The 56,274-nt window shown below is 64.1% G+C and carries 51 protein-coding genes, 2 tRNA genes and 1 pseudogene; 29 read left to right on the top strand and 25 right to left on the bottom strand.

Annotation, left to right across the window (positions count from 1 at the left end; genetic code table 11):
- Nucleotides 1–76 precede the first annotated feature (76 nt).
- The 4 genes from C495_RS15745 (at nt 77) to C495_RS15730 (ending at nt 3,052) form a co-directional block, all read left to right on the top strand.
- Nucleotides 77–385 carry a lycopene cyclase domain-containing protein gene (locus C495_RS15745; RefSeq protein WP_008164684.1) on the top strand — a complete coding sequence of 103 codons (309 nt, stop codon included), beginning with the start codon at nt 77–79 and terminating at the stop codon, nt 383–385.
- Between the two features lie 75 nt (nt 386–460).
- Nucleotides 461–1,237: a CAP domain-containing protein gene (locus C495_RS15740; RefSeq protein WP_008164682.1), complete on the top strand. Its 777-nt coding sequence runs from the start codon at nt 461–463 to the stop codon at nt 1,235–1,237.
- Nucleotides 1,238–1,336: 99 nt separating this feature from the next.
- On the top strand, nt 1,337–2,128 hold the full coding sequence (locus C495_RS15735; protein ID WP_008164680.1) for a YihY/virulence factor BrkB family protein: 792 nt from the start codon (nt 1,337–1,339) through the stop codon (nt 2,126–2,128).
- Between the two features lie 111 nt (nt 2,129–2,239).
- Entirely contained in the window at nt 2,240–3,052 is an 813-nt protein-coding gene (locus C495_RS15730; RefSeq protein WP_008164679.1) for a midas domain-containing protein, read from the top strand.
- Nucleotides 3,053–3,083: 31 nt separating this feature from the next.
- Here C495_RS15730 and C495_RS15725 read toward each other — a convergent pair whose 3' ends face one another.
- Nucleotides 3,084–3,992 (bottom strand): AEC family transporter, encoded by a 909-nt coding sequence (locus C495_RS15725; protein WP_008164677.1) that lies wholly within the window; start codon nt 3,990–3,992, stop codon nt 3,084–3,086.
- Nucleotides 3,993–4,272: 280 nt separating this feature from the next.
- Nucleotides 4,273–4,347: transfer RNA gene (locus C495_RS15720), tRNA-Val, on the bottom strand.
- A gap of 183 nt (nt 4,348–4,530) precedes the next feature.
- Between C495_RS15720 and trpD the strand changes: the two genes are divergently transcribed.
- From trpD to trpG, 4 genes are read left to right on the top strand one after another with little or no spacing between them, the layout of a single operon-like run.
- The gene (gene trpD / locus C495_RS15715) at nt 4,531–5,547 is read left to right on the top strand and encodes an anthranilate phosphoribosyltransferase (protein WP_008164674.1); all 1,017 of its coding nucleotides are present in this window, start codon (nt 4,531–4,533) and stop codon (nt 5,545–5,547) included.
- A complete protein-coding gene (locus C495_RS15710) occupies nt 5,544–6,212 on the top strand; it encodes a phosphoribosylanthranilate isomerase (RefSeq protein WP_008164672.1) in 669 nt (222 codons plus the stop codon). Before trpD ends, C495_RS15710 begins: the two co-directional genes overlap by 4 nt.
- The gene (gene trpE, locus C495_RS15705) at nt 6,209–7,885 is read left to right on the top strand and encodes an anthranilate synthase component I (protein WP_008164664.1); all 1,677 of its coding nucleotides are present in this window, start codon (nt 6,209–6,211) and stop codon (nt 7,883–7,885) included. The genes C495_RS15710 and trpE overlap by 4 nt, the downstream gene beginning before the upstream one ends.
- Nucleotides 7,882–8,526 (top strand): anthranilate synthase component II, encoded by a 645-nt coding sequence (gene trpG, locus C495_RS15700; RefSeq protein ID WP_008164651.1) that lies wholly within the window; start codon nt 7,882–7,884, stop codon nt 8,524–8,526. Before trpE ends, trpG begins: the two co-directional genes overlap by 4 nt.
- A gap of 12 nt (nt 8,527–8,538) precedes the next feature.
- Here the strand turns inward: trpG and C495_RS15695 are convergent, their stop codons facing one another.
- Nucleotides 8,539–8,721, bottom strand: coding sequence for a hypothetical protein (locus C495_RS15695; protein WP_008164650.1), 183 nt, complete (start codon nt 8,719–8,721; stop codon nt 8,539–8,541).
- 439 nt (nt 8,722–9,160) lie between these two features.
- Here C495_RS15695 and C495_RS15690 point away from each other — a divergent pair, with 439 nt between their 5' ends.
- Nucleotides 9,161–12,274, top strand: coding sequence for an adenosylcobalamin-dependent ribonucleoside-diphosphate reductase (locus C495_RS15690; RefSeq protein ID WP_008164649.1), 3,114 nt, complete (start codon nt 9,161–9,163; stop codon nt 12,272–12,274).
- A gap of 116 nt (nt 12,275–12,390) precedes the next feature.
- On the opposite strand, the gene C495_RS15685 is transcribed toward C495_RS15690, so the two are convergent.
- Nucleotides 12,391–14,019, bottom strand: a complete 1,629-nt coding sequence (locus C495_RS15685; RefSeq protein ID WP_008164648.1) for a BCCT family transporter — start codon at nt 14,017–14,019, stop codon at nt 12,391–12,393.
- 409 nt (nt 14,020–14,428) lie between these two features.
- On the opposite strand from C495_RS15685, the gene C495_RS18525 reads away from it, so the two are divergent.
- Complete coding sequence (locus C495_RS18525) at nt 14,429–14,563, top strand: HVO_2523 family zinc finger protein (protein WP_008164646.1); 135 nt, start codon at nt 14,429–14,431, stop codon at nt 14,561–14,563.
- Here C495_RS18525 and C495_RS15680 read toward each other — a convergent pair.
- The gene (locus C495_RS15680; RefSeq protein ID WP_008164645.1) at nt 14,560–15,279 is read right to left on the bottom strand and encodes a TVP38/TMEM64 family protein; all 720 of its coding nucleotides are present in this window, start codon (nt 15,277–15,279) and stop codon (nt 14,560–14,562) included. The two genes, C495_RS18525 and C495_RS15680, sit on opposite strands and share 4 nt — an antisense overlap.
- Nucleotides 15,280–15,376: 97 nt before the next feature.
- On the opposite strand from C495_RS15680, the gene C495_RS15675 reads away from it, so the two are divergent.
- A complete protein-coding gene (locus C495_RS15675) occupies nt 15,377–15,772 on the top strand; it encodes a DUF5830 family protein (protein WP_008164643.1) in 396 nt (131 codons plus the stop codon).
- Between the two features lie 41 nt (nt 15,773–15,813).
- Here the strand turns inward: C495_RS15675 and C495_RS15670 are convergent, their stop codons facing one another.
- Entirely contained in the window at nt 15,814–17,088 is a 1,275-nt protein-coding gene (locus tag C495_RS15670) for a DUF7115 domain-containing protein (RefSeq protein WP_008164641.1), read from the bottom strand.
- A gap of 103 nt (nt 17,089–17,191) precedes the next feature.
- On the opposite strand from C495_RS15670, the gene C495_RS15665 reads away from it, so the two are divergent.
- Nucleotides 17,192–17,345 (top strand) — tRNA-Met (locus C495_RS15665).
- A gap of 537 nt (nt 17,346–17,882) precedes the next feature.
- Here the strand turns inward: C495_RS15665 and C495_RS15660 are convergent.
- From C495_RS15660 to C495_RS15650, 3 genes are all read right to left on the bottom strand, one after another.
- Complete coding sequence (locus C495_RS15660) at nt 17,883–18,182, bottom strand: HalOD1 output domain-containing protein (RefSeq protein WP_008164639.1); 300 nt, start codon at nt 18,180–18,182, stop codon at nt 17,883–17,885.
- 109 nt (nt 18,183–18,291) lie between these two features.
- Nucleotides 18,292–21,441 (bottom strand): PAS domain S-box protein, encoded by a 3,150-nt coding sequence (locus C495_RS15655; RefSeq protein ID WP_008164638.1) that lies wholly within the window; start codon nt 21,439–21,441, stop codon nt 18,292–18,294.
- Nucleotides 21,442–21,543: 102 nt separating this feature from the next.
- Nucleotides 21,544–21,873: a cupin domain-containing protein gene (locus C495_RS15650; RefSeq protein WP_008164637.1), complete on the bottom strand. Its 330-nt coding sequence runs from the start codon at nt 21,871–21,873 to the stop codon at nt 21,544–21,546.
- Nucleotides 21,874–22,004: 131 nt separating this feature from the next.
- Between C495_RS15650 and C495_RS15645 the strand changes: the two genes are divergently transcribed.
- Nucleotides 22,005–23,072: a 2,3-butanediol dehydrogenase gene (locus C495_RS15645; RefSeq protein WP_008164636.1), complete on the top strand. Its 1,068-nt coding sequence runs from the start codon at nt 22,005–22,007 to the stop codon at nt 23,070–23,072.
- Nucleotides 23,073–23,099: 27 nt separating this feature from the next.
- Here the strand turns inward: C495_RS15645 and C495_RS15640 are convergent, their stop codons facing one another.
- Both C495_RS15640 and C495_RS15635 read right to left on the bottom strand, forming a co-directional pair.
- A complete protein-coding gene (locus tag C495_RS15640; RefSeq protein ID WP_008164635.1) occupies nt 23,100–24,176 on the bottom strand; it encodes a DNA-methyltransferase in 1,077 nt (358 codons plus the stop codon).
- 292 nt (nt 24,177–24,468) lie between these two features.
- Entirely contained in the window at nt 24,469–25,032 is a 564-nt protein-coding gene (locus C495_RS15635) for a hypothetical protein (RefSeq protein WP_008164623.1), read from the bottom strand.
- A gap of 338 nt (nt 25,033–25,370) precedes the next feature.
- On the opposite strand from C495_RS15635, the gene C495_RS15630 reads away from it, so the two are divergent.
- Nucleotides 25,371–26,015, top strand: a complete 645-nt coding sequence (locus C495_RS15630) for a hypothetical protein (protein WP_008164621.1) — start codon at nt 25,371–25,373, stop codon at nt 26,013–26,015.
- 3 nt (nt 26,016–26,018) lie between these two features.
- Here C495_RS15630 and C495_RS15625 read toward each other — a convergent pair whose 3' ends face one another.
- Entirely contained in the window at nt 26,019–26,606 is a 588-nt protein-coding gene (locus C495_RS15625) for an NADPH-dependent FMN reductase (RefSeq protein ID WP_008164619.1), read from the bottom strand.
- 104 nt (nt 26,607–26,710) lie between these two features.
- On the opposite strand from C495_RS15625, the gene C495_RS15620 reads away from it, so the two are divergent.
- Nucleotides 26,711–27,700 (top strand): nucleoside recognition protein, encoded by a 990-nt coding sequence (locus C495_RS15620; RefSeq protein ID WP_049890388.1) that lies wholly within the window; start codon nt 26,711–26,713, stop codon nt 27,698–27,700.
- A 25-nt stretch (nt 27,701–27,725) separates the two neighbouring features.
- Here the strand turns inward: C495_RS15620 and C495_RS15615 are convergent, their stop codons facing one another.
- The gene (locus tag C495_RS15615; RefSeq protein ID WP_008164611.1) at nt 27,726–28,679 is read right to left on the bottom strand and encodes an HhH-GPD family protein; all 954 of its coding nucleotides are present in this window, start codon (nt 28,677–28,679) and stop codon (nt 27,726–27,728) included.
- Nucleotides 28,680–28,772: 93 nt separating this feature from the next.
- Here C495_RS15615 and C495_RS15610 point away from each other — a divergent pair, with 93 nt between their 5' ends.
- Together C495_RS15610 and C495_RS18520 are read left to right on the top strand one after the other, a co-directional pair.
- Entirely contained in the window at nt 28,773–29,096 is a 324-nt protein-coding gene (locus tag C495_RS15610) for a hypothetical protein (protein ID WP_008164610.1), read from the top strand.
- Between the two features lie 111 nt (nt 29,097–29,207).
- Nucleotides 29,208–29,336: a hypothetical protein gene (locus tag C495_RS18520; protein ID WP_008164609.1), complete on the top strand. Its 129-nt coding sequence runs from the start codon at nt 29,208–29,210 to the stop codon at nt 29,334–29,336.
- Between the two features lie 276 nt (nt 29,337–29,612).
- On the opposite strand, the gene C495_RS15605 is transcribed toward C495_RS18520, so the two are convergent.
- Entirely contained in the window at nt 29,613–31,517 is a 1,905-nt protein-coding gene (locus C495_RS15605) for a DHH family phosphoesterase (protein WP_008164608.1), read from the bottom strand.
- A 77-nt stretch (nt 31,518–31,594) separates the two neighbouring features.
- Entirely contained in the window at nt 31,595–33,847 is a 2,253-nt protein-coding gene (locus tag C495_RS15600) for an NADP-dependent malic enzyme (RefSeq protein WP_008164607.1), read from the bottom strand.
- A 195-nt stretch (nt 33,848–34,042) separates the two neighbouring features.
- Between C495_RS15600 and C495_RS15595 the strand changes: the two genes are divergently transcribed.
- The 4 genes from C495_RS15595 (at nt 34,043) to ilvD (ending at nt 38,999) form a co-directional block, all read left to right on the top strand.
- Nucleotides 34,043–34,540 (top strand): Mov34/MPN/PAD-1 family protein, encoded by a 498-nt coding sequence (locus C495_RS15595; RefSeq protein WP_008164606.1) that lies wholly within the window; start codon nt 34,043–34,045, stop codon nt 34,538–34,540.
- Between the two features lie 75 nt (nt 34,541–34,615).
- Nucleotides 34,616–35,047, top strand: coding sequence for an adenylyltransferase/cytidyltransferase family protein (locus C495_RS15590; RefSeq protein ID WP_008164603.1), 432 nt, complete (start codon nt 34,616–34,618; stop codon nt 35,045–35,047).
- A 357-nt stretch (nt 35,048–35,404) separates the two neighbouring features.
- Nucleotides 35,405–36,778: a YncE family protein gene (locus tag C495_RS15585; RefSeq protein WP_008164601.1), complete on the top strand. Its 1,374-nt coding sequence runs from the start codon at nt 35,405–35,407 to the stop codon at nt 36,776–36,778.
- A gap of 484 nt (nt 36,779–37,262) precedes the next feature.
- The gene (ilvD, locus tag C495_RS15580) at nt 37,263–38,999 is read left to right on the top strand and encodes a dihydroxy-acid dehydratase (RefSeq protein ID WP_008164598.1); all 1,737 of its coding nucleotides are present in this window, start codon (nt 37,263–37,265) and stop codon (nt 38,997–38,999) included.
- A gap of 54 nt (nt 39,000–39,053) precedes the next feature.
- Here ilvD and mobA read toward each other — a convergent pair whose 3' ends face one another.
- The 3 genes from mobA to yqeC are packed head-to-tail and all read right to left on the bottom strand — an operon-like array spanning nt 39,054 to nt 42,648.
- On the bottom strand, nt 39,054–39,692 hold the full coding sequence (gene mobA, locus C495_RS15575; RefSeq protein ID WP_008164596.1) for a molybdenum cofactor guanylyltransferase: 639 nt from the start codon (nt 39,690–39,692) through the stop codon (nt 39,054–39,056).
- A 51-nt stretch (nt 39,693–39,743) separates the two neighbouring features.
- Complete coding sequence (gene fdhF / locus C495_RS15570; protein WP_008164594.1) at nt 39,744–41,834, bottom strand: formate dehydrogenase subunit alpha; 2,091 nt, start codon at nt 41,832–41,834, stop codon at nt 39,744–39,746.
- Nucleotides 41,835–41,892: 58 nt separating this feature from the next.
- Entirely contained in the window at nt 41,893–42,648 is a 756-nt protein-coding gene (yqeC, locus tag C495_RS15565; protein ID WP_008164592.1) for a selenium cofactor biosynthesis protein YqeC, read from the bottom strand.
- Nucleotides 42,649–42,773: 125 nt separating this feature from the next.
- Here yqeC and C495_RS15560 point away from each other — a divergent pair, with 125 nt between their 5' ends.
- The 6 genes from C495_RS15560 to C495_RS15535 all read left to right on the top strand — a co-directional run bounded on the left by C495_RS15560 (nt 42,774) and on the right by C495_RS15535 (nt 47,972).
- Nucleotides 42,774–43,751 (top strand): beta-ribofuranosylaminobenzene 5'-phosphate synthase family protein, encoded by a 978-nt coding sequence (locus C495_RS15560; RefSeq protein WP_008164590.1) that lies wholly within the window; start codon nt 42,774–42,776, stop codon nt 43,749–43,751.
- A 65-nt stretch (nt 43,752–43,816) separates the two neighbouring features.
- On the top strand, nt 43,817–44,146 hold the full coding sequence (locus C495_RS15555; RefSeq protein WP_008164588.1) for a transcription factor S: 330 nt from the start codon (nt 43,817–43,819) through the stop codon (nt 44,144–44,146).
- A gap of 66 nt (nt 44,147–44,212) precedes the next feature.
- Nucleotides 44,213–45,484, top strand: a complete 1,272-nt coding sequence (gene dinB / locus C495_RS15550; RefSeq protein WP_008164587.1) for a DNA polymerase IV — start codon at nt 44,213–44,215, stop codon at nt 45,482–45,484.
- A 146-nt stretch (nt 45,485–45,630) separates the two neighbouring features.
- Nucleotides 45,631–46,836, top strand: coding sequence for a J domain-containing protein (locus C495_RS15545; protein ID WP_008164585.1), 1,206 nt, complete (start codon nt 45,631–45,633; stop codon nt 46,834–46,836).
- Between the two features lie 83 nt (nt 46,837–46,919).
- Nucleotides 46,920–47,582: a helix-turn-helix domain-containing protein gene (locus C495_RS15540; protein ID WP_008164583.1), complete on the top strand. Its 663-nt coding sequence runs from the start codon at nt 46,920–46,922 to the stop codon at nt 47,580–47,582.
- Between the two features lie 60 nt (nt 47,583–47,642).
- A complete protein-coding gene (locus C495_RS15535; RefSeq protein WP_008164582.1) occupies nt 47,643–47,972 on the top strand; it encodes a HalOD1 output domain-containing protein in 330 nt (109 codons plus the stop codon).
- A gap of 51 nt (nt 47,973–48,023) precedes the next feature.
- Here the strand turns inward: C495_RS15535 and C495_RS15530 are convergent, their stop codons facing one another.
- On the bottom strand, nt 48,024–48,425 hold the full coding sequence (locus tag C495_RS15530) for a CopG family ribbon-helix-helix protein (RefSeq protein WP_008164580.1): 402 nt from the start codon (nt 48,423–48,425) through the stop codon (nt 48,024–48,026).
- A gap of 110 nt (nt 48,426–48,535) precedes the next feature.
- Here C495_RS15530 and C495_RS15525 point away from each other — a divergent pair, with 110 nt between their 5' ends.
- Complete coding sequence (locus tag C495_RS15525; protein ID WP_008164577.1) at nt 48,536–49,027, top strand: metal-dependent hydrolase; 492 nt, start codon at nt 48,536–48,538, stop codon at nt 49,025–49,027.
- A 49-nt stretch (nt 49,028–49,076) separates the two neighbouring features.
- Here the strand turns inward: C495_RS15525 and C495_RS15520 are convergent, their stop codons facing one another.
- Complete coding sequence (locus tag C495_RS15520) at nt 49,077–49,952, bottom strand: COX15/CtaA family protein (protein ID WP_008164576.1); 876 nt, start codon at nt 49,950–49,952, stop codon at nt 49,077–49,079.
- Between the two features lie 203 nt (nt 49,953–50,155).
- Between C495_RS15520 and C495_RS15515 the strand changes: the two genes are divergently transcribed.
- Entirely contained in the window at nt 50,156–51,268 is a 1,113-nt protein-coding gene (locus C495_RS15515) for a M24 family metallopeptidase (RefSeq protein WP_008164575.1), read from the top strand.
- A 120-nt stretch (nt 51,269–51,388) separates the two neighbouring features.
- Here C495_RS15515 and C495_RS15510 read toward each other — a convergent pair whose 3' ends face one another.
- The 5 genes and pseudogenes from C495_RS15510 to C495_RS15490 all read right to left on the bottom strand — a co-directional run.
- The gene (locus C495_RS15510) at nt 51,389–51,985 is read right to left on the bottom strand and encodes a helix-turn-helix domain-containing protein (RefSeq protein ID WP_008164574.1); all 597 of its coding nucleotides are present in this window, start codon (nt 51,983–51,985) and stop codon (nt 51,389–51,391) included.
- Nucleotides 51,986–52,088: 103 nt separating this feature from the next.
- Nucleotides 52,089–53,177: a glutamate--cysteine ligase gene (locus C495_RS15505; protein WP_008164573.1), complete on the bottom strand. Its 1,089-nt coding sequence runs from the start codon at nt 53,175–53,177 to the stop codon at nt 52,089–52,091.
- A gap of 74 nt (nt 53,178–53,251) precedes the next feature.
- On the bottom strand, nt 53,252–54,841 hold the full coding sequence (locus tag C495_RS15500; RefSeq protein WP_008164572.1) for a long-chain-fatty-acid--CoA ligase: 1,590 nt from the start codon (nt 54,839–54,841) through the stop codon (nt 53,252–53,254).
- A gap of 96 nt (nt 54,842–54,937) precedes the next feature.
- Nucleotides 54,938–55,573 (bottom strand): fibrillarin-like rRNA/tRNA 2'-O-methyltransferase, encoded by a 636-nt coding sequence (locus C495_RS15495; protein WP_049890386.1) that lies wholly within the window; start codon nt 55,571–55,573, stop codon nt 54,938–54,940.
- Nucleotides 55,566–56,249 (bottom strand): annotated as a pseudogene (locus tag C495_RS15490) (NOP5/NOP56 family protein); the annotation flags it as partial. The gene C495_RS15495 and the pseudogene C495_RS15490, both read right to left, overlap by 8 nt.
- Between the last annotated feature and the right edge of the window lie 25 nt (nt 56,250–56,274).

Below are 56,274 nucleotides of genomic sequence, written 5' to 3'. Positions count from 1 at the left end.
GGTTTTGAACATACCGCACGTTCTAGCTGGGTGGGTTCAAACCCGATGTTTTTGGCTTGGCCATCGTACACACGGTATGGCCCTCGACATCAGTGTCCTCGGTCGGTACACCTATCTCGCGACGGAGCTGTTCTGGGGTACCGTCGCCGTCCTGTTGCTCCGGCGTGCAGACGCGCTCCGAAAAGCCGCCATCACGATCCTCGCACTGTATCCCATCGCCTACGTCTGGGATCGCTACACGCTTGCGGTCGGCGTCTTCGACATCAACCTGCGAACCGGGATCGACATCGCCGGGATTCCACTCGAGGAACACCTCTTTATGGCCGTCGTGCCGGGACTCGTCATCGGCTTTCACGAGACGATCTTCGGCGATGAACAGTCATAATCGCTATCAGGAGCGCGTGTCAGTGGCTGCAACTGACCACGACTGTCTTATTTGGGCACCACGTTCCGAAGGATAATGGATCGACGTCCCGCAGCTGCCTCGTCCGACGGTGACCGCTCGGATCGGGCCGTCATCCGAACACTCCTTCGGTTTTTCGTCGCTGTCGCCGTCATCGGCGCACTCGCCCTCGGAACCGCCGTGCTGGCACCGACCGTTCTCGAGGACCTCGGCGTCGACGACACCGAGTTCGCGGTCCCCGATTCGATTGACACCGACTCGCTGCCGCCACCGAGTTCGAACCCGCCGCCGGCAGGCGAGCGAAACCCCGCCGTTACCGACCCGGCTGATCCCAACGAGTCGGTCTATGAGACCGACGTCGAGCGGGTCGACTCGGCGACCGTCGAGGACTTCGTCCACGCCGAAGTCAACGACCGCCGGGCCGAGCACGGCCTCGAGCCACTCGAGTGGGACGGGACGGTTGCGTCCGTCTCACGCGCACACAGCCACGATATGGCCGACCGGGAGTACTTCGATCACGTCAACCCCGACGGCGAGGAGCCGATGGATCGCTTCACCGCCGTCGACGACTACTGTCGCGGCTACGGCGAGAACATCGCACAGACGTGGGTCGACCGTCCCGTCGAAGGCCCCGGAACCAGCGACACGGCTCACTATCAGAGCGCGGAGGCGCTTGCAACGGGACTCGTCGATCAGTGGATGAACTCCACGCCCCACCGTCAGGCGATCCTCGAGGAAGGGACCGTCCCTGACTGGGATCGTGGCGGTGTCGGCGTCTACATCGCCGACGATGGGGCGGTCTATGCGTCGCACAACTTCTGTGTCGAGTGGTGAGCCGACACCGGCCGCGTTCGACCGCGACCGAAAACGGCACTCAGAGCAGAAACTGCGGTCAACTGACAGACCTTTGGTGCTGGCCGTGCTCGTCTCGGTATGGACGTGTCTGAGACGATCATCTCGGTTTATCGCACGGCAAACGATCGCGATATCTCCTTTCTCGCAGCGGGATTTGCCTACTACGCGTTCGTCTCGTTGATCCCGATGGTGTTGCTCGCACTCGTCGTCGGCTCGTTGTTCGGCGGTGAAGACGCGGCCGAACGACTGATCCTCGTCGCCGGCGATTTCCTCCCCGAAGCGGGCGAAGACCTCGTCAGGGACGCGTTGACGACCGAATCCGGGCGCGCGGAGGCGACCGTCGTCGCGCTGGCCGTCGCCGCCTGGGGTGCGCTCAAGGTCTTTCGCGGTCTCAGCCTCGCGTTCGATAAGGTCTACGACGAGGTCGTCGAGGACACACTCGTCGATCAGATCAAAGACGGCCTTACCGTAATCGTCGCGGGCGCAGGCGCGATGGTGTTGATGATCGTAATCGGGACTATCCTCGGGCTTGCTGCCGACCTCGTGCCGTTTGCCGGCCTGTTGAGTTGGGTCACGCTGCTTCTCGGTCTCGTGCTCGTCTTCGTACCGATCTACTACGTCCTCCCACCGATTCCGGTGACGCTCACCGACATCCTCCCCGGTGCCGTCTTCGCTGCCGTGGGCTGGACGATTCTACAGGTCGGCTTTCAGCTGTACGCCGCCAACGCCGGTCAGTATCAGGCCTACGGCGCAGTCGGTGTCGTCTTGCTTTTCGTCACCTGGCTGTATTTCGCCGGCATGTTGATCCTCTTCGGCGCGGTGCTCAACGTCGTCCTCTCGAGGCCGGAACTGGCCGAGCAGCCGGCCTGAGTCGAGCCCGCTCGAGCGTGCTCCGAGGCCATCGTCGATCCGGATGCAGTCACTCGCCGTGACGGTCCCACTGGGCAACAGTTATGGTCTCCGCAGGGACAGACGTGCACAATGAGCGACGAGCAGCCCTCCGCGAACGAGTCTGGAGCCGACTCGAGCGGGTCGACCGACGCTGACAGCGACTCGAGTGACAGTCTCGAGCCCGGCGGCGGCCCCCAACGCGTCGTCTCCGAGCAAAGCGTCGACGACATTCTCGCCTCGCTCGACGAGACGAAAGCGACGGCCGACGACTCGAGCGACGGACTCGACGGCACGGCGACTGACACGGACGACTCCGTGACGACCGAGTTCGACGAAACCGACGTTCCTGCGGCCGATTCGGTCGGCGACGATGCAGCCGACGTGGACAGCGATCAGCCGGACAGTGTGACAGACCACGAGGCCAGCGCCGACCCGACGGCCGCCGACGTGACGGATACGGCACCAACACCAACCGAACCAGCTGCCGACAGCGGAGTCGAGACGGGAACCGACGCTGCGACAGCGATCGATGCGGCGGCGACGGCGATCCCCGACGACACCGAGCTGGACGACGACGCCTCGCTCGAGGAGCTCGCGGCCCGCATCGAAGACGGCACCGTCACCGGTGCGGACGTCCGCGCCGCCGAGGCGGGATCGGGGCGGGAGTCAACGCCCGACGTCGACGAGATCGAGCTCTCGATGGACGACCTCGAGGCGACACAGGCACAGTCATCGGCCCCGAACAGCGCGAGCGAGTCTTCAGGGACCGGTCTCGGCGACGATGCCGGTCCACTCGCCGGCTCGATCGACCGTGACGGCGACTCGAGCGACGAGATCGACGAGGGGAACGACAGCGAGGGAACCGGCCTGTTCAGCAGAATTAAACGGTTTTTCGGCGGTTGAACTGATCTTCGAATCGGGCTGTCCGACAGTATCAGCCAACCAGCGAGATGAGGACCAGTAACGACCCCATCGAGAGCAGCGTCGTCACGAAGACGTTCAGCGACGCGAACTCCGTGTCACCACCGAGTTCGGCCGCGAAGACGAACGTCGAGACCGCGGTCGGCGTCGCGAACATCACGACCGCGGCGGTAAACGTCGCCGTATCGACAGCCAGCGCCGAGAAGACGACCCACGCGAGCGCGGGCATACAGACGATTTTCAATGCGACGACGGCCCCAGTCGCGCCGTAATCGATTGTCGGCAGGTCGACCTCGAGTGACGCCCCGACACAGAGCAGTGCCAGCGGCAGCGCCAGCGAGCCGACGGCGTCGAGGCCAGTCGCAACAGGGCCGGGAACCGCGAGCCCGACCGAGCCGACCGTGAGGCCGACGAGCAACGAGAGCAACACGGGATTTTTCGCCAGCCCCCGAAGCTTCGGTCCAAGCGCCGCGTCGGCACCGTTGAGCGTCGACAGGATCAGCACCGACAGCGGCAACTGGACGAGCGTCACGACGCCGAGGATCACGCTCGCGATCGCCGTCACCGCCGGGTCGAACGTTGCGGCGATGAGCGGGACGCCGAGATAGCCGATGTTCGAGTGATACGACTGGATGACGGCCACGCTCTGACGCCCCCTCGAGTCCCGATTTCGGTGGACGAGCCATGCCACCCCCGCCGTCGTGAACAGGACGAACAACAGTCCCACGAACAGCGCCGGCGAAAGGAGCTGGCCGATCGCCTGGTCGTACGTTGAGACGAAGATCAGCGCCGGCAGCGCGACGAAGTAAGCGACCGTGTTCAGTCGTGCCGTCCGGCCAGTGTCGAGGATACCCGATGCTCGCAGCCCCGTTCCAAGCAGCAAGACGACGAGCAACCCTGCCAGCCGGCCGACGACCTCCATACTGGCCTCGAGTCGACTCGCACGTTTCTACCGTTCGGTTGCGACCGATGGTGTGGCTGTATGATACGTCTGAGTCGAACCGAAGAACAGGTTGACGGACCGAACGACTCGCTGCGCTCGTCGGTTGTTGTTCCGTCAGAAATGGGTTGGGGCAGATTTGAACCTCGCCAAGACGTTCCGGGTCGCTCACTTCGTTCGCTTCCCGGGCTGCGACTTGTCTGGTTCAAACTGCCCAACGTAACGAATCTGCTGCTCGCGGATTTGCTCGCAGCAAAATTAGTGGGTTGGGGCAGATTTGAACTGCCGGCCTCCTCCATGTCAAGGAGGTGTCATAACCAGACTAGACCACCAACCCGCCTGGTTTCGCTTCCGTGGCGTCCGTCGCCACCTCGTCTGCATTCAATCGTTGCCCGCCACGGTAATTGAAGGTTTCGAATCGGAAGCCGTACGGGAGGGAGCCCCACGCATTCCGGCGACACGTTTAAGTCGATGTACTGATTTGGACATTACAAGACAACTACGTACATTGGTGTTCACTATGCAGGAATACGTCGAACGGGTGACTGACGGTCAGAACCTGACACAAACGGAGGCTCGAGCGGCCTCGACGGCGGTGTTCGAGGGCGCAACGGAGGCACAGATCGGCGCACTGCTTGCGGCACTGCGTGCGAAAGGCGAAACGGAAGCGGAGATCGCCGGCTTCGCGGAAGGGATGCGCGAGGCGGCCCGAACGATCTCGCCTGACCGAGAGCCGCTGGTCGACACCTGTGGAACGGGTGGGGACGACTACAACACGATCAACGTCTCGACGACGAGTGCGATCGTCGCCGCCGGGGCTGGTGTCCCGATCGCAAAACACGGCAACTACTCCGTCTCCTCGTCGTCGGGCAGCGCCGACGTCCTCGAGGTCGCTGGCGTTGATATCGAGGCCGAGCCACCGGCCGTCGAGACCGCGATCGAACGCGACGGCATCGGCTTCATGCTCGCACCGGTGTTCCACCCCGCGATGAAAGCCGTCATCGGTCCGCGCAAGGAACTCGGCATGCGGACGGTCTTTAACATCCTCGGGCCGCTGACGAACCCCGCGGGCGCAGACGCACAGGTCATCGGCGTCTACGACCCCGACCTCGTCCCAACGCTGGCGGCAGCGCTCGCCCGGATGGACGTCGACCGCGCGCTGGTCGTCCACGGTGCGGGCACCGACGAGATCGCCATCCACGGCGAGACCACCGTCGCGGAAGTAACCGGCTCCGACCTCGAGCAGTACTCGCTCGAGCCGTCCGATCTCGGCCTCGAAGCACACGACATCGCGGATATCGCAGGTGGCTCGCCCGAGGCGAACGCCGACGACATGCGCGGTATCGTCGAGGGCGACGTGACGGGCGCAAAGCGCGACGTCATCCTCGCGAACGCGGGTGCAGCGACCTACGTCGCGGGCGAGGCCGACTCGCTCGAGGACGGTGCCGATATCGCACGCGAGGCGATCGAGTCCGGTGACGCGGCGGCGAAGTTCGAACGCCTCTGTGAGGGGGCTGCTGAACAGGTACAGCGATGACGCGCGTCAAGGTCTGTGGACTGACGACCGAAGCCGACCTCGAGACGGTCGTCGACGCCGGTGTCGACGCGGTCGGGATCATCTGTGACGTCACTGTCGACACGCCACGAGAGGTCGCAGTCGATCAGGCTCGAGCCCTCGTCGCGGCCACGCCGCCGTTCGTGACGACGGTGCTCGTGACGATGCCGTCCGACCCTGACCACGCACGCGAGCTGGTCGATGCGGTCGGACCGGATGTCCTCCAGATCCACGGCGGCCTCGAGCCGGACGCCCTCGACCGCTTGCGGTCGACCATCGACGCGCAGTTCCTCTACGCGGTCGGTGCCGACGACGCGACGAACGCGGCCGCCTACGACGGCGTCGTCGACGCCCTCCTCGTCGATACACCGGGCGAGGACGGCGGTGGCGGCACCGGTGAAACCCACGACTGGGAGCGAACTCGACAGGCCGCCGCCGACCTCGAGTCGCCGTTGATTCTCGCCGGTGGACTCACCCCCGACAACGTTGCGGACGCGGTCCGGACGGTCGAGCCGTTCGCCGTCGACGCCGCGAGTGGGGTCGAAGCCGACGACGGTAGCAAGGACCCGACCGCAGTACACTCGTTCGTCGACCGAGCAACGACCGCCCATCGAGCAGTAGAGCCGGACACGCCCCATCACCCATGACTGACGCAGCCCCCCCATCGAACCCGACGCCGACGCTAGATATCGACCGCGAGACCTTCTGCGAGTATGCGGGCACCCGCGAGAATCGGCCGGCAGTCGTCCGAACCGTCGCTACCCTCGACGTCGAGACGACGCCGCTTGCAGCCTACGCCGCCCTCACCGGCCGCTCGCCCTCGAGCGACCGGGAGCGATCGTCGTACGCCTTCTTACTCGAGAGCGCGGAGAAGACCGCCTCGAGCGACCCGGACGGGGCGTTCCGCCCGAGTTCGACGCGAGCGGACCGCCACGCGCGCTACTCCTACGTCGGCTACGATCCGGACGCCGTCGTCACGGTCGAACCCGAGGGGACGACCGTCGAGGCGCTGAGCGACGATGCGCCGCTGGACCTCGTCGAGACAGACGCCGACGGCGACACCGTCGACGCACTCCGGGCGGCGATGCCCGATGTCGACTTCCCGAACGCACCCGACCACGAACGTCAGCATCTGACCGGCGGGCTGGTCGGCTTTCTCGCCTACGACGCCGTTTACGACCTCTGGCTCGAGGAAGTCGGCCTCAAGCGACCCGACTCGCGGTTCCCGGACGCCCAGTTCGTGCTGACGACGAAGACGCTCGCGTTCGACGAACACGAGGGGACCGTCTCGCTGGTCTGTACGCCGGTCCTCGAGGCCGATGACGACCCCGACGCGGTCTACGACGAGATTCGAGCCGAAGCACGCGCGGTCGCAGAGACGTTGCAGACGGCCGACCCACCGGACACGGGCGGATTCGTCCGCGACAAAGAGGTCGCCGTCCCCAAAGCCGAGTACGAGGAGAGCGTCCGTCGGGCGAAAGAACACGTCCTCGACGGCGACATCTATCAGGGCGTCATCTCCCGAACACGAGAGCTCTACGGCGACGTCGACCCGCTTGGGTTCTACGAGGCGATGCGCGACGTCAACCCGTCGCCGTACATGTATCTGCTCGACCACGGCGATCTGACCGTCGTCGGCGCGAGTCCCGAGACACTGGTCTCCGTGCGCGGGCGCGAAGTCATGTCCAACCCTATCGCCGGGACCTGTGACCGGGGCTCGAGTCCCGTCGAAGATCGCCGGCTGGCCGGCGAGATGCTGGCCGACGAGAAAGAACGCGCCGAGCACACGATGCTGGTCGATCTAGCGCGAAACGACGTGCGTCGGGTCTCCGAGGCTGGCTCGGTCCGCGTCGACGAGTTCATGAACGTCCTCAAGTACAGCCACGTCCAGCATATCGAATCGACCGTGACCGGAGCGCTGGCAGCAGACGCCGATGCCTTTGATGCGACCCGCGCGTCGTTTCCCGCCGGAACGCTCTCGGGCGCGCCGAAGATCCGCGCGATGGAGATCATCGACAACCTCGAGGCCAAGCCACGCGGGCTCTACGGCGGTGGCGTCGGCTACTACTCCTGGACGGGCGACGCGGATTTCGCGATCGTGATCAGAACCGCAACCGTCGAGGAAGGTGACCGAGACCGGATTACCGTTCAGGCCGGAGCCGGACTGGTCGCCGACAGCGACCCCGAAGCCGAATACGAGGAAACCGAGAAGAAGATGGGTGGCGTGCTCGCAGCCCTCGAGAAAATCGAGCTGTCGACCGACGACGGCGAAGACGGGGCGACCGACACCCTCGAGACGACACCGGAGGTGAGCCGATGAACGCGACGAGCGAGCAGTCGGCTACCGACACGGATGCGGAGGCGCTGACAGTACTGTTCATCGACAACTACGACTCGTTTACGTACAATCTCGTCGAGTACGTCAGCCAACTGCCGGGCACCGAGACCGAGATTCTGAAAAACACCGCCGCGCTCGAGGACGTCCGTGCCGTCGACCCGGATGCGATCATCATCAGTCCGGGGCCGGGCCATCCGAAAAACGACCGCGACGTCGGCGTCACGATGGACGTACTCGACGAACTCACCGAGGTTCCGACGCTCGGCGTCTGTCTCGGCCTCGAGGCCGCCGTCTACGCCTACGGTGGCACCGTCGGCCGGGCACCCGACCCGATCCACGGGAAGGCCTCGGCGGTCGACCACGACGGCGAGGGCGTCTTCGAGGGACTCGAGCAGGGCTTTCGGGCCGGCCGCTATCACTCGCTGGTCGCCACCGAAGTGCCCGACTGTTTCGCGGTGTCGGCAACGGCCGAACACGGCTCGGAGACGCTCGTCATGGGGGTGCGCCACCGCGAGTACCCACTCGAATGTGTGCAGTTCCATCCGGAGAGCGTCCTGACGGCTGTTGGGCACGACGTCATCGAAAACTTCCTCGAGTCGGTGGCTGCACACGCAACTGCGTAGCGTTCGTCCGTTTCAGACCCCGGGGAGCAACTCGAGAGTCCCGGTTGCCCACAGTGCGGCGAGAACAACGGCAGCGACGAGACCGAGACGAACGGCCAATTTAATCGCAATGCGGATCGCAACAATGGCGACCGCAAAGGCAGCCAGTCCCGCCAGAATGAGCAGGATGGTCGAGGAGGTCAATGGTTCGAACATACGGAACACCCCGTACTACAGGGACGTAATCTTTCTGGATGTGATGAGAGAGTACTAGTCGTGACCGTCAGGAAATATAAACAGTCTATGCAGGTGGAATTCCAAGGTCGTGGAACTGAAAATCGACCGACAGAGGGGCAGTTCATGGTCGTTTCGGTCACTTTCAGTTCGGTCTGAAAATCGTTAAGGCCGTTCGCGTTGTAGTTGCTCACAGCACCGATTACGGTCATTTCGGCGATCGTGATCGAACGGAAACCCAAACAGTACAGAGACATCTATGAAACTGGTATTGTCCTAGTACAAGCAAAGTAGGAGGAAATACCCAGTTTTAAGATGCATGGCTGACTATCGAACCTTCGTTACGAATGATGGAATTCAGGACTTCCCCCTACACCAGAATCGACACCCGGAGACGGGATACCCACGAGGTGACCCGCGCGTGAGCGACTCGGAGCTCTCCGCGGCTGAGTTGACCCTCCCGATCAAACGCACCGACGGCGACACGCTCGAGGAGCGGATGACCGCCAACGCGTATCAGAACATCCTGCCCGCGCGCTATCTACGCAAGGACGCCAACGGCGAACTCATCGAGGAGCAAGAGGACCTCTTCGACCGCGTCGGCAAGAACGTCGCCCTCGCCGAGGCCGTCTACGAGGCCGACAAGCTCGACCTCGAGGTATCCGTCACGCCCGACCAGCTCAAGCCCGACCACCCACGCCGGGACGAACTCGCCGAGGAGGTCTTCGGTGAGGGGACGTCCGTCGATGACGACGTCGAAACCGAACTGACAGAGCACAACGTCAACAAGTTTGCCTACGAGACGGTCGTTCCGGAACTCCCCGAGGAGGTCCGCGAGCACGTCGAGGACGTCGCCGAGACGTTCATCGAGGGGATGGAGCACCTTTCCTTTATGCCGAACTCGCCGACCCTGATGAACGCCGGCGACGAACTCCAGCAGCTTTCCGCGTGTTTCGTCATGAGCCCCGACGACGACCTCTCGGACATCCACGAGACGGCAAAGAAGGCCGCGGAGGTCTTCCAGTCCGGCGGCGGCGTCGGCTACGGCTTCTGGCAGCTGCGCCCCTTCGGCGACTCGGTCGGCTCGACGGGCGGTATCGCCTCCGGCCCGATCACGTTCATGCGAACGTACGACCAGCTCTGTGAGACGATCGCACAGGGTGGCACCCGACGCGGTGCGCAGATGGGGATCATGCGGGTCTCCCACCCGGACGTCATCGAGTTCATCCACGCCAAGAACAAGGACGTCTCGCTGGCCCACACGCTGCGACTGAACGACCCCGACGACTACACCTACACGACCTTCTCCGAAGCCCTCGAGGAAGCTCGCGAGCTGATCGACGAGGAAGGACGCGTTCCGAAACATCTGCGCAACGCCGTCGAAGGCCATCTCTCTAATTTCAACATCTCCGTCGGCATCACCGACGGCTTCATGGACGCCGTCAAAAACGGCGAGGAGTTCACGTTCACCAATCCGCGAACCGAGGAACCTCATATCGCCACCGAGGAGACCAAGGAGATGTACAGCCGCTACGACCTCGGCGAGCACGTCGAGGTCGGCGAACCGCTGTCGATCCCCGCCGAACTCATCTTCGATCGCATCGTCGAAGGCGCTCACGAAAACGGCGAACCGGGCGTCATCTACCTCGAGCGAGTGAACAAGGAGCACTCCTTCGACATCGAAGAGCAGGAAGACCACCGCATCCTCGCGACAAACCCCTGTGGCGAACAGCCACTCGAGGAGTACGAGGCCTGTAACCTCGGCCACATCAACCTCTCGACAGTCGCTGACCAGAACGCACCCGACTGGCGTGTCTGGAGCGAGGAACACGGAGAGGAGTACGACTCCCACGAGGCGGCCGTCGCGGCCTTCTTAGAGGAGGCGATCGACTTCGAGGAGTTCGACGAGCGCATCGAGTACGGAACGCGCTTCCTCGAGAACGTCGTCACGATGTCCGACTTCCCGGTCGAAGAGATCGAGCAGAAGGTCCGAGACATGCGCAAGATCGGCCTCGGCATCATGGGGCTTGCCCAGCTCTACATCCAGCTCGGCATCAAGTACGGCAGCGAGGAGGGCAACGAGGTCGCCAGCCAGCTGCTGACCCACATCAACCACGGCGCGAAGGCGACGAGTCACGACCTCGCAACCGAGCGTGGCTCCTTTAACGACTGGGACGACTCGAAGTACGCCGAGCCGACCGAGTACCGCGAATGGTTCGAGAAACAGACCGGCGAGGACGCCGACGACTGGGCCGATGGCTTCCCGATCCGCAACCACAACGTGACGACCATCGCCCCGACCGGAACGACCTCGATGGTCGGCAACACGACGGGTGGCTGTGAGCCGATTTACAACGTCGCCTACTACAAGAACGTCACCGACGACGTGCAGGGCGACGAGATGCTCGTCGAGTTCGACGACTACTTCCTGCGCACCTTAGAGGCCAACGACATCGACGTCGAAGCCGTCAAAGCAGAGGCCCAAGAGCAGATGGCCACAAACCAGTTCGACGGCGTCGAAGGGCTGTCGACGGTGCCAGACGCCATCGGCGAACTGTTCGTCATCACCTCGGACCTCTCGGCGAAACAGCACGCGGCCGTCCAGTGTGCCGCACAGAAAGGCGTCGACTCCGCCATCTCGAAGACGGTCAACGCACCGAACGACTCCTCGCTCGAGGACGCCAAAGAGGTCTTCGAGTGGGTCTACGAGAACGGCGGGAAAGGCGTCACCTACTACCGCGACGGTACCCGCTCCAAGCAGGTGCTGACGACGCGAGCCGACAACGCCGACTTCGCCGACGAGACGGAAGCTGCACAGGCGCTCATCGAACAGATCGACGAGATCTTCGGTGGTCTCGAGGCGTTCCTCGAGAGCGAGGACGTCCGCGAGGTTCTCGAGGAAGACGTCGACTCGCTGGTCGACGAGGCACGCCAGCCGGTCGAGGTCGACTTCACCGAGAAGCGCGAGCGGCCAGATGCGCTCCAGGGCGTCAGCCAGCGTATCGACACCGGCTACGGCAAGGTCTACGTGACGATCAACGAGGACCCCGAGACCGGCCAGCCGTTCGAGCTGTTCGCGAACATCGGCCACTCCGGTGGCTTCACGAACTCCTTTACCGAGGCGCTGGCGAAGGTCATCTCGACCTCGCTGCGCTCGGGTGTCGACCCCGAGGAGATCGTCGACGAACTCTGTGGCACGCGCAGTCCGAAAGTCGCCTGGGACAAAGGCGAGCAGATCCAGTCCATCCCGGACGCCATCGGCACCGCGATGCGTCGCTACCTCGAGAGCGAGATCGACAAGCCGTACCCGACCCAGCAGACGCTCGAGGATGCGGCTGATGCGGGCGCGGACGCCGAGGTTGACGGCCCACAGACCGACGGCGGAGCCGCTGCGGCGAGCAACGACGACGACGACGCCATTCAGGACCTGATCGACGCCGGCGAGTCGCCGGAGTGTCCTGACTGTGGCTCGCTGTCGCTGTACTACTCCGAAGGCTGCAAGACCTGCGAGTCCTGTGGCTGGAGCGAGTGCTGAGAAGCGACTGAACCGACCGACCGAAACCGCGACGTCGTTTTTTCGATCGCTCTGCATCGGACAGCACTGACCAGCGGTGCGTCCACGCTGGTCGTCCGGAGACGACTCGATCGCCGTCAGTCGTCGTCTCCGGGAACCGCGTCCGAATCGCCGCTCGAGGGCTGTTCCGGCCGCGAGCCGACGATCCAGGCGTCATCCTGTAAGAGCACGCGTCCGAACTTCGCGCTGAACTCGCGGGCGAGCCCGAGCAATGCGAACAGACAAACGAATGCGAACGGGCCGCCCGTGATGATCGCGGCCGACTGCAGGGCGTCGACACCGCCGAGGATCATCAGGATCGCGGCAGTCATGCCGAGGACGACCCCCCAGAAGACCCGGTTGATACTCGAGGGACTGGCCTTGCCGCCGGTGGTCATCATCGAGACGGCGAGCGTCGAGGAGTCCGCTGACGTAATGAAGAACGTGGTGACGAGGATCATAAAGGCGATCATGAACACGGAGCCAAGCGGGAACGCCTCGAAGAGGGCGAAGCCAGCGACCGGCGCGCCGTGTTCGCCGACGGGGCCGAGGATATCCGTGACGCCGTTGTGCTGGGCCCAGACGGCAGAGCCGCCGACGAAGGTAAACCACGGAATCGTCGCCCCAGAGGTCGCAGCGATGCCCGTAAACGCGACCTCGCGGACGGTGCGTCCTTTGGAGATCCGGGCGATGAACAGACCGGCAAACGGGGACCACGAGAGTGCCCACGCCCAGTAGAAGACGGTCCAGTCGTTTGCCCACTGGGTGCCGCCCTCGACACCCGCGCCGGTGAACAGACTCATCGAGACGAAGTTCGTCACCATGCCGCCGAAGGCCTGTGTTCCGAGCAAGACGAGAAACACCGTCGGGCCGACGATGAACGTCGCCACCATGAGGACGACGAAGAGAATCATATTGAAGTTCGAGAGCCGGCGAATGCCGCGGTCGACGCCGAGCACCATCGAGATCGTAAACAAAAGCGTCATCGTCGTCACCACGAGCAAGATCCCGGTGTTCCCCAGATCGATCCCCCACTGGTAGTCCAGTCCGGTGACGAACTGGCTGCCGATAAAGCCAAGCGAGGTCGCGACGCCGCCGATCGTCGCGAAGACAGCGATGATATCGATGAACTTCGCGGCGTTCCCATCGAGGTTATCCTTCCCGAGCAGTGGGGTCAGCGCCGAGGAAACCCGCAGTGGGACGGAGTCGTAGTTGTACGCGAAGTAGCCGATCGCGATCCCCATGATCGTGAAGACGGCCAACTGCGGGAGCGCCCAGTGGAACAGCGTCTGCTGGACGGCGACCGTCATCGCCTCCGCCGAGCCACCGGAAACGTCGAACAGCGGCGAAGGGTTGTCATAATAAAACAGCGCCTCAGTCGGCCCCCAGAAGACGACCCCGGCGGCGAAGCCAGCCGAGTACAACATTGCGAAAAACGAGAGGAAGCTGTACTCCGGCTTCTCGTCGCCCAACCTGATCTTCCCCCACGGCCCGATAATCAGGAACAGCAAGAACAAGACGATCAAGAAGACGATCAACAGCAGCGCCCAGTTCAGATACTGGAGCATCGACTCGTTTGCCACCCCGATCGCGTTTTCGACGGTCGTCGGGCTGATGAAGTAGAGTGCAATGATTCCGACCGAGAGGCCGGCTCCGAACAGGAAGACGATCGGGTCGAGTTCCTCACGGAAGCGACCCACGGCACCGAGATCATCCGAATCAGCCATCGCGCCGCCCCCGTTCGCTCGACACTGGTCCCGATTGTCTCGGGCTTCCGCCTCGTTGCTGCATGACAGTCGAGTCCGTCTGCCAGAAGCAGCCACCGCTTCCCGAGACGACCCGCTCGACCGACCGGTCGTCCACCTTCGAGTGAATCATGGTCTCTGGTAACACCACACACATGAACCACGAACTGGTTATTAACGCTATGCATGTTCATTTATCCGAGAAAATACTGTGTGAACGTTTTCGACTACGGCAGCTGCGCTCGTGAGGCGGACCCGGTTGTATCAGTCGACTCCGGTGTGTTCATGCCGGTGGCAGCCATCAGTACACCCCACCAGATGGCGTGTAATCGACCGATATCTCCGACGCGCAGTCCGCCGCCGGGAACGTGCGCTCGAGCGCTGATAGACCGTGACTGACACCGAAACCCACCACGCGGGCGGGCCGCCGTGTCCGTTCTGTGAGACGGCGATGTACAAGCGCCACTGCAAGTACGTCTGTCCACAACACGGCGTCATCATCGACTGCAGCGATCCGTTCCGTTAGCCGTCGGTCTGCCGATCGACGGGCTGTCGTGGTGGCTGTGACCGGACAGTGCGATAGACGGGGCCTGCAAGCAACGCCACCGCAGCGAGGAGACAGGCGACTGTGAGTGGGATGCCGAGTTCACCGAGCCCGTCCGTCGTCACCGTTGCCGCCGACGCACCGACGACGACCGCCGCAACCGTCCAGGGAAGTTCGCCGAGTGCCGTCCCAACCACGAGTTCGCGAAGCCGGACATCGCTAACCGCTGCCGCACACGTCGAGATGTCTGATGGGATCGGAGCCAGTCGTGAGACCACGACGCCGCGGATCGGGCCCGCAGTTTCGTAGTATCGTGAGACGGTCGTTTCGGTTCGTTCGAAGAGGACGCCAAACCAGCCATCACGCAGCGCTGGCGTTGTGTCCGTCTCGCCGGCACCGATCCAGCGGACAGCGATGAACACGGGAACAACGGTCGCAACAACACCGATCAGCGCGATCGGAATCCCGAGGGTGACGCCGTAGCCGTAGCCAACGACAACCGCAAGCGGCGTCGTCGGCAGGACAAACAGCGGCCGCAGGAGATAGAGACCGACCACGACGAGGCCGAACAGATAGGGATCGGCTGCGACCGACTCGACGACCCCGAACATCGCGGTCGGGGAGACGAGCACGCCCGCAACGGCGATCGCACCGAGTACGACTGCACCGACGAGCAGCCGACTCCGTTTCGGTAACATCGGTACTGATCTCAATACTCTCTCGAGTGATGAAACCGTTGTGTCTTTTCGGGCAGCGACACAACGTTTATTCGTGCCGGGCCGACACCACACACCGATGGACCGCGACGAGCCCGGAACCGAGCCCGTTGACGCCACTGACGACCGGGTCGCACTCGGACTGGCGCTGCTCGAGCGACTCGAGCACGAGTCACTTCCACTTCCTGAGGTCATCGACCGAATCGAGACGGTGACGACCGATCCGACGGTGACGCGAACGATCCTCGACGAGGCCGAACTCAGGGGAATCATCGAGCGTGAGGACGGAATCATCCGCCCGAAGAGCCGCCAGTACGTACGCTTCGAGCAGGACGTCATCACCAAGGACGGGGAGTTCTCGTGCCAGCGCTGTGGTATGGGGCTGTCGACGGGCTATTTCATCAAACTCGATGCGGGCGAGTTAGGCCCCTATGGGTCTTCCTGTATCCGGAAGGTGACGGGGCGTGAGGACTGACAGACGAGGCTACAAGGCCGTGTTCTGCCGACAGAAGACCGTTATCGGCGCGCTCTGAGCTCTGCGATCAGCTGTTCGATCGTCTGTTGTTGGCGCTCGATCGTCTCCGTCTGCTGTTCGACGGTCGACTCGAGCGACTCGAGGCGCTCGAGGAGGTCGCTGTTGGCGACCTGTTCCGCAGCCGCGGTGGTGTCGTCGGTATCCGTTGCCGTGTCGTCGATCTCGCCACCGAGCAACGAGCCCGACTCGAGCACGGAGTCGTGGGCGTCTCGATCCCGGTCCGGCTCGGTCGAAGCCGGTGCGTCGACGTGTTCGGTCGCTGAGTCGGTCGATTCGTCGGCCGGCATCTCGAAGGTGGTGGCCGTGGTTTCGGTGTTCGGCTCCGTCGTCTCTGCCTGTGCAGACTCACCGGTGGGCTGTGTCTGTGAGCTGTTTTGCTGGCCGTACTCCGCACGTCCGTCACTTGCGTCGTGTGCGTGTGCCGGCTGTTCGGCTGTGCTGGCAGCCGTCGAGCTCTCTGCGAGCGGGTCGGTCGATTCGACGGATGTCGGATCGGTCGTCTCATCGACAGCATCACCGCTGTCGTCGTTCAGTTCGGGCGGGTTTGCATCGAGTGGATCGACACCGTCGCCGAAGTCGACCGACGCGCGGTTGCGCTCTTGATCGGAGTCGGCGTCATCGCCGACCAGTTCGTTGAGTGCTGCCAGCGAGCCGACGTCGTGGTACTCGAACAGCGCGCGCTTGAGCCGTTCGCGAAGGTCGTTGGCTTCCTCGTTGGGTGCTTTGATCCGCTGTGGCCGGCCGTCGACCGCGAGGACGATCTGCGTGGCGACGCTGCCGTCTTCGAAAGAGAGGCCAGTCACGTCCGCGAACTCGTACTCCTCGTAGTCGCCGTCCCAGACCGCCGCGCCGATGTGTTTGACCAGCCGATCGCTCGTGATGATCAGCGTCAGTTCGCTAAAGCGGTAGGTCTGGACGACCGTCTCGCCCGGCTCGGTGATCCCGTTGCCGTTCAAGACGCCGGCGAGCACCGGATGGAGGACTGCGTCGGTCTTGCTCGCGGGAACGGTGAACTTCTTGGTCCCCTCGAGTGGGTACTCGAGGGAGAATGCGGTTTTGCGTCGACCCTCGGAGAGTGTCAATCGGTCGGCGTCATGTGGGTACTCGTCGACTGATTCGTCGCTCAGGAGGCCTTCGGAGTTGTAGACGAGGGTGCTCGAGGGGGTGATAAACAGTTCGTCGTCACCGCCGAGAGAGACTCGTGCCGCGATTTCCTCGCCATCAAGAGTAGAGTGGACGATTCCGGGAACGCTCATGCGCGGGTAGTTGGGAAGGCCGTGTGATAAATCCGTGGGTCGGCGTTACACGCCCGGACGGAATGAGAAGCTTAAAGAAATAGTCGGCACTATCAGGAAACGAGCCCGGGTGGCTTAGCTGGACATAGCGCCGCACTCATAGGGTTCAGAGATTCGGTGCGGTTTCGCCTTGGAAGCCTCCGTGTCCCCACGAGGACTCTGCCGAGCCTCGGACCTGGGACATGCGGAGATCGAGGGTTCGGAGCCCTCCCCGGGCACTTTTTCGAAGGAGTCACGAGCCGATGAGTGACGACGCCATAAAATGCCCCGGAAGGCGGAGAGCCCGGTGGTCTTCGCGAGCTTGCTCTCTCGTCGGTTCGGAGCCCTCCCCGGGCGGGCACTTTTCCAACGAAATCACGTCCGTAGGGAAAACTTCGATCCGGTGGTTTTGCGTGAGCGATGGCGGAGCGAAGCGGCGATGCTATCGGAACGATCGCCGACGCGAAAAGGGGACGGAACGGCTCGATGCCTGAGAGGGAGTGCTGTCGCCAGCAACCGCCGATCGCCGACCCGTGCCGGCGATCGGCAGGAAATCGGTACACTGCGCCTATGAGACGTGTTCTATCACCCTATCCCGGCTCGTCGCAGTGTGGCTCGGTCGGTCTCTTGTCTCACTTTCCCACTGATCACCGACCCCGCCCGCCTTGGTGGTCGACAGTACGTGACGACTGTAGTCCGTCTCAGGCTGTTTCGAGGCGGAGCCCCCGGCCTCAAGGAGCGAGGTCGCAAGACCGAGCAAAGTAGGGAGGGGTCGGTTACGCTGTTTCGACCTGAATCTCGCCGTCGGCGTAGACGGTCACCAGACAGTCGTTGTATTCGAAGACGACCGACCCGCCGGATCGAAGCCCCTCTGCACGGGGTTCGAACAGTCGCTCGAGTGCGTCAGTGTTGATCGTGTAATGCAGCGGCTCGAGTGTCGTGAGGTCTTCGTTGCAAAACGTGGCAACGGCATCAGCGACAGCGACACTCAGTGGTTCGGTGTCGAGTCGGTCATACTGTACGGTGTAGCGATCATCTGTCGACAGAGACGACGTCCGTGAAGTCATTTCAGTCATTAATTCTGCGCACCCCCAATCGATGGGAAGACAGTGGTGGCTTGACGAGTGTGAGTAAAGAGTTTGATTGTTAACTGTATAACCGAAGCTGCTTCGGATGGTTAATCAGTTAACCACGGTTCGACGTCCCATCGAACAGCGCCGTAAAGAGCTTCTGTTCGGTGGCTCTGATGTGTTTGTGAAACGCGGGCGATGAAATCTCGAGCGAATCCGCGAGGGCTTCGCCGGTGGTCCGGCGCGGCCACTCGAAGAAGCCGCCGTGGTAGGCCGTCTGGACGACTTCCCACTGGCGATCAGTCAGGCGTTCGAGCAGCGAGTTGCGTGCGGCGATGTCGATCGTCGACAGTTCGTCCGTCGACTGCTCGCGGCGGGCGATCATCGACGCTGGGAACCCGCGACGGCCAAGCCCTGCCAGAACGTCTCTGATTTCGATCGTCTCCGGGACGTCGACGATCGCTCGGCTGCCGGTTCGGTCGGCGACGAACGAGCGAAGCGTTCCACCCTGTGTGTCGACAGCGGAGCCAAAGAACGGCTCGGGACACTGGAGTTGCAACAGCGTTTCCGCCGCTGTTTCGGTGATCACCGAAACCGTCTGAATCCCCTCGAGATCCTCGAGCGTTGCGGTATCGGCTGGAACGTCGTCGGTGTCGACCGTGGCGAACACCGTCGAGACGCCGTCCGCTCGCACCGTCTCCCCTTCGTACTCGAGACGGGTCGCCAGTCGGTCGGCGAGTCGACACAGCGGTGAGTCGTCGTCCAGTTCGAGTTCGAGTTCGACTGTCCCAACACCGTCGGGACGGTGTGTGGGTTTTCGTTTGACCGCGTCGATCGCGTAGCCGATCCGCTCGCCGAGATCCGCGAGCATCGATCGAAGCGGGGCGTCGAACGCGTCTCGATCGTCACCGTAGAGGGAGACGACACCGTACAGGAAGTCGTCGTACACCAGCGGGACGGTGTACACCGACTGGATGGTTCGCGAGAGGGCCTCGACGCGCCAGGCACCATCACGAACCGCACCGGCGACGTTCTCGATGTACACCGTCTCCCGTGTCCGTGCCGCACGCCCCGTCGGTTCGGCTGCGGAATCGTCGACGGTCGTGACCGCAACCGCATCGAGATAGCCACGATCGAGGCCGGCTTGTGTGCGTCCGTGGAGCTGATTCCCACCCGGGTCGGGCTCGCCGATCCAGACGAACGAACAGGCCTCGAGATCCGCGAGACGGTCACAGATGCCCTGTTCGATCTCGGTTCGAGAGTCGGCCATCAACAGGAGCTGTTCGATATCCTGTCTGACCTCGTTTGCGTCGTTTATTCGCTCGAGGTGGGCGTTCTGTTGCTTGAGTTCGCGTTCGCGACGGTGGAGTCGATGGGTGCGCCCGATCCGGTCGAGGGCGGCTTCGGCCGTCGCAGCAAAGAGCTGGGCGAGTTCGAACGTCTCGTCGTCGTACTGGCCGGGTTCGGGGTCGAGGGCGACGAGCACACCGTGTTCGCCGATCGGGACGAAGAGCCCGCTGCGGGCGGCCGCCATCGAATCGGACACTGACGCCGAGTCCCTGCTGTCGTCCAACCGCAACGGCGTCTCGCTGACGAACGTCTGCCAAGTGCTGCTGTCGGTGGGTTCGAGTCGCGGTGGCGTCCCGATCGTCGACTCGAGTTCCGGGGCGTAGGCTGCCGGCAGCAGTTCGTTCTGGTGCTCGTCGAAGCGGTAGACGACGCTCTCGAGGTCGAGAACGTCGGCGGCGACGTCGACCATGTACTCACAGGCGGCCTGTTTCGATTCGACAGTCAGGAGATGTCTCGTAGCCTCGTGTAAGACGTTGAGCGTCTCGTGATACTGTGTGCGCTCGGTGATGTCGACGGCTGTTCCGATCACGCGCTCGAGGGAATCGTCCGCGATAATCGGCTGCCACCACGCTTCGAAGACGCGGTCCTCGAGCGTCGTCACCGAGTGGACGGCCTGCCCGTCTAACGCCGTCTGTGCATCCTCGAGCACAGTCGAATGCGTGTCGAACACGTCGAACACCGACTCGCCGACGATGTCAGGCCCACAGCCATCGATGTGATCGAGCGCGCGCCCTTCCGCAAGCGTGATCGTCCCGTCGACATCGAGGACGAAGAGTACAACCGGGACGTTCTCGACGAGCGTCTCGAGTCGCTCCGTTCGTTCCTCGAGTGCCCGGTTGCGCTCGACTCGGTCCGTCACGTTCCGGAAATACACCGAGATGCCCGAGGGGGAGGGGTAGAGCCGGACGGCGTACCAGCGATCAGCCGGCTCGTAGTACTGCTCGAGTGACGTTGGCTCTTGGGTGTCCATCGCCTCGAGTGCTGCCTCGTGGAAGACCGTCCCCTCAAGCGCGGGGAACTCCTCGAGGACGCTGCGTCCGAGAACCGCCGACTGGTCGACACCGAGGAGGTCGGCGGCCCGTTCGTTGAGATAGGTAAGGCGGTGCTCCGAATCGAGCGCGTAGAACGCGTCCGTCACCCGTTCGAACGACTCGTCGAGTTCTCGTTCGACGTGGTGGCGATCCGTCACGTCCTTGATCGAGATGACGATCCCACCACCCTCCTCGAGCCAGTTCGTGAGGACGGCTTCGTGGACGAACCAGCCGTCGGTTGCGTGCTGGAACCGATACTCCACGGTCGTCGTCTCCCCGGTCGGCCGCTCGCGAAGGTCTTCGATCGCAGTTCGAACGGCCGCCGTGTCCTCCGGGTGGACGTGTGTCGTGAGGTGAGTGTCGAGCACCGTCTCCGAGTCCACACCGAGTGCGCGTTCGACGGTCTGTCCGACGGACGTGATCGTCCCCTCGGCATCGATGACGAGCAGGAGATCCGACGACTGCTCGAGCAGCGTCTGATACCACGTCTCCTGTTGGGCGACCGTCTCGCGTGTCGTCACGAGCTGTGTGGCCTGCCGCAGCCGGTGTTCGAGCAGTGCCGGCGCGTCGACTGTCGATTTCCGAACGACGTCGGACACACCCGCGCGCTGAAGTTCCTCGAGTGTCTCGCCATCCACTGACTCGACGGCACAGACGACTGCACACGCCCCACTGATCGCGGCGAGAGCGTCGGGGTCGTCGGTCAGCAGACAGTCCACGTCGGCAAGCGTGTCGGCCTCGAGGTCGGCCTCCGATTCGAACGGCCCGCGAACCGTCACGGCTCCGTCCTCGAGTGCAGCCGTCGCCGTCTGCAGCCACGATGACGAACCGACGACGAGGAGACGAAGGTGGGCCGTTTCAGGGACACCGAGACCGCGATTCATATCTTCGATGGGAACGGCACGGATAAAAAACTCGTGTTCAGTACATGAATGTGCATACTCATCGCCAACGGCTGCGATCGCGGCCGCGTTTGAAAGCCGTCCTTACGACGGCAGCGGGCAGAGACTCGCCGTGAAGACGACCGTCTCGTCGGTGTCGTTTCGTGCGCCGTGGACGACACCGCGGTCGTGACGAACGACGCCGGGCGCGGTGATCTCCTCGTGTTCGTCGTCCTGTACGACCGTCACCGTCCCCTCGAGGACGTGAAACACGTTCGTACTCTCGGGGTGGTCGTGGGCCTCGAGTTCCGCGCCCGGCCCGAGCGCGAACGCCTTGACCAGCACGTCATCGGTGACGACCAGTTCCGCGGTTTCGATCTCGCCGTCGGCCGGCTCGAGGTCGGTACGTGCAGCGTCGTATTCGTCGAGCGACATACCATCCGTTTCGTGGCGGCGACGTAAATGCGATACTGCTATCGGAGATTGCTCGGTCAGCCAGCGACCGATTTCATGGTCCTTGCCAGCTATGAACATGGCTTTATTTGGCTTCGAGGAGAATTGGCAGTATGCGTTCTGCCGTATTCCATGGCCGAGAAGACATTCAGGTCGATGAGATCGCCGAACCAGCCGTTGAGCGTGACGACGTACTGATCGACGTCACGGCGGCGGGGATCTGTGGCTCGGATCTACACGAGTACGCGGCCGGTCCGATCTTCATTCCGGGCGACGACCCGCATCCAGTGACTGGAGAGACGGCCCCGATCTCGATGGGCCACGAGTTCGGCGGCGAAGTCGTCGAGGTCGGCGAAGCCGTCGAGGATATCACCGTCGGCGACATCGTCACCGTGAATCCGATCCTCTACTGTGGCGAGTGTCGATACTGCGAGGACGGCGCGTACCACCTCTGTAAATCCGGCGGGTTCACCGGCCTCTCCGGCGGCGGTGGTGGCTTCTCGGAACAGATCACCGTCTCGAGCGAGCAGGCGATCCCAGTGCCCGACGACGTGCCGGCCGAGTACGCCGCGCTTGTCGAACCGTTCAGTGTCGGCCTGCACGCCGTCCGGAACGCCGGGTTTTCCGCCGGCGACTCGGTCGCCGTCTACGGCACCGGCCCGATCGGGCTGACAGTCATCCAGGCGGCGAAGGCCGCGGGCGCGAACCCGGTGTACGCCGTCGAACCCCAAGACGCCCGACGGGAACTGGCTGCCGAGGTCGGCGCGGACGAGACGCTCGATCCGATCGACACGGATGCACCTGGCACGATCATCGACCGATCTGACGGCGGCGTGGATGCCACGTTCGAAGTCGCCGGGATCGACCAGACGGTCCGGGATGCGATTCGCTCCGCCAAACACGACGGCTCGGTGACCATCGTCAGCATCTTCGAGGAATCCATCGAGATCGAACCGAACGACATCGTCCTTGGCGAACGCACCGTCTCCGGGACGCTGGCGTACGAAGGCGGCCCCAAAAGCGACGTCGAGTTCGGTGCCGTCATCGACATGTTCGCCGACGGGACGCTCGATCCCGAACCGCTGATCACCAGCCGGATCGATCTCGAGGAGATCGTCGACGGCTTCGAGACTCTGCTGGGCGGCGAGCACGACGAGATCAAGATCCTCGTCGAGCCCTGAGCCACGTCCCTGTCGTCACCGGGTCTGTCACTCGAGCGTCAGTGGCTCGTGGCTGGCCCGGTACCGGCGCTCGGAATCGCCCCCAAGGCCGTCGTTGACTGCCTCGAGCGAGGTCACCTCGCGGAGCTGGATGTCCCGTTCCATCTTGGTCACGACCGGCGTCTCGTAGTGGGTTGCATCGTACTCGAACGACTTCCCCTCCTCGCGGCGGCGAGCGACGAACTCGCGGTGGCGCTCCAGACGCGCCCGACTGACCGAGTGTGACAGCGACGGCACGTCGGCCAGTCGGTCGTCGAACCGCTCGAGAAACGCCGCCTCGAGTTCCGACCCCAGCGAGTTTCGGCCGGCACACATCGCCGCGAGCGTGGTCGTCCCAGTACCCCAGAACGGGTCGAGGACGGTGTCGCCGTAGGCCGAGTACATACAGATCAGTCGGTAGGGAATCTCGAGTGGGTAGGCAGCCGACCGATCACGGAGGTCGTCGTCGGCGAACTCGAGAGTCTGGAGTTCCCCCCGCACCTCGGTCCAGACGTCCGAAAACCAGCGGTTTCGCTCCTCCCAGAAGTAGGCCGCTTCGTAGCGTCGGTCGGCCCCCGGCTCGAACGAGCGACTCTCACCGCCCTTGCGAAAGAGCAGGACGTACTCGTGTTCGAGCGTGACGTAGGCGTTCGGCGGGATCATGCCGCTGCCCATGAACTTGGCCGCGCTGTTTGCCGGCTTGCGCCAGAGGATGTCGGGCAACGGATCGAAGCCGCGTGACTCGAACGCCTCGAGGACGCGGGCGTGGTTGGCGTAGACCCGAAAGCTGTCGTCGACCGAGCGGGTCGCGTCGCCGACGTTGAGACACGCGATGCCGCCGTCGACCAGCACACGCTCGAGTTCGTCCCAGACGCGGTCGAGTTGGGCGTGCATCGCGTCGAACGCCGCGCGGCCATCGCCGGCCTCGAGCGCCTCGCCGATGGCTGGATCGAGCTCGGTAAAGAGGTCGTCCCACATCTCGATCATGGGGTACGGCGGGGACGTGACGACGAGTTCGGCCGATTCGTCGTCGATCGCAGCGAGGTCTCGTGAATCACCGACGAAGACGCGGTGGGTCGTCTCCATTGGCTACACACTGTCGGCGTGGCCCCCTTAGCTTCTTCGTCAGCGGCGAGCGTTCGACAACGAGACCGCCGCCTCGACGCGTCCAGACTCTCGACGCTCGAGCACGCGAGTTCGAACGGACAGCGCTTCATACTGTCGGACAGAACTACGTGAAGATCGGTCGCTCTACTGCGGCCGTCTCCGACGGCGACATCCGCAGAACGGCTGCGTTCTGCTGGGCATCGCACCCCACGGGGTTGCTCAACGGCCGCGAATTCGCGACCGACTTCGTATTGACTTCTGTCCGACAGTATCACTCCTCGTCGGTGTCGTCCGATTCGCCCACGTCGGCTTCTGCACCCGCCGTTTCGACATCTGGCTCGGCATCGTCCTCGTCGAGGTCAGTCGCCGGTTCGAACTCCTCGATCGGCTCCCACTCGTCGTCGTCGTCACTCGCGCCAAAGCGCCGACGAAGGAGTGCGATTCCGGCGAGAACGCCCACGGCGAGCAACAGCCGACCGAGGCGACTCGAGTCCGACTCGTCGTCAGCGTCGGTTTCGGTTTCCGAGTCGGCTGTCTCGGCAGGTGTGGTCGTCTCGTCGGCGACGTCGTCGATGATTTCGGGCTGGTCGATGTCCTCGAGCGGCGTCTCCTCGAGGTCGGTGGACTGTCGTCCCGCAAGAAACCCAAGCGCCGCGCCCGCACCGAAAAGCATCCCGGCCAGCGGCAGGCGGCGCTTGCCTCCCGAGGGCGAGCCGTCCGCCTCTTCGACGGCCTCGAGGATGGACTCCCGTAACGGCGAGTCCATCCCTTTTCCGACTGCTTCTTTGACCACGACTTCGGACAGTGTCTTGTCCTGTTGTTCTGTTCCGGGCATAATCACACCCGACCACAGCCCCCTAAATAGTTCTGTCCAACGTTTCGATCGCGACGGCTCGACTCTCGAGGAGTATCCACAGGCTACTGGCGGTCGACGAAGTGAGTAAGCGACACCTACTTCGCCGTGAGCGGCTCGAAACGGTGGGTTCGGTATCAGCCAGTTCCGACACGTTACGCCCGACACGTCGGTTCCCAGTGCGATCGGCTCGATCCCATCGAGAAACGGTGAATTTCGTCCGTATATACCCGTCCGTGCCGACCGTACTGCTAGGTGGTTGTTACTATGCGGGTTAATGACTACCATAACGAAAGGGCGTGCGTCGGTATATTGTACGTATGAGCGTCATTCGCCAGCCCGGGGTGCTCGGGCGCACGACCCGACGACGCGTCGTTGGGACGACCGCGGCGCTCTCGGCGGCGACAGTCGATGCGGTCGCCGTCGGCCTCTGGTTTGGGCTCGTCGTCGACGCCCGGACCACATCGACAGCGCTCGCTGGACTCGGAATCCTCTTCTGTGGCTCGCTGCTCCGGGCCGGCATCTTCGGTGCGACCATCAGTGAGATGGAAGACCTCCTGCAACCGCGGCGACTCGCGGCTGCGCTCACGCTGACCGGCAGCTGGATCGTCTGGCTGCTCGTCGCCGAACTGATCGGCGACACCACCGGATTCGTCGTCGCAACCCTCGTGTTGGCCGGCGTCCTCACCGGACAGTTCGCCCTCGAGCGACACGTGTTCCGCCCGCAAGCGCACTCTCGGACGGCTCGAGGCTCGCTCGTCCCCGCAGTGTTGTTGGCCATCGGTGCATCACTGTTGCTCGCTACAGCGTGGTTTACGAACTGGACGGTCGCCACGCCGCCGCTCTCGCTCGAGATCACCACGATCGTCGTGCGGATCGATGCACTCCATCTCGGCATCCTCTGTTTCGGGCTGTTCGCCTTCCTCGCCCACCACCAGCGCTTCGAGCGGTTTCTGGACCCCTAGGCGTTATTTCCCTTCAGCACCGACGTTCTGGTCGCTTTCAAACGAACCCGGGTCGGGTTCGATCGTGGCGTACTGTACCGCCCGGCGTCCGAGCGTGGCGACGCGCTTCTCGAGGGCCGACTCGACGAACGCGCCGTCTTCGAACGCCGCGTTAGCGTTCGGGATCGCCGCCTCGTGTGGGATGACCCACGCGTTCAGCGACCGACAGACAGACCGCAGGTGCTCGAGTGTCGTCACCGGAAACGCCCCACCCGACACCGCGAGCAAGCCGACGGTTTTGTCCCTGAACTCGTCGAAGCCACAGTAATCGAGGGCCGTTTTCAACGGCGAGGAGTACGAGCCGTGGTACATCGGTGAGCCGAGGAGGATCGCGTCGGCGGCTCGAAGTCGGGCCGCCAGCTCCGCTGCATCGCCTGCATCTTCTCGGTCGCGGTCCGCATCGAAGATCGGCAACTCGAACTCCCGAAGATCGAGTAGTTCGGTGCTCGCACCGGCATGCTCGGCGGCCTCGAGCGCGCACTCGAGGGCGAAACGGGTCGTGCTTGCCTCACGAAGACTGCCACAGACCGCGGCGACGTGAACGTCGGTCATGGTCTCACCGAAGGTCGCCGGCTTCAAATAGACTGGCCGACACAGCCATCGGGCCGTCTGCCGTGACCGACGGGCCTTTCGTCCACGACTCCAAACCGATCGCTGTGCAGTCGCTTATCTCCGTCCTGCTGACCGAGGCGCTCCCTCGAGTGCTGATGATCACGGTGTTGATCGGCGTTGGGGTCGGACTGGCGAACCTCGCCGTCGCGTACGGACTCGTCGACGTCATCGCCCGTGTCGGTCGCTACCTGACGGAACCAGCCAATCTGCCCGACGAAGTCGGCGCAGCCGTGTTGACGAACACGGTCTCGGTCACCGCCGGCTACGGGATGCTCGCCGAGTTTCGCGAGTCGGGGCTGCTCGATGACCGGGCCACCCTGATCGCCGTCGTTATCAACACGTTCTTCGGCTTTCTCCAGCACATTTTCACCTACTATGGTCCCGTCCTCATCCCGATTTTGGGCCTACACGCCGGGCTGATGTACGTCGGCGCACGGGCCGGCATCTCGCTTGCGATCTCGATCGTTGGCCTGCTCGCCGGTGCCGTGTTGTTGCGCGGCTACGAGTACGACAGCAGTGCCATCGAGCCGGAAACACCCGACGACGAGGAACGGACCCACCGCGAGAAGCTCCGCCATGCGAGTGCGGAAACGCTCGACCGACTGCGATCGATCGTCCCCCGGCTGGCGATCATCTACTCGCTCGTCTTCGTCGCCCTCGAGTACACCGACCAGCTCGCTGCCGCCTTCGCGACCGTCGGCCTCGAGGAGCCAGCGACCCTCATCGACCCGGTCGCCGGTCTCGTCGGCCTTCCGGCCGCTGCGGTGCCGGTCATCGTCGTCTCACTCGTCGATCCGACGATGGGCGCGATCTCCGTCGCACCCATGATCGGTGACGTACTCACGCCCGCACAGGCAGTGATCACGCTGCTCGTCGGGAGCCTCTTTTCGCTGACGGTCGGCACGGTCAAACGCTCGATCCCGTTTCAGTACGGTATCTGGGGCTCGGCGTTCGGTACCAAAGTCATCGTCGTCAACACAGGGCTCAAAGCCGTCTTCATCGTCGTTGCGATCCTCGTCTTTCTCGTCGTGTGAGCGCCGCCGGGTCTGACACTACTGTTCAACGCTTGAGCCGTGCGATGAGCGTCCCATCGCTGCCCTCGAGGTCGACCAGCCCGTCGTCCTCGAGGTCGGCAAGCAGCCCCTCGAGCCACTCGCGGCCGTACTCACCGTCGGGGACGTAGTCGACGCGGATGCGGTGGCCGAGCGTATCGAGCTCGAGTTCGTCGTACTCTCGAAGCGTGCCGATGACGCGACCGCGGAACTGGCGGCGACTGCCCTCGAAACCCGGCTGCGTGGGAACGTCGGGGGCGGTGAAGTCGCCGCTCGCGTAGGCCCCACACCACTCGCGCCACGGGCAGCCGACCTCGTCACAGCGGGGGGTCTGGGTGCAGGCGACGCCGCCCAGTTCCATGATCGCGTTGTTCCAGACCCGTGATCGGTCGTCGGGCATGAGGTCGTTCGCGGCCGCCTTGAAGGCGGTGTCGTCGTCAGGCACGTCGAACGCCCGGTAGCAGACGCGTTTGACGTTCGTATCGACGACGGCATCGCCGTTGTTGAACGCGAAACTCGCGACGGCGTTTGCGGTGTATGGGCCAACCCCCATCAGTTCCTGAAGTTCGCCAGGAGTTGACGGAAACTCGCCAGCGTACTCCTCTTCGACCTGCTGGGCCGCCTCGTGGAGGTACTTCGCCCGGTTGTTGTACCCGAGACTGTGGCCCGTCCAGAAGCCCACCACGTCCGCCCGGTCGGTCGCCGCGAGGTCTGCCGTCGTCGGCCAGCGCTCGAGGAACGCTTCCCACGCGTCGACGACCCGGTCGAGTTGGGTCTGCTGGCTCATCACCTCGCTGACGAGGATCTCGTAGGGGTCGTCGGTCCGCCGCCAGGGGTAGTCGCGGTGGTCGGCCTCGTACCACGCGATCAGCGCCTCGCGGACGGCCTCGAGATCGTCGGGCAGCGTCCACGCTTCGGCCCCATTCCCGTCCCCGTCGGCGTCACCGTCGCTCTCGCTCATCGGTCGTCCTAGCGAGTGGGTCGTCTTACTGGTGGCGGTTCTCGATCGCTTGAGCACGAAAGCCCTATCCCGCCGGCTCGAGTCCCCACTCCTATGAGCCTCGACGATCTCACTGACGACGTACAGGATTCCTACGGCCAGCTAGACGACGACCTCACCGTCTCGCTCGACCGAGAAGCGCGAAACGAACTCGCCCTGCTTGAGGCAGCCCTCGAGCCCGAGGACACTGACGAACTCGTTCGCCGTGCGATCCACCTGCTCTTTCAGACGACCGTCGACACCGGCAAGCTCGACTTTCAGCTGCGGTCGGCCTACGACGTCACCTACGACGAGTACCTCTCCGGGATGACCTTCGAGGAGATGACCGGCGCGGACCAGTACCCCTCGATGGACGACGAGCGGCGGTACCAGTTCTGAGCCCGGCGTTACCGCGGACTGTCTCGTATATTTATATGCATTTTATCACCAATATACAGTACAATCGCTATAATAGGTGCGCTTATTACCGACCAGCGCTGCGGTCCCGATATGGCAATCAGTCAATCCCCAACCGACGCCGACCTACACTGTCCCGACTGTACCGGGACGCTTGCGGTCCGACACGACGCCCTCGAGTGTGAGGAGTGCGGCTACGTTCCTCGACACGGCTCGGACTAACCGCTGCGGCCGGCCCAAACTGACCGAATCGCAGAACCAACAGCAACCCCACGCTTCACGGTCGTTTTTCGCGTCGATCAACAGCGGGCGCACTCGCGGCTGGCCACTCGAGGCACTGCGGGACGCTCTCGACGAGATACCAGTCGCTACCGTCGGCGTACCACGGCGATACAAAAGTATGCCCAACTGACTGCGAGCGGTATACAGACCGCTGTACGTCAGTTACGGCGCGAGCGCGTTCTGCGGTCACGCCGTAACTCGTTACAGCATTCCGTCTTAGTCGTCAATTGGGGCCGCACTCGAGAGCGCTTCGTCGATCTCGGCTTCTTCCATCTTCTCGACTAAGGCGTCGATCACTTCCTCGCGTTTGCCCTTGACGAACTTGATCGAGCCGACGACGAGGTGGCCGCCGCCGGAGACGCCGCCGCCGGGGATCTCCTCCTCGAGTTCCGTGACCATGTTCGGAATGTCGAGTCGGACACCGTCACTGCGCAGGACGGCGAAGTCGGGGCCGTAGCCGACCGTGATAACGGGGTCGCCCGTCTCCTCGATTTTGCGGTCGTGGATCTCGCCCGTGGTCTTGCCCGGCGCAGGGTAAGTAAAGCGGTGGGCGTAGTTCTCGACGTCGATCCGGTAGAGGTGGGCACCGTTGTCCAGATCCTCGTGCTCGAGATGGGGAATCGCGGCGTCGAGTTGTTCGTCGACGTCCTCACGAGCGCGGTCGGCGAGGAATGAGACGAGTTCGCGGTGGCGCTCTTCGTCGTCCGAGTCGATCTGGAGTACGTCCTGAATCAGCTGGTCGCCGGAGTTATAACGCAGCCAGAAGGCGGCGTAATCCAGCGCCTCGCTCAAGTCCTGCAGTCGGTCCTCGTCGTACCCTTCCTCGGCGGCGAGCTCGAGGTAGTCGCTCATCGCGTCGGCCTTCGAGCGATCCGAGAGGCCGGCGACGGCAGGGACGTGTCGGAGTTCGTCGGTGATGGTCGGGTCGATCATCCGCGCGAGTTCGACACAGCACATCCCCGTCGTGATCCGGTAGTCCTCGTCGTGGAGGTACGGGTTGACGTGGGCGTCGAGTAAGTCCTCCACCGCTTCGGGGTCGGGGTGGTGGTGGTCGACGACGGCAATCGGGATGTCGTAGTGGGCCAGCGTCTCGTAGGCCGGGACGTCCTCGGCCGTCGAGCCGTTGTCGAGCATGAGCAACAGTGGGAGCTGCTGGCCGTGTTTCTCCTGGTCCTCGAGCGCGAAGTTCAGGTCACGCGTGGCGTCTTCCATCTCGTAGAAGGGAGCCTTCGCGGGCAGGCGCTTGATGAGGTGTCGCGGGGCGTCCTCGTCCTCGTGAACCTCGGCGATGAATCGCTCGAGGGCGATCTGGACGGGAACGGCGGCACACATGCCGTCGCCGTCGGCGTGGTGGCGCACGCGGATCGGACGGCCCTCGAGGACGGTCCGGCGGAGCAGTTTCGCGACCTCCTGTAGGTCCGGTCGGAGTTTCTCGAAGGCGGGCCAGTCGATCAGAGGCGCAACATCGTGGGGTTGTGCGCGAGACTCGAGGGCGTCCTCGAGTCGTTCGCGGGCTTCCTCGGCGTCCTCGCCCTCGAGTGTCGAGAGGCCGTCGACTTCGATCTGGACGGTGCCTTCGCGGTACTCCGGAGCGCCGGTGACGCGGACGATGTCGCCGACTTCGACCTTCGGATAGGCGCGGACGCCTGCCTCCTCGAACGCGGCACACGGGACGACGCCGTCCTCGTCGGTAACGTGGAAGATCGTCGGGCCGCCGGTCTGTTTGACCTGCACGACTTCACCCTCGAGGTGGATCTGCTCGCCGATGTTCGACTCGAGACGATCGGTTCCGGTCAGGGCGTAGTCGTGGTCGACGGGTTCGACGGTGTAGTCGTCGATTTCGACCGGCTCGAACGCCATGTCACCGTTCTCTCGAACCGTCTCGAGTTCGACGACGAGGTCGTCGCCGACGGCGAAGGTGCCGCTGAGAACGGATTCGTGGACGAGACCGGAAATGGATTCGGAGAGATCGACGAAGACGCCGTAGTCGACGATGCCGTTGATTTCGGCGAGATACGGCTGGTCGTATTCGACGTCCGCTGCAGTACACTCGGAAGCGAGATCGTAGACGACGGAATCCCCGTCGTCTGCGCCGGGTTCCCCGGCGGACTCACGTGTCATCTTGGATCGTTATTTGCGTCGGTCGCGTATAACCCTTGTCAAGAAGGAATGTCGCACGCGCGAGCGCCTCGGTGTGACTACGTCTCTTGGGCGTCGACAGTTGCGACAGCGGCCAGATTGACGATGTCGGCGACGTCGTCGTCGCGCTGGAGGACGTGAACCGGGCGGTCCATGCCGACCAGCATCGGCCCGATCGCTTCGGCCCCACCCAGCCGCTGGAGGAGTTTATAGCAGATGTTCCCCGCCTCGAGGTTCGGGAAGACGAGCACGTTCGCCGGCTCGTCTAAGTCGGCGAACTCGTACGTTCCCTCGAGGAGTTCCTCGACGACGGCGGTGTCGGCCTGCATCTCGCCGTCGACGGGGAAATCAACACTCGGGTCCGAGCGGAGCTGTTCGGCCGCTCGGCGTGGTTTCCGGGTCCCCTCGTTGTCGACGCTGCCGAAGTCGGAGTACGAGAGCAACGCAGCACGGGGATCGACGTTGAACTGTCTGGCAAGGGCGGCGGTGTGCCGCGTGATTTCGGCGAGAACGTCCTCGTCGGGGTCCTGATTGACCGTCGCGTCCGCGAGGAAGACGACGCGGTTTTTGAACGTGAGCATGTAGACGCCCGCGGCGTAATCGGTGTCCGGCTCGGTGCCGATGACTTGCAACGGCGGCCGAAGCGCCGACGGGTAGTGGTTCGTCAGCCCGGTGAGCATCGCGTCGGCGTCGCCCTGACCGACCATCACCGAGGCGAAGTAGTTGCTGTCCAGAATCATCTCACGGGCTTCGGTTCGGGTCACGCCCTTGCGGTGGCGACGCTCGTAGAGCGAGTCGACGTAGCCGTCGTACGTCCCGGCAGCGGGGTCGACCACGTCGGGTTCGAACTCGAGGCCGAGCGCTGTGATCGTCGATTCAATCTCGGCTTCGTCGCCGATCAACACCGGCTGAGCGAGGTCTCGTTCTTCGATCTGTGCCGCAGCCCGGATGATCTTCTCGTTGCCACCTTCAGCCAACGCGAGCCGTTTCGGCTCGGTTTTGGCCTTGTTGAACACCGTTCGCATCATCTCGCGGGACTTGCCGAGACGGGCCTCGAGGCGTTCGACGTAGGTCTCGAGATCCATCTCGATCCGGGCGGCATCGCTGTCGATCGCAGCACGGGCGACCGCGGGTGCGACCTCGAACAGCACCCGCGGGTCGAGGGGTTTCGGGATGATGTATTCGGGGCCGAACTGGAGTGGCTGGTCGCCGTAGGCTTTTCGGACGGCGTCGGGCACGTCCTGTTTCGCGAGGTCGGCGATCGCTTCCGCGGCCGCGACTTTCATCTCCTCGTTGATCTCAGCGGCCCGCACGTCGAGTGCGCCCCGGAAGATGAAGGGGAACCCGAGGACGTTGTTGACTTGGTTCGGGTAGTCCGAGCGGCCAGTGGCCATGATGACGTCGTCGTCGCGGGCGGTTTTCGCCGTCTCGTAGTCAATCTCGGGTTCGGGGTTGGCCATGGCGAACACGATCGGGTCCGCGGCCATCGACTGGATCATCTCCGGCGAGACGATGCCGCCAACAGAGAGGCCGACGAAGACGTCCGCATCCGCCATCGCGTCGGCGAGTTCGCCGTCGGGCACGTCGCGAGCGAACTCGCGGCTGTAGGGATCGAGGTCGCCGGCTTCTGCTCGCGCCGTCGTCAGGATGCCGTCGATGTCGACCATCGTGATGTGCTCTCGCTTGACGCCGAGTGAGACGAAAAACTGGGCCGTCGCAAGCGCTGCGGCACCCGCACCCGCAAACGTGACCGAGATCGACTCGAGGTCCTTGTCGGCGAGTTCGACGGCGTTTAACAGTGCCGCGCCGGTGATGATCGCGGTCCCGTGTTGGTCGTCGTGAAAGACCGGAATGTCCATTCGGTCGCGCAAACGCTCTTCGATCCGGAAGCAGTCCGGCGCGGCGATGTCCTCTAAGTTGATCCCGCCGAAGGTGGGTTCCATCGCTGCGACCGACTCGACGAACGCGTCGGGGTCGTCGAGGTCGAGTTCGATGTCGAAGACGTCGATGTCGGCAAAGCGCTTAAAGAGGACGCCTTTCCCCTCCATGACCGGCTTCGAGGCCTGTGCGCCGATATCACCGAGGCCGAGCACGGCAGAGCCGTTCGAGACGACACCGATGAGGTTCGCTTTCGCGGTGTACTGGTAGGCGTCGGTCCTGTTGTCGGCGATTTCTCGACACGGTGCGGCGACCCCGGGCGAGTAGGCGAGCGAGAGATCCCGCTGCGTGGTCGTCGACTTCGTCGTCCTGATCTCGATTTTCCCCGGCGGATCGTCGCTATGGTATGCGAGTGAGTCCTCGTCTAGTGACATACAATCGGCTATGATGAGCGTCGGGAAAAGACACGCGCTAGTATAGATTGTGAATGTATGTATTCCTAGTTGCTCATTGAGAAATATCATTGACGATGACGATCGTTTCACAGCGGCAGCCGAACCAACACCGGCACGTTCCGGACGGCCACGGCCATCGGAACGTTTAGCAACCGCAAGCCCGCAGGGTGTGATATGGGGCTGTTCGACGCGCTGTTTCGCTCGAGTGAGATTCTCGGCATCGCTGAGGAGACACTCGAGTTCGCTATCGAATCCTCCGAGGCGACCCACCCGAACGAGTATATGGGGTTTCTCCGGGGGACCGAGGCGGACAAGCTCGGGGTCGATCAGGACGGACTCATCATTACGGACATTCTGGTCGTCCCCGGCACCGAAGCGAACAGCGTCAGCGCAACGGTCAAGACGAGCCAGATTCCAAACGACGTGAAAGCACTCGGCAGCATCCACTCCCATCCCAACGGCGTGATCCGGCCGAGCAGCGCGGATCTGGAGACGTTCGGTCGGGGCAGCGTCCACATCATCATCGGCGCGCCCTACCGACGAACGGACTGGAAAGCCTTCGACTCACAGGGCAAACCCACGCAGTTGAACGTCATCGACGTGGCCCTCCCCGAAACCGAGGACTTCTTCGACTTCACGCAGGCGGATATCGACGACGAACTCCGACGATAGTATGAGTACACTCGAGACGACTCTTGACCTGGATTGTGAACCGACGACGAGAGCAACGGCCACTCGGAGGTCGACATGACGAAAACTGTCATCGCACAGGGCACGTTCGACATCATCCACCCGGGCCACGTCCACTACCTCGAAGAGGCGGCCACGATGGGCGATGAGTTGTACGTGATCGTCGCCCGCAAGGCAAACGTCGACCACAAGGAAGCGCCGATCTGTCCGGCAACACAGCGCCGGGACGTCGTCGGCGCACTCGAGGCCGTCGACGAGGCACGACTCGGCCACGAGGAGGACATCTTCGTCCCGATCGAGGAGATCGACCCCGACGTGATTGCGCTCGGCCACGACCAACACCACGACGTCGACGCGATCGAGGCCGAACTCGAGCGCCGTGGCATCGACTGCGTCGTCGAGCGTGCAAGCGGGCGCGAACCAAGCGCCGACGAGGAGATCCTCTCGACGCGACTCATCATCGACCGCATCCTCGAGCGCCGTGGGTGAGTATCGGTTTCGGGCCGGTTGATTACAGTCCTAACTCGAGATGTGATTCGACAATTAAACCAGTGTTTTAACACCGCTGTAGCCGAAAGTACGGAGACAGGACGTCGGTATACCGATCGCTGGCGTGGTGTTTTTCGACGGTACCGAGTGACGACACAGATACCGGCAACAAAATCCGCAATAGTCGAGCGCAATCAGCCTCGAGTGGCCGGCAGACAGCCACAGCTTGCAGTGCAGACCACTGACGGATGAATCGGCCTCAATTCTTGCCTCTTTCTACGTCCCAAATGCCGAATTCGACACGTAGAAGGCCTGAAACCCGCAAACTTTTGAGGTAGCGGTTCGGACCATACTGGTATGCAGATGGACCCAACTCGAAGACGGTTTCTGGTCGGGAGTGCAGCCGCTGGCGCAGTCGCGCTGGCTGGCTGTGCTGGCGACAGCGACGATGACGACGACAGTTCGGGGAACGACACGGAGACGGCGTTCGACTACGAGATCGATCCCGAACTCGAGGAGGGAGATGGCTCCTACGAACTCTGGGCGCTCGATCAGGGTCGGGACAACATCTTCATCTACGAACCGGCAGCCGACGGCGACGGGTTCGCGGTCACGGACTTCATCGACGTCAACGCCCTCGAGGGCGTCCCCGAAGACGGCGTCGTCCCGCACATGATCGACTACAACTCGACCTACGAGTACGCTGCCGTCGCCTGTACGGCCGGCGCGCGCACGCTCGTCTTCCGCACCGAAGACCACGAACTGGTCGCCGACATCGACACCGGCGCTGGCTCGCACATGGCCGCGTTCTCGCCGGACGACGAGTACCTCCACATCGACGCCATCGGCGAGGGTGCCATCGTTCGCGTCGAGGCCGACCTCGAGAGCGAATCGTTCGAGGTCGTCGACGAGATTGACGTGCTCGAGGACGACACCGTCCAGGCCGCCGGCATCGAGAGCGGCGCACCGATTTGTCATCAGTACGCCCACGACGGGCGCTCGCTGCACACGCTCGGTCCGAGCTACCACGACGGCGCGCTCGTCATCGTCGACCACGAGGAGTTCGCCGTCGACAAGGCGTACGCCGGCGACGAGCTGCCGACCAACTGTGGGACCATGCCCCACCCGACGGAAGAGAAGTTCTATCTCACCGCGGGGCTCCCCTCGAGCGACAGTGAGGGTGTTGGCGACTACTACGTCTACGACACCGCCGAAGACGAGGTCCTCGTCGACGGCGAGAGCACGCAGGGCAACGACGCACACGGCTTCTGGTTCACTCCCGACGGCGAGGAGCTGTGGGTGCTGAACCGCGAGACCAACGACGGCGTCGTCGTCGATCCCGAAACCGACGAGGTCATCGAAGAGATCGACGCCTACGGCCCCGAGCAGTCCGAGGGGTCGGACGACCGTGACGCGCCCGACATCATGTGGGCCTCCCCCGACGGCGAGTACATGTTCGTGACCCTGCGCGGTCCGGCCCCGCTGTCGGGCGACCCACACGCCTCGACGGGTGTCACGCCGGGGATCTCCGTGCTCGACATCGAGACTCGAGAGATCGTCGAGGTCATCGAACCGCACCCGATCGACGAGTTCGACGACGACCACATCGCCCTCGCGCAGGACGAATCCGAAGACGGACCACGTGTCCCCGACTTCCACGGCGTCGGCGTCCGACCGATCGCCGAGTTTGAGAGCGTCATCGGGACGTCACCGCCGTTCGACACGAACTAGAGTAGCCACTGAAAGTCAGTGCACACACGATCGCACGATGGCTGTGCGATCGGTGTGTAAACCGTTTCAGTTGTTACTATAGAGTAGCCACTGCACGTCACTGCACACCAGATCGCATGACGGCTCTGCGATCTGTGTGTCACTCGTTTCAGTTGTTACTAGAACTCTCGAGAACCACCGCTGGTGGCGGGAGCCGAACCGACTCCACCGTGTGACCGGTTTCGACGAAATGTTCAATCGCGCTTTTCGACACCGCCGTGTCGGTCTCGAACGTGGCAGTGCTGGCCTGCCACCCACACTCGAGGCAGTACGTATACATTCGGTACTCTATCAGTCACTCTGTGATAGGAGCGGGAAAGTCCCGTGCAGGACATCGAAGGCGAGCGTGTCCAGAAGAGTAGCCACCGAATGTGTTCGACTGGGTCTTTATTGGGGCGGTAACGGTATCCAAGACCTTTAAGCGCCGAGGTGGCAATCTCACGGTATGAGCCAACAGTCCGAACAGGGATCGCCCGCCGAGGGCAAACCCGAGGAGTTGCCGAGCAAGGAGGTCACGGAAGGGGTCGAACGGGCTCCCCACCGTGCGATGTTCCGCGCGATGGGGTACGACGATGCGGATCTTTCCTCGCCGATGATCGGCGTCGCGAACCCGGCGGCCGACATCACGCCCTGTAACGTCCACCTCGACGACGTGGCCCAGTCGGCTTACGACGCCGTCGACGAGGCCGACGGGATGCCGATCGAGTTCGGAACGATCACGATCTCCGACGCGATCTCGATGGGGACTGAGGGAATGAAAGCCTCGCTGATCTCCCGCGAGGTCATCGCCGACTCCGTCGAACTCGTCGCCTTTGGTGAGCGCATGGACGGCCTCGTCACCATCGGCGGCTGTGACAAGAACATGCCAGGGATGATGATGGCCGCGATCCGGACGGACCTGCCGAGTGTCTTCCTCTATGGCGGCTCGATCATGCCCGGCGAACACGGGGGTCGTGAGGTCACGATCCAGAACGTCTTCGAGGGCGTCGGGGCCGTCGCCGACGGCGAGATGTCCGAGGACGAACTCGACGAGATGGAGCGCCACGCCTGTCCCGGTGCGGGCTCCTGTGGTGGGATGTTCACCGCGAACACGATGGCGTCGATCTCCGAGACGATCGGCTTCGCACCGCTTGGCTCGTCTTCGCCGCCCGCTGAAGACGACGACCGCTACGAGGTCGCCCGCGAGAGCGGCGAACTCGCCGTCGAGGTCGTCCAGGAGCAGCGCAAACCATCGGACTTCCTCTCGCGGGAGTCCTTCGAGAACGCCATCGCGCTCCAGGTGGCCATCGGTGGCTCGACCAACGCCGTGCTCCACCTGCTGGCGATGGCCGCCGAGGCCGGTGTCGACCTCGATATCGAGGACTTCAACGAGATCAGCGCCCGCACGCCGAAGATCGCCAAACTCCAGCCCAGCGGCGCACACGTGATGAACGACCTCCACGAGGTCGGTGGCGTCCCCGTCGTCCTTCGAGAGCTCCTCGAGGCAGACCTGCTCCACGGCGATGCGCTGACGGTCACCGGCGAGACGATCGCCGAAGCCATCGAGCGCATCGATCCGCCGCGAATCGAGAGCCTCGACGCCGAGTTCCTCTACACCGTCGACGATCCGATCAACGAACGTGGTGCCATCCGCATCCTCACCGGGAACCTCGCGCCGGAGGGTGCCGTCATCAAGATCACCGGCGAGGACCACCTCCACCACGAGGGTCCCGTCCGTATCTTCGAAGAAGAGGAGGACGCGATGGCGTACGTCCAGGAGGGACACGTCGAGACGGGCGATGTCATCGGCATCCGCAACGAAGGACCCCGCGGCGGCCCCGGCATGCGCGAGATGCTCGGCGTCACGAGCGCGGTCGCCGGACAGGGCCATGCCGAGGACGTCGCCCTCTTTACCGACGGCCGATTCTCCGGTGCCACTCGAGGCTTCTCCATTGGCCACGTCGCCCCGGAAGCCGCCGTCGGCGGCCCGATCGCCGCCCTCGAGGACGGCGACACGATCACGATCGATATCGACGACCTCGAACTCTCCGTCGATCTCTCCGACGAGGAGATCGAGCAGCGACTCGAGAAACACGGCCTCCCCGAGCCCAACTACACGACTGGGGTGCTGGCGAAGTACGGACAGACGTTCGACTCCGCGGCCAACGGTGCCGTGACCAACCCCGGCGCGAAGCAGGACTGACGGGGTCGTCACGGCGAAATAACGGTTCGAATACGAACGGCGAGAACGGCGTTTTTATCGGGAACTGACCTCCTCGAGCCGGTGCGCTGCCGCCCGCAGGTCGTCCGGGGTGTCGACGCTCTCGAAGGTCGTCTCGGAAACGCCCTCGAGAGCGGCTTCCTCGACGGTGACCACGTCGAGCGAGTCGAACGCAGCCAGAATCCGAGTATCATCGGAACCCAGCGTCTCCTCGCAGGCACGCGCCATCGACTCGGCGCGGTAGACCGCCTGCGTTGGCTGGTACCAGCCGTCCTCGAGTCGGACGACGGCCCCATCGTGACCACGGGCGTGTGCGTACAACTGTTCGAACAGCGCCGGCTCGACGAACGGCATATCACAGGCGACGACGGCCGCGTACTCGCGATCAACCGCCTCGAGGCCGACGGCGATACCGGCGAGTGGACCTCGATCCGGAACCGGGTCGATCGCATAGCGCACCTCGAGGTCGTGGCCCGACAACGCCGCCTGAATCGCCTCGCGTTGGTCATCGCGGCAGTTGATGACGACAGCGTCCGTGACCGCAGCGAGTCGATCGACGACGCGGCGGATCAGCGGCGTCCCAGCGAGGTCGGCGACGGCCTTGTCCGTCTCGCCAAAACGCGTCGAGTAGCCGCCGGCGAGGACGACTCCCTCGAGTGTGCGAGATGTCGACACGGAAGAGGCTATGCGAGACGGCGGTTAAATCGGCAGCGATTCACCCAGCGATCACTCCGAAGCGGTTGGTTCGACCTCGACCGCCGCGGCTTTGTACTCCGGAATCTTCGCCAACGGGTCGAGGACGTCGTTCGTGAGCGTGTTCGCCCGCGCATCCGAGAAGTGTGGCGTCGTCCAGACCGAGCCCTGTTTGATCGCCTCAGTCACGTTCGCCTCGAGGACGATCTCGCCGCGTCGGGTACGGAGTGTCACGTAGTCGCCGTCCTCGATCCCGCGGTCGGCAGCATCGTCCGGATGGATGTCCACGAAGTTCTCGGGTGTCCGTCGGCGGAGCGTCGGCGAGCGAGTGCTCATCGTCCCCGTGTTGTAGTGTTCTTCGAGTCGCGCCGTCGTGAGGATGAGCGGATACGTCTCGTCGGGTCCTTCAGCGGGTTCAGTGTGCCGGACCCCGCGAATCACGCCGAGTCCGTCTTCGGTGTCAAACGACTCCGCATAGAGATACTGATCGCCCGCGTCGCCTTCCTCGTAGCACGGCCACTGGACGCCCTCGAGTCCGAGGCGCTCGTACGTGATCCCGTGGTAGATCGGGGCCACCTCGCGGAGTTCCTCGAAGACGGCCTCGGGGCCATCGAAGTCGAACCCGCTGTCGGTCGTCGTCTGGTCACTCGAGTCGGGGTCGCCGAACAGTCGCGTCCCGACGTCACGGAGGATGTCGAGGTCGTGGCGCGTGTTCCCGGGGACGGCCGTCGCTGGCCGCATCAGCTGGACGCGCCGGTCGGTGTTCGTCACCGTCCCGCCGCGTTCAGCCCACGAGGTCGCCGGCAGAACGACGTCGGCGAACGCCGCCGTCTCGGTCATGAAGATATCTTGGACGACGACGAACTCCAGTTCCTCGAGGCGGTCTTCGACCGCACTCGAGTCGGGTTCGCTCATCACCGGGTTCTCGCCCATCACGTACAGCCCGGCGACCGACTCGCCGGCGGCGTGGGTAATCTCGACGTTCGTCAGACCGGGCTCGGCGGGAACCTCGAACCCCCAGACGTCCTCGACGGCGCTGCGGGCAGCCTCGTCGTCGACCTCGCGATACCCCGGCAGGACGTTCGGCATCGCCCCGACGTCACAGGTGCCCTGTACGTTGTTCTGGCCGCGAAGCGGGTTGACGCCCGTTCCGGGCCGACCGACGTTGCCCGTCAACAACGCGAGATTGACCTCGTTCTGGACGTTGTCAACGCCACAGCGGTGTTGGCTCATCCCCATCCCGGTGAAGATGGCGGCGTTGTCCGCCGTCGCGTAGATCCGGGCGGCCTCACGGATCTCCTCGAGCGGGACGCCACAGGTCTCGGCCGCTGTCTCGACATCGACGTCGGCGAGGGTCGCTTTCAGATGGTCGACTCCCGTCGTGCGCGCGTCGACGAACGCGTCGTCGACCCAGCCCTCGTCGATGATCGTCTTCAGGACGACGTTCAACAGGGGGATGTCGGTACCGGGCTCGAGTTGGAGATGTACATCGGCGTCGGTGGTCGTCTTGTTCGCGTGTGGGTCGACCTGAATCAGCGTCGCCCCCTCGCGCAACGCCGGCCGGACGTAGTGGCTGTGGGTGATCACGTGCTGTTCGGCCGGGTTCGCCCCCTGAACCCAGAAGACGTCGGCGTGGTCTCTGAGGTCGTCCATGCTATTTGTCATCGCCCCCGCCCCCAGACTGTTGCGCAGCGTATAGACCGTCGAGGCGTGACACATCCGCGTGCAGTTGTCGACGTTGTTCGTGCCGTATCGTCGGGCGAGTTTCTGCAGCAGGTAGTTCTCCTCGTTCATCACCTTCGAGGAGCCGAAAAAGCCCATCGCGTCGGGGCCGTGTTCCTCGCGGATTCGCTCGAGTTCGGCGACGACGACCTCGAGTGCCTCGTCCCAAGACGCCGACCGGAACTCGCCGTCGTCTCTGATCAGTGGCTCGGTCAATCGGTCTTCGTGGGCGACGACCTCCGTCGAGGCACCGCCTTTGACACAGAGTGCGCCCTCGTTTACTGGGGCGTCGAACCACGGTGAGATCGTCACGTCACCCTCCTCGCCGTCGCGCTCGAGTCGCAGGCCACAGCCGACACCGCAGTACGGACAGATCGTGTGGACGCCGTCGTCGGAGCTCATACTGAGTACTGATATCAATCCACATATCAGTCTTTGTCCCGATCGCAGCGACTGTCACTCACGGCAACACGTCGACCAGCGGCTCGTCGGCGACCATGCTCGTCAGGACGACCCGCGAGACGCGACCGTGTGTGGCCGCGCTGTACTCGAGGACGTGCGTCGCGATCTCGCGGGCCGTTGCGCGATCGTCGTCGTCATCGACCATGTTGACCAGTGGGACGTACGTCGCCCCCTCGGGGACGCTTTTTAGCCCACCCGCCGGACTGGTCAGAATCGCCGCCACGTCGGCCGGTTCGATCGGCTCGCCCACTGCCCTGCCGGTCACGTCCGCGACGCGTTTTGGGCGGTGGACGACGTGCTCGTCAAGTGGACGGCCGACCGCATCGACGCTGGCGATGGCGAGCACCGTCTCGACGGTCTCGGGCAGTTGCGGCTCGCGTTCGTTCGGAGCCTTCAACAGCCGCGTTCGCGCCCCGTCGGCTTTGACGAGCACGTGGTCGATACCCGCGGCCGCAGCGAGCTGATCGACCGTTTTCGGGTCGTAGCCCCGATATCGGTCGTCCCGTTCCTGTTCGGGAACCAGCCCCAGTGGCCACTCGAGGTCGGTATCGTCGGCCGACTCGAGGGCGGCGAGCGGGTCTGTAGTCACTCGCACGTCGGCGACCTCGCGGTCGAAGATCGGAATCCGGACGGTCGCCGTGACGACTGCTCGCTCGAGTCGGCCGGCGAGTTCGTACAGCGTCGATTTCTTCCCGCCAGCGCCGACGACGCAGGTGAGTCCGGCGTCGGCCTCGAGTGCGCGAATGAGGTCCATGCGTGCTGGTCCCACGGGCTGTCGAAAAGCCCTACCGGTGACTCCCCCGGCTGTCAGCACGCGCGACGGCGTCAGGCGTTGCCACCGTCGAAACCCCCTTCCCGAGGGGTTTCCTACCGCCGTCTATGACATCCGCGACCGTCAGCGCCGGGGCTCGACTCCACGTCGGGTTCCAGAACCTCTCGCTGGCCCGACGACGGCTCTACGGCGGCATCGGCGTCGGCCTCGAGGAGCCACGCGTCACGGTCACTGCCGAACCGGCGTCCGCCATCGAAAGCGACGACGAGTTGGCGCGGGCGTATGCAGCCCGTGCCGCCGACGTCCTCGAGGTCCCTGGCGTCGCGGTCACGGTCGAGCAGCGACTGCCACGCCACATCGGCCTCGGCAGCGGCACACAGCTCGCGCTGTCCGTGCTCGCGGCGACGGCACGTGCCCACGGTCTCGAGCCGGACGTCCGAGCCGACGCCCCCGCGATGGGTCGTGGCGGGCGCAGCGGTATCGGCGTTGCGACGTTCGAAGCCGGCGGATTCGTCGTCGACGCCGGTCACCCGACGAATCGGTTTACGACCGAGCCACCAGCCGAGGGCGACTGGACGGTCCCGCCGGTCGCCGCCCGCCACGACCTCCCCGACGACTGGCGGTTTCTGGTCGTCGTTCCCGACGCCGACCCCGGTCGCAGCGGCGATGACGAGGACGCAAGTATGCGAAGCGTGGTCGAGCGTGCCGACCCCGCCGTCGCCGACGAGATTGCCGGCGTCGTCACCCGAAAGCTGTTGCCCGCCGCCGCCGAGGGCCGACTCGAGGCCTTCGGCGAGGCGATCAGCGAAATCGGCCGCAAGAACGGCGCGTGGTACGCCGACGCTCAGGGCGGCGTCTTTCGCCCGCCCGCGGGCACCCTCATCGAAACGCTCGAGGGCTGTCCGGTCTGTACGGGCGTCGGCCAGTCGTCGTGGGGTCCCGTCGTCTACGCCGTCACGGATCGAACACACGCCGACGAGGCCGCGGCTGCCGCCCACGACGCGCTCGCGGACAACGACCTCGAGGGCGACGTCATCCTCTCAGCGCCCGCCTCGAGCGGGGCGACGATCCGCGACGATCAGTAACGGCGGACGAACACCCGCACCGACGAGAAGAGCGTTTTTTGCGTCCCGACCGCATACGGGCGGCTATGCAGTTTTGCGACGACTGCGGTTCGATGATGAAAGCAGAGGGCGACCACATGGTCTGTACGAACGACGACTGTGGGGCCTCGAGCGAACGGGATCGCGAGAACGAAGACGCCTTTGTCACGACGGAGTCACAGACCGACGCCGAGGTGATCGAATCGGACGAGAACGCGAACTTCGAGGGGAAGCCGAAGGCGACCGACGTCGTCTGTGACGACTGTGGCAATCAGGAAGCGTGGTACACGCTCAAACAGACCGCGTCGGCCGACGAGCCACCGACGCGCTTTTTCAAATGTACCGAGTGTGGGAAACGCTGGCGCGGGTACAACTGATCGGCCGAACTGGGGTCAACAAGATAGACACAACGTTCACAACGATTCGCTCGAACCCTCACACGAATGACCGACGGGCCGCGGCTGCCGGGCGTCGAGGTGACCGACGACGAGCGAATCGTCTGTCACGTCGACGCCGACTGCTTCTATGCCTCCTGCGAGCGGCTTCGCGAACCCGACCTGCGGGGTGAACCCGTCGTCGTCGGCATGGGCTATGAACCGGGCGAGACCGTCGGCGCTGTCGCCACCGCCAGCTACGAAGCCCGCGAGTTTGGCGTCGAAAGCGCGCAAGCGATCTCGAGCGCCCTCGAGCGACTCCCCCGTCGCGCGGCGCTCGAGCCCGACGCGGACGACTACGACCCCGACCTCACCCGCGAGGAGACCGGCTTCTACCGCCCCGTCGAGCTGGACTACTACGAGTCGATCGCCGACGACGTTCAGTCGATCCTCCACGACTGTGCCGACGTGGTTCGGGAGGTGAGCATCGACGAGGCCTACCTCGACGTGACCGAGCGAACCGCCTGGGAAGTCGCCGACGGGTTCGCCCGCCACATCAAAGACCGCATCCGTCGGGAGGTCGGCGTGATCGTCAGCGTCGGCGTTGCACCGACGATGAGCGCGGCCAAAATCGCCAGCGACTTCGAGAAACCCGACGGGCTGACCGTCGTCGAACCCGGCGACGTGCGGGAGTTTCTCGCCCCACTCGAGGTCGACTTGCTCCACGGCGTCGGCCCCGTGACGGCCCGCGAACTGCGCGAGATGGGACTCGAGACGGCCGGTGACGTCGCCGCGGCCGACCCGGAGCCCTTCGTCGAACGCTTCGGGGAGCGCGGTCGGGAACTGTACAACCGCGCCCGCGGCGACGACGACCGCCGGGTCGAGCCGAAAGGCGAGCCCAAGAGTTTCTCGCGCGAGTCCGCCTTCGCCGACTCGGTCGCCGAACCCGACCCGAAGTACGACCAGATCGAGACGCTTGCGGCGGCCGTCGCCGACCGCGCTCGACGCGAGGGCGCACTCTACCGAACCATCGGCGTCAAAGCCGTCACGCCACCCTATGATGTCAACACCCGCGAGCGATCCTTGCCGGGCCCCGTCGATGACCCCGACCTCGTCGAGCGTATCGCTCGAGACCTCTTTACGGAGTTCGAAACCGAGCCCGTCCGCAAACTCGGCGTTCGGGTAGCAAACCTCGAGTTCGCCGCGACGGATCAGGCCAGCCTCGAGGGCTGGGGACAACGCGGGGACGGCCACCGAAGCGATGGTGGAACCGACGACGACCGCGAACTGACCGACGAGTCCTCGAACAGTGGTCAGTCGTCGCTGGCCGACTTTTCCTGAGACGGGTTGCGGTCCCGATGCACCGTCAATCGCCAGCAGGGGTCGGGGATCGGCGGGACGTGACTCCGGGAAACCGGCTGAGAGCACTGTTATTATATCCCCCCCTTGAGTACAGTACAGCAGACGAGACACTCACTGAGGCTTATATGACCGAGGACTTCTACGATCTTCTGGAGATTCCGTCCGACGCATCACAGGACGAAATCAAAGACGCCTACCGCCAACAGGTCCGCGTCTATCACCCCGACCACAACGACGACGACCGAGCACGATCCCAGTTTACGGCCGTCAAGAAAGCCTACGACATTCTCGGCGATCCCGTCGAACGGAAGGCCTACGATCGGATGGGCCACAAGGATTACGTCGCTAAACGAACGAGTGGCCTCCCCTCGCCGGACGTCTGGAAAAGCACCACGAAAAAGGCCGACGACACACAGTCGACGGCGGACGACTCCGATGAGGCGGACTCCGGAACGACGTTTACGTACTCCGATTCGGAAGCCAGTTCCTCGAGTACCACAACCGGAACGACAACCAGCAGTGGCGCGTCCGGGACCGGGGCGGCGACTGGTGCTGGCTCGACAAGGACCACCGACCACACCACTGACTCGAGCAGGTCCACGAGCAGTCAGACGGGGACGGCCACGGAAACGTCGGACGGAACCAGTGGCCGTACTGACAACCCGCTTTCCCGATGGTGGCGACGACAGAACTTCTCGTTGCCGCTGATCTGGTTGTCCGTCTGTCTCTACGTTGCCGGCCTCGCTCACTTTGCGCTTGCAAACGAGACGGGACTCGAGGCGCTTTTGACGGAGCTCCAGGCTGTGGGAGGCGACCCCGAGGGGATTTTGAGCGCGCTCTCGAGCAGCCGCTACGGCATCGATTCGTCCGTCGAGTTTCTGGCAGCAGTCGAGTTCGTCACGCCACCGCTCGAGGCGCTCCAGTGGTACGGTGCGTTGGCGGGCGTGGTCGGCGTGACGCTCGCTGGCCTGCTCGGTGCCCGTCTCGTCCGGGATCGGGAGACGTGGGGTGCGGTATCGATCGATGAAACGATCGTCGTTGCCCTCGCGGTGGCTGTCACAACCACCCTTGTCGGCGGACCGTTACTGGCCGGTGCGGTGTTGATGCCGCTTCTGTTCGGCGTGATCGTCCGCCACACGCGGCGTGGGCCGGGCTGGACGCCATCGTATCTGTACGTTCTCCCCGTGTTGGCACCAGCCGTTGGCTTCGCCCTCGCGGCTGCCGGGCACGCGACGCTTGCGACCGATTTCCTCACGTTCGTGTTCTTCCCGATCGTCGGCGCGCTGGGGCTGCCGCTGCGGGCGACGATCAGAAAGCGGTTCGGGCGGTGAGAATCGGTCCCGCCGGTGACTCATTCCGAACGCGTCTCGGGGGCGGCGAAAGCACCTTATCGGCAGGACCGTACTGATCGATAATGAGCGTTATCGCCGAGTATACAGTCTCGAATCCGATACTGGCGGACACGCGACAGGCAGTTCCAGGGGTCACACTCGAGGTCGAGGACGAACAGCCGGTTCCCGGAACCAACGCACGACTGATCGTCTGGGCGAGGGGGACGGAGGCCGACCTCGAGCGGTTCTTTGCGGACCTCCCGGACGATCCGTCGATCACGTCGTTCGAGACCCTCTCGACGCTTCCCGAGCGACGGCTCTTTCGGATCACGCTCTCGCCGGAGGGTGAACGAGGCCTGACGTACGTCGATGCGATCGAGCACGGCATCACGTTTCTCGATATCGAAGCCAACGGTGACGAGATGCGATATCGCGCACAGGTCCCGGACCGTGATGCACTGGTCGACTATCGCGAACAGTGTCAGGAACGCGGCCTCTCGTTTGACCTGCGGCGACTCTACCGAAGTGACGCGGATACGGCCGCGAGGTATGGCCTCACCGCCCGCCAACGGGACGCGCTCTGTCGAGCCTTCGAAGCGGGTTATTTCGCCGTCCCACGCGAGGCATCGACCGCAGAACTGGCCGACGAGTTCGACATCTCGAGCCAAGCGTTCTCCGCACTCCTTCGACGCGGACACGTCGCGCTGTTGGGAAACACGATCGCCGACGACGAGGATCGAACTTAAAACGTTGGCCAGCAAACCCGGTGGAACACCTGTCAACGCTCCATCCGTACTCGTATACCGATGGCCACGAAGCACGAGCACGCAGCGACGACGGGGAAACGGGGAGAGGTAACGTACACGGCTGGTGACGACGAACCGCTGAGCGGTGCAGTCATCGCGGCCTTGCGGACGGCGGTCGGGCGAGAACAACCAGCGGATCAGGACGCCGACGCAGTCGGTATCGACTCGCTTACACCACTGTTCGAAACGATCGACCCCGACGCTCTCAACGCGCTTTTCAGTTCGACCTACAGCGGCACGTCGAGAACCGGAACCATCACGTTCACCCATGACGGCTACGAGGTGACTGCCACCAGTGACGGGCACGTCACCGTCTCGAGCGAGGAGTGACGCGAGTGTTGACAGAGCAGCTGTCTCCGTGATTCGGTTCTGAGGGGGCAGTCAGACGGCCGTCTCGTCCGCTCGCAACAGCGTCACCGACACCCGTCCGACGGCGTCGAAATCCTTGAGTCGGTAGACGAGTTCTCGGATCTCCGCGGCTGAGCCGTGACAGAACACGGCCTCGAGACACCACTCACCGTGGTGGACGTGACAGGTCGTGTCGATTTCGGTCTGAAACTCGTGTTGGATCTCGTGGAGATCCTCGATAACCTCCTCGTGGACGTAGTCGAAGACGACCGTCGCCGCGACCGACCCTCGAGCGCGTTCTAACTGGTGGTGTGATTCGACGTACTCCTGAATCGCTTCCCGGAGTGCGCGGGAGCGAGAGTCGAGCCCTTCAGCCTGCCAAGTGCGGTCGAACTCGGCTAGCATCTCCTCGGGAACGTTGAGACTGGTTCGCATATCCAGTCGTTCGCCCGGCGCAGAAAAAGGTGCAGCGGTCAGGGGATTCGATTCCGAGCCGGTGTTTGGATACCGATGTTTTTAGACTGTGGCGACTAACTCGCCGTCGAATGTATCAGTTGGGTCATTTCGGTGCCTCGTTGCTGGCGTATGCACCGCTCGGGACCGTCGTCGCACTCGGCGGTCACGAGACCGCGGCGGTCGTCGGTGCTGTCGTCTGTCTGTCCCTCTCGACGCTGCCGGACTGTGATCAGCGACTCCCGGCGATCGAACACCGTGGGCCGACACATTCGATCGTCTTTGCGCTGCTCGTCGGGCTCGGACTCGCGGCGACCACCGCCCTGTTCGTCGAAACGTCCGCACCCGCCACTGCGCTCGGTGCCACGACGTTCGCGTTCGTCGTCGGCATGCTCTCGATCAGCTCTCACCTGCTCGCCGACGTGCTGACGCCCATGGGAATCCGCCCGTTTTGGCCGCTGTCGTCGCGTCACTACACCCGCGAGATAACGCCAGCAGCGAATCCCCGTGCGAACTACGTGCTGTTGGGCGTCGGTGTCGGTTCGATACTGGCCGCCGCGGCGGTCGTCGTCGCGTTCGGCTGATCGCCTCGATGCTCGAAAAACAGGCCCAGGACGAACTCTCGTTTCGCGACTACGCGTCGCTCGAGCGATGCGGAGCGTGTCGAACCTGTCGAATCCCGACGACGAACACCACGAACAACAGCGCGGCGGTGGCGAGGTAGAGCGAATCGAGCGCCGGGTTAAACGTCATCACGGCCCGGCGGCCGAGGAAGATGACCAACAGCGCAAGCACTGTCGTCGCGCTCAACAGTCCAGTCAGCCGGTTGGATTCGAACCGGCGGCGGCCGACCATGGTCGCGACGATGACGGCGGCCAGGAGTCCGAGGGTCACGCCGTACTGTGCCATCTGCATGGACGGACTGTAGTCCGTGATGTCGCCGATGACGAGCGGGCTGAGGGCGACGTGGAACGGCAACACGATGGCCCCGAACCCGAGCGCCGTCGTGACGTGTGTCGAGGTCAGTCGTGACTGCCAGACGAGGACGGTCGCGACGGTAAAGAGAACGAAGATGAGCACGGCTGTCCAGAAGTGCAGGCCCAAGATGCCCATCGTATACTGCGTGACGGTTTCACGGCCGAGGACGACCTGAATCGGCGTCAGGATCATGCCGGCGACGACGAGTGCGGCCACGCGCTTGTCGATGTTCGGGAGTCGCACGGCTGCGATGGCGGAGCCGATGATGGCGAAGCCGGCGAACATCGCGACGAACCGGTGGAACCACTCGTAGAAACTCGGGATGTTTGCCGGGAGCAGATTAAAGGGCCCAGCATCACACTGGGGCCAGTTCGCTTCACAGGCCAACCCCGACCCGGTCGCTTTCGCCGCAACGCCAAGCAGGATGGTCGCGGCGACCACTGCGAGCGTCATCGCGATCAGGTGCGGAAAGCCGAACCGTTCGATCAGCGGACGGAGTACCGGACGGGAAGTGTAACTATCGGTCGACACAGGCGTTCAGACGGGGGTTAGGACCACCTGTACTTAGGTTTCCCGAGTCGTTCTTACTGCGCTGGAATCGGGCAACTGAGCGACCGTCGTGCCGGTCTTTGCCATCGAACAGCCCACCCAATCGCGGCCCAGCGTCGCCGGCCGTCTCCCTCGAGCAGGGTTCCCATCGTCGGATTCAAGGATCAGCCACGCCAGCACCCGACATGGACAAACGCGAGCGACTCGAGGCGTTCCTCGAGTCCGAGGAGTTCGATTCGGTCTGGTTCGCCCGGCCGAACGCCTTCGCTTGGCTGACCGGCGGAAACAACGTTATCGACCGTGAGACGGACGCCGGTGTCGCTGCTGTCGGCTACGACGGCTCGGCGTTTCGCATCGTCGCAAACAACATCGAAGCCGACCGTCTCGCCGCCGAGGAGGTGCCGGATCTCGAGGCCGACGCAGTCTCGCTCGAGACGTTCCCGTGGTACGCCGAGTCGCTCGAGGAGGCGATCGCAGGTCGTGTCGCCGCCGACGAACGAGCCGCCGCCGACATCGGGGTTCCCGGCCTCGAGCGCGTCGATCCGACGCCGCTTCGCCAGCCGCTGACCGAGCACGACCGCGAGCGCTACCGCACGCTCGGCCGCGAGACTGCGAGCGCGGTCGAAGCGGTCTGCCGGGAACTCCAGCCCGAAGATAGCGAACACGAGGTCGCTTCGGCGCTGCGGGTCGCCCTCTCGGCGCGCGACATCGAAGCACCAGTCGTCCTCGTCGGCGGCTCGGAACGCGCCCAGCAGTATCGCCACTACACGCCGACCGAGGCTGCACTCGGTGAGTACGCGCTCGTCTCCGTAACGACCCAGCGCGCCGGCTTGCACGCGAGTTGTACCCGGACCGTCGCCTTCGAGCCGCCGGCATGGCTCGAGGACCGCCACGAGGCGGCAGCCCGCGTCGAGACGACCGCACTTGCAGCCACACAGGCCGCGGCGAGCGCTGGCGGGACGGCTGGTGACGTCTTCGAGGCGATTCAGGACGCCTACGACGCGGTCGGCTGGGACGGGGAGTGGGAGCGCCATCATCAGGGCGGTGCCGCCGGCTTTGCGGGCCGGGAGTGGATCGCAACACCCGACCACGACGCGGCGGTCACGGCACCGATGGCCTACGCGTGGAATCCGACGGTCGACGGCGCGAAAAGCGAGGACACCGTTTTGGTCACGACCGGCGACGACGCGTCGGTCGACCCGCTCACAGCAACGGGCAACTGGCCGACGACGACCGTCCAGTCAGTCGACGGCGACCTCGAACTCGAGCGCCCGGCCGTGCTCGGCCTCGAGAACTGAGACGGGCTGCGGTTCCGATGTCCCGCCGGGTACCAGAGACGTGGTCGGGACTCGGCGGGCCGTGACGACAGCAATGAGACGCAACTGGGCGACGAGCAGGGTGGACGGCGACACGCGCCGTTAGCGGTCGTCGGTCGAATGTGACGCCCCGGTGTCGTCATCATCCGGCTCAGACGGGTCGGTTGGAGCGGTCTCGTTGACGGTGATCGTAACGGGCTCGGTACCGTCCTCGAGGCCGGTCTCGGACTCGGCGTGGCGGTCGAGCGTAAAAATCGTGTTCAGTTCCCGCTGGACCTGATCGACGACGCCGCCGACGAGTTCGCTCGGCTGGATCGCCGTATACTCGTAGGGGTTGTTCCCTGCGCCCTCGCTGACGCGTTTTTCCCGCGTCACGCGGTCCTCGTCGTGCAGTTCCGCGAGCGCTTCGCGGACCGTACTCGGATAGAGTCCGGTCCCCTTTGCGACTTCTTCCGAGGTGCTGCCGGGATGAGCCAACAGATGCACGTAGATCTTCGCCCGCGTCTCCGTATCGAGGATCCACGAAAGGAGATCGACGATGCGCTGATCGACCTCCTCGACGGCGGTCGTGCGAACGCCGTCGTCCTCCGCCTCGAAGAACTCATCCTCCGCCCGCTCGAGTGTCTCGTCGAGCTCGTCTCGCGGTCGCTCCCCACTCCCGTCGTCCACCTGATGCTCGTCAGTGTCGTCCGTAGCCATACTGTCCTCTGATGGGGGACAAGGGTTCGCACGGTGGTAAAGCTTTGCAGGCTGCCTTACGGCATCCTGAAACGCGTCTGGTCGGAACAGATAGACGTTGGCGTTATTCAGTACCGAGCAGCAGCGACTCACAGAGCGCGTCGGGGCCGTCGTCCTCGAGCAGTCGACGCTGTCGGGTCGCGCCACTGTCACGTTCGTACACGCGTTTGATCCCGTCGATTCCCAGCCGTTCACACTCCCGATCGACGAGTTCGCCCAGCTCGACCGTTCCCTCCATCTCGCGGTCGATGAAGCTCGCATCGTGGCCGTGGCGGATCGCCCGCCATTTGTTCTCATCGAGGAGTTCACGGCGGTGGGTCTGGCCGTAGCCCGACGCACCGTCCTCGTACTCCTCGGCGAGCGCGTCGACTAACGTGCGGGCGTACTCGACGAACGCGAGGACGACCTCGGGGTCGGCCTGCCCATCCGGCGTGCGCAGTTCGACAGTGCCGTGGGCCGTATGCGGGCGGACGTCGTACCAGAGTTCGCCCCGATCCTCGATCGAGCCGGTCTCGAGCATCCGGCGTTCGAACCGGTCGAACGCTGCGTAGTCCTCGAAGTACGTCGGCATTCCCGTATTCGGCAGCGCCTCGAAGATCTTCGCACGGGCGGACTCGAGTCCGGTGTCGAAGCCGTTCCAGTACGGCGAGTTCGCCGACAGCGCAAGCATGATCGGGACGTACCACCGCAGCTCGTTGGCGATCCAGACCGCCTTATCGGCGTCGTCGACGCCGATGTGGATGTGGACCCCTGCCGTCGTGTTTCGGTGTTGTGGATACTGAATGCGCTCGAGTTGGGACCGATAGCGGGGCTTGTCGGCGTGCTCGAGTTCGCGCCACTTCGCGAGGGGATGTAAGCCGGCGGCAGCGATCTGGTAGCCGTGGGCGGTAGCGTGATCGACGAGTGCCTGCCGAATCTCGAGCAGCGACTCTCGGGCATCTGCCGGGTCCTCGATCAGCGGCGTCTGGGTCTCGATGACGAACTTGAACAGTTCGTGATCGAGCCGCCCCTCGAGGATCTCTGGTGGGTCGTATTCATAGACGAGGTCGTCGGTGCCACTCGTCGGCCGGCCGTCGGCGTCGACGACGAAACACTCCTCTTCGATCCCCAGCGTACCCATGCGCGTAAACGATTCCCGGGACCCGCGTTCCATCGTCTCTCGTTTTCGGCTGCGGTGGTAAATACCGTTTGGACTCGGCAGCACGCCACTGTCGGTCGCGACTGGTGTCAGGATGTGACGGTCTCGGCCTCGGGGTCGACGTCCGCCTCGTCCTCGCGAAGCTTGAACTTCTGGACTTTGCCGCTTGGGTTCTTGGGGAGGTCGTCGACGAAGTAGTACGCTCGCGGGCGCTTGAAGTCGGCGAGGTGGTCGCTCTCGAGAGCGAACGCATCGAGGTCGCCGGCGGAGACGTCGTCGGCGACGACGTACGCGACGACCCGCTCGCCCCACTCGTCGTCCGATTCGCCGACGACGGCCGCTTCCGCGACGGCGTCGTGGGAGAACAGGACGTCCTCGACCTCGGCTGGATAGACGTTCTCGCCGCCGGTGACGATCATATCGTCTTTCCGGTCGACGACGTAGAGGTAGCCGTCGTCGTCACGATAGCCCAGGTCGCCGGTGTAGTACCACGTCGTCCCGTCGGCCTCGCGCAACGATTGCTCGGTCGCCGCCGGGCGGTTCCAGTACTCACGCATCACACACGGACTCGAGATGAGGATCTCGCCGATCTCACCGCTCTCGACCTCTTGATCAGGCTCCGCGTCGGGGTCGACGATCCGCAGTCGGTGGTTGAGCGCGGGGAGCCCGGCCGACCCCTGCTTTGGCAGCTGGTCGTCCGGCGACTGGAAGACGCCAGCGGGGCCGATCTCGGTCATGCCGTAGGCCTGCACGTAGTCCTCACAGAGGTGTTTCCGGCAGTTTTCGAGGACTTGCTCGGGCATCGGTGCCGCACCGTAGAGCCCAACTCGGAGCGACGAGACGTCGATGTCTGCCTCGGCAGCAGCCATCGAGAGCGCGTTCCAGGCCGTCGGTGCGGCAAAGAGGACCGTCACGTCGTAGTCGTCGACTGCCTCGAGTGCGGCCGTCGGCTCAAACTCGTGGTGGATGACGGTTGCTGCGCCGCGGTGAACCCGCGGGAACAGGTTGCAGTGAAGCTCTGCGCAGTGATACAGCGGCATCATCGACAGTCCCACGTCGTCGCGGGTGAGGTCCATCTCCGCGATACACAGGAGATTGTGCTCGACCATGTCGCGGTGCTCGTGGACGACGCCCTTCGGCCGGCCCGTCGTCCCCGAGGTGTAAATGAAGGCGTACACGTCGTCTTCCGCGACGCGACCGCCGGGACGGTCGGCCGACGCCGACTCGAGGAGGTCGTAGAACCCGTGGGCGTCGTCGGGACACTCCTCGCGGTCGTCGTCGATACAGACGTAGTCGTCGACTTCGAGGGCCGGCCGCGCGCCCTCGACCGCCTCTTGTGTCGCGGCTTCGAACAGGACCACTTTAGCGTCGGCATCGGAGACGATGTACTCGATCTCTCCCGCCGGCAGCCGGAAGTTCAGCGGCGTGAAGACGGCGCCGATCTTCGCACAGGCGTAGACGGTCAGCGCCATCTCCGAGCCGTTGTGCAAGACGGTGGCGACCCGGTCTCCTTTTTCGATGCCGAGATCGCACAACGCGTTGGCCAGTCGGTTGACGCGCTCGTCGAACTCGGCGTAGGTCCAGCGCTGGTCCTTGCGCGGGTAGATGATCGCATCACGGCCGGGGTAGCGATCGACCGTCTGCTCGAGCGTGTCGCCGATTGTGGGGTGTGCTGACATACCAATCCGTGGTACGACGAACCCCCATATAGTTGTTATCCGACACGACCGGGGAAACCGGCAGCCATCCACTCCGTCGAAGGAGAGTCAACCGGGCTATCGTGGCCGGGCGACGATGCCGAGGTGGTCCGTGTGGTAGTCCTCGAGTCGCTGCGTCTCGAGGATGTCGTAGCCGTCTTCGAGTGCTTCCTGCACGTCTTCGAAGACGGCCGCCGGATCGCGCGTGACGTCTTCACTTCTGGCCTTCACCGCCAACAGGAGGCGGCCGTCGTCGGCGAGAAACTGCGCGTTCTCGAGGGCGACGCGGGCCTGTCCGCGCGTGGCGACGTCCTGAACGATGACGTCGACGTTCGATTCGACGACGTGGGCGTAGGTGTCGGGTTTCCGGGCGTCTTTGAGCAGCGGGAACAGCCGCGGGCGGCTCTCGGCGGTCTCGAGCAGGTCCCGGGCTGGCCGGGGTGCGAACTCGACGGCGTACGTCGGGCCGGCGAAGTCGGCGACGTGGCTCACCGTCGTACCGCTTGCTGCACCGAGATAGAGCACCGTCTCGTCGCCCTCGAGGCCGGTGTCCATCTCGAGGTCGAGCATCGCGCCCAGTTTCGATCGGGTCGGGTTCCACGCACGCCACTCCCCATCGGTCGGCTCGCCGTAGACTGGTTCGCCACGGGTCGCGAGTCGCTCGGTGCCGTCGAACTGGCGGCGCTCGACGCCGTCAGGAAGCACGTCACTCATCGTCATCACCGCCGTTGTCGTTGGTTCGGGCCTGAATCGTCGCGATTCGCTCTTCGAGTTCGGCCTCGAGGTCGGGTTTCACCTCACCAGAGTAGTGATCGACGCGGGCGGCGATGGCGAGTTTGCCGGCCACCGCGCGTGCGGCCGAGCCGCGTTCGTCGGGGTGGGTGCCCCGGACCGCGTCGTGGGTGTAGATGATCCCGTGTTTGGGCGAGGGAGCGTGTCCGCGCAGGTGGGCGAAGAGGGCGTCCTCGGCTCCGAGGACCTGCACCGTGCCGCTCGGTTTCTTCGCCAGCGACTCGAGTCCGCCGGCGAGCGAGATCAGTCGGGCTGCAAGGACGGGACCGGCGAGCGCCGCGAGGTTCGGCGCGACGACCGGCGTCTGTCGCTCGACGTACGTCTGTAGGGTGTCGGCTTCGTCCGCAAGCGACGCGACGCGTTCAGCGAGCGAGACGAGCGGCTTCTGGTTGGGCTCGAGGTCGTCTCGAGCCACGAGGTCGCGGGCGTAGTCGATGCCCGTCCCCGCGTCGGGGTCGACGGTGCCGGCCCACTCGGCGAGCCGTTCGGCGAGTTCGTTCGCCGTTCGCGTACAGTCGTCCATGGCCCGCACCGCGTGGACGAGCTGGCGGTCGTCGGCTGCCTCGCGTTCGGTTACCGCTCGTCGGGTCGGGTCAGTGGCTGTCTCTTATACACATCTCTGA

The sequence above is a fragment of the Natronorubrum sulfidifaciens JCM 14089 genome (assembly GCF_000337735.1).
Taxonomy (GTDB): Archaea; Halobacteriota; Halobacteria; order Halobacteriales; family Natrialbaceae; genus Natronorubrum; species Natronorubrum sulfidifaciens.
Note: the sequence above shows the minus strand (reverse complement) of the source record. Positions and strands in the feature narration are given on the sequence as shown.

What these genes read in the sequence shown, in the direction of transcription:
- C495_RS15745 (WP_008164684.1), top strand. Translation starts at nt 77, where the DNA reads ATGGCCCTCGACATCAGTGTCCTCGGTCGGTACACCTATCTCGCGACG.
- C495_RS15740 (WP_008164682.1), top strand. Translation starts at nt 461, where the DNA reads ATGGATCGACGTCCCGCAGCTGCCTCGTCCGACGGTGACCGCTCGGAT.
- C495_RS15735 (WP_008164680.1), top strand. Translation starts at nt 1,337, where the DNA reads ATGGACGTGTCTGAGACGATCATCTCGGTTTATCGCACGGCAAACGAT.
- C495_RS15730 (WP_008164679.1), top strand. Translation starts at nt 2,240, where the DNA reads ATGAGCGACGAGCAGCCCTCCGCGAACGAGTCTGGAGCCGACTCGAGC.
- C495_RS15725 (WP_008164677.1), bottom strand. Translation starts at nt 3,992, where the DNA reads ATGGAGGTCGTCGGCCGGCTGGCAGGGTTGCTCGTCGTCTTGCTGCTT.
- trpD (WP_008164674.1), top strand. Translation starts at nt 4,531, where the DNA reads ATGCAGGAATACGTCGAACGGGTGACTGACGGTCAGAACCTGACACAA.
- C495_RS15710 (WP_008164672.1), top strand. Translation starts at nt 5,544, where the DNA reads ATGACGCGCGTCAAGGTCTGTGGACTGACGACCGAAGCCGACCTCGAG.
- trpE (WP_008164664.1), top strand. Translation starts at nt 6,209, where the DNA reads ATGACTGACGCAGCCCCCCCATCGAACCCGACGCCGACGCTAGATATC.
- trpG (WP_008164651.1), top strand. Translation starts at nt 7,882, where the DNA reads ATGAACGCGACGAGCGAGCAGTCGGCTACCGACACGGATGCGGAGGCG.
- C495_RS15695 (WP_008164650.1), bottom strand. Translation starts at nt 8,721, where the DNA reads ATGTTCGAACCATTGACCTCCTCGACCATCCTGCTCATTCTGGCGGGA.
- C495_RS15685 (WP_008164648.1), bottom strand. Translation starts at nt 14,019, where the DNA reads ATGGCTGATTCGGATGATCTCGGTGCCGTGGGTCGCTTCCGTGAGGAA.
- C495_RS15680 (WP_008164645.1), bottom strand. Translation starts at nt 15,279, where the DNA reads ATGTTACCGAAACGGAGTCGGCTGCTCGTCGGTGCAGTCGTACTCGGT.
- C495_RS15675 (WP_008164643.1), top strand. Translation starts at nt 15,377, where the DNA reads ATGGACCGCGACGAGCCCGGAACCGAGCCCGTTGACGCCACTGACGAC.
- C495_RS15670 (WP_008164641.1), bottom strand. Translation starts at nt 17,088, where the DNA reads ATGAGCGTTCCCGGAATCGTCCACTCTACTCTTGATGGCGAGGAAATC.
- C495_RS15660 (WP_008164639.1), bottom strand. Translation starts at nt 18,182, where the DNA reads ATGACTGAAATGACTTCACGGACGTCGTCTCTGTCGACAGATGATCGC.
- C495_RS15655 (WP_008164638.1), bottom strand. Translation starts at nt 21,441, where the DNA reads ATGAATCGCGGTCTCGGTGTCCCTGAAACGGCCCACCTTCGTCTCCTC.
- C495_RS15650 (WP_008164637.1), bottom strand. Translation starts at nt 21,873, where the DNA reads ATGTCGCTCGACGAATACGACGCTGCACGTACCGACCTCGAGCCGGCC.
- C495_RS15645 (WP_008164636.1), top strand. Translation starts at nt 22,005, where the DNA reads ATGCGTTCTGCCGTATTCCATGGCCGAGAAGACATTCAGGTCGATGAG.
- C495_RS15640 (WP_008164635.1), bottom strand. Translation starts at nt 24,176, where the DNA reads ATGGAGACGACCCACCGCGTCTTCGTCGGTGATTCACGAGACCTCGCT.
- C495_RS15635 (WP_008164623.1), bottom strand. Translation starts at nt 25,032, where the DNA reads ATGCCCGGAACAGAACAACAGGACAAGACACTGTCCGAAGTCGTGGTC.
- C495_RS15630 (WP_008164621.1), top strand. Translation starts at nt 25,371, where the DNA reads ATGAGCGTCATTCGCCAGCCCGGGGTGCTCGGGCGCACGACCCGACGA.
- C495_RS15625 (WP_008164619.1), bottom strand. Translation starts at nt 26,606, where the DNA reads ATGACCGACGTTCACGTCGCCGCGGTCTGTGGCAGTCTTCGTGAGGCA.
- C495_RS15615 (WP_008164611.1), bottom strand. Translation starts at nt 28,679, where the DNA reads ATGAGCGAGAGCGACGGTGACGCCGACGGGGACGGGAATGGGGCCGAA.
- C495_RS15610 (WP_008164610.1), top strand. Translation starts at nt 28,773, where the DNA reads ATGAGCCTCGACGATCTCACTGACGACGTACAGGATTCCTACGGCCAG.
- C495_RS18520 (WP_008164609.1), top strand. Translation starts at nt 29,208, where the DNA reads ATGGCAATCAGTCAATCCCCAACCGACGCCGACCTACACTGTCCCGAC.
- C495_RS15605 (WP_008164608.1), bottom strand. Translation starts at nt 31,517, where the DNA reads ATGACACGTGAGTCCGCCGGGGAACCCGGCGCAGACGACGGGGATTCC.
- C495_RS15600 (WP_008164607.1), bottom strand. Translation starts at nt 33,847, where the DNA reads ATGTCACTAGACGAGGACTCACTCGCATACCATAGCGACGATCCGCCG.
- C495_RS15595 (WP_008164606.1), top strand. Translation starts at nt 34,043, where the DNA reads ATGGGGCTGTTCGACGCGCTGTTTCGCTCGAGTGAGATTCTCGGCATC.
- C495_RS15590 (WP_008164603.1), top strand. Translation starts at nt 34,616, where the DNA reads ATGACGAAAACTGTCATCGCACAGGGCACGTTCGACATCATCCACCCG.
- C495_RS15585 (WP_008164601.1), top strand. Translation starts at nt 35,405, where the DNA reads ATGCAGATGGACCCAACTCGAAGACGGTTTCTGGTCGGGAGTGCAGCC.
- ilvD (WP_008164598.1), top strand. Translation starts at nt 37,263, where the DNA reads ATGAGCCAACAGTCCGAACAGGGATCGCCCGCCGAGGGCAAACCCGAG.
- fdhF (WP_008164594.1), bottom strand. Translation starts at nt 41,834, where the DNA reads ATGAGCTCCGACGACGGCGTCCACACGATCTGTCCGTACTGCGGTGTC.
- yqeC (WP_008164592.1), bottom strand. Translation starts at nt 42,648, where the DNA reads ATGGACCTCATTCGCGCACTCGAGGCCGACGCCGGACTCACCTGCGTC.
- C495_RS15560 (WP_008164590.1), top strand. Translation starts at nt 42,774, where the DNA reads ATGACATCCGCGACCGTCAGCGCCGGGGCTCGACTCCACGTCGGGTTC.
- C495_RS15555 (WP_008164588.1), top strand. Translation starts at nt 43,817, where the DNA reads ATGCAGTTTTGCGACGACTGCGGTTCGATGATGAAAGCAGAGGGCGAC.
- dinB (WP_008164587.1), top strand. Translation starts at nt 44,213, where the DNA reads ATGACCGACGGGCCGCGGCTGCCGGGCGTCGAGGTGACCGACGACGAG.
- C495_RS15545 (WP_008164585.1), top strand. Translation starts at nt 45,631, where the DNA reads ATGACCGAGGACTTCTACGATCTTCTGGAGATTCCGTCCGACGCATCA.
- C495_RS15540 (WP_008164583.1), top strand. Translation starts at nt 46,920, where the DNA reads ATGAGCGTTATCGCCGAGTATACAGTCTCGAATCCGATACTGGCGGAC.
- C495_RS15535 (WP_008164582.1), top strand. Translation starts at nt 47,643, where the DNA reads ATGGCCACGAAGCACGAGCACGCAGCGACGACGGGGAAACGGGGAGAG.
- C495_RS15530 (WP_008164580.1), bottom strand. Translation starts at nt 48,425, where the DNA reads ATGCGAACCAGTCTCAACGTTCCCGAGGAGATGCTAGCCGAGTTCGAC.
- C495_RS15525 (WP_008164577.1), top strand. Translation starts at nt 48,536, where the DNA reads ATGTATCAGTTGGGTCATTTCGGTGCCTCGTTGCTGGCGTATGCACCG.
- C495_RS15515 (WP_008164575.1), top strand. Translation starts at nt 50,156, where the DNA reads ATGGACAAACGCGAGCGACTCGAGGCGTTCCTCGAGTCCGAGGAGTTC.
- C495_RS15510 (WP_008164574.1), bottom strand. Translation starts at nt 51,985, where the DNA reads ATGGCTACGGACGACACTGACGAGCATCAGGTGGACGACGGGAGTGGG.
- C495_RS15505 (WP_008164573.1), bottom strand. Translation starts at nt 53,177, where the DNA reads ATGGAACGCGGGTCCCGGGAATCGTTTACGCGCATGGGTACGCTGGGG.
- C495_RS15500 (WP_008164572.1), bottom strand. Translation starts at nt 54,841, where the DNA reads ATGTCAGCACACCCCACAATCGGCGACACGCTCGAGCAGACGGTCGAT.
- C495_RS15495 (WP_049890386.1), bottom strand. Translation starts at nt 55,573, where the DNA reads ATGAGTGACGTGCTTCCTGACGGCGTCGAGCGCCGCCAGTTCGACGGC.